General features: G+C 62.5%; 53 protein-coding genes (1 of these 53 cut by a window edge). 23 read left to right on the forward strand and 30 right to left on the reverse strand.

All coding sequences use genetic code 11. The features are described 5' to 3' along the window. Positions 1–411: 411 nt before the first annotated feature. The 7 genes from AC1DYJ_RS29740 to minC all read right to left on the reverse strand — a co-directional run bounded on the left by AC1DYJ_RS29740 (position 412) and on the right by minC (position 5,206). Positions 412–990, reverse strand: coding sequence for a dihydrofolate reductase family protein (locus AC1DYJ_RS29740; protein ID WP_477283145.1), 579 nt, complete (start codon positions 988–990; stop codon positions 412–414). Between the two features lie 154 nt (positions 991–1,144). Beyond that, on the reverse strand, positions 1,145–1,882 hold the full coding sequence (locus AC1DYJ_RS29745) for a hypothetical protein (protein WP_477426338.1): 738 nt from the start codon (positions 1,880–1,882) through the stop codon (positions 1,145–1,147). A 117-nt stretch (positions 1,883–1,999) separates the two neighbouring features. Continuing rightward, positions 2,000–2,530 carry an SRPBCC domain-containing protein gene (locus tag AC1DYJ_RS29750; RefSeq protein ID WP_025583840.1) on the reverse strand — a complete coding sequence of 177 codons (531 nt, stop codon included), beginning with the start codon at positions 2,528–2,530 and terminating at the stop codon, positions 2,000–2,002. Further along, positions 2,527–2,979 (reverse strand): metalloregulator ArsR/SmtB family transcription factor, encoded by a 453-nt coding sequence (locus AC1DYJ_RS29755; RefSeq protein WP_025583839.1) that lies wholly within the window; start codon positions 2,977–2,979, stop codon positions 2,527–2,529. Before AC1DYJ_RS29755 ends, AC1DYJ_RS29750 begins: the two co-directional genes overlap by 4 nt. A gap of 251 nt (positions 2,980–3,230) precedes the next feature. Next, complete coding sequence (gene minE / locus AC1DYJ_RS29760) at positions 3,231–3,503, reverse strand: cell division topological specificity factor MinE (RefSeq protein ID WP_112560940.1); 273 nt, start codon at positions 3,501–3,503, stop codon at positions 3,231–3,233. Next, positions 3,500–4,315: a septum site-determining protein MinD gene (gene minD / locus AC1DYJ_RS29765; RefSeq protein WP_029869303.1), complete on the reverse strand. Its 816-nt coding sequence runs from the start codon at positions 4,313–4,315 to the stop codon at positions 3,500–3,502. The genes minE and minD overlap by 4 nt, the downstream gene beginning before the upstream one ends. Positions 4,316–4,375: 60 nt before the next feature. After that, positions 4,376–5,206, reverse strand: coding sequence for a septum site-determining protein MinC (gene minC, locus AC1DYJ_RS29770; protein WP_477283149.1), 831 nt, complete (start codon positions 5,204–5,206; stop codon positions 4,376–4,378). 289 nt (positions 5,207–5,495) lie between these two features. Between minC and AC1DYJ_RS29775 the strand changes: the two genes are divergently transcribed. The 3 genes from AC1DYJ_RS29775 to AC1DYJ_RS29785 are packed head-to-tail and all read left to right on the forward strand — an operon-like array spanning position 5,496 to position 8,701. Beyond that, positions 5,496–6,620 carry a GmrSD restriction endonuclease domain-containing protein gene (locus AC1DYJ_RS29775; RefSeq protein ID WP_025583811.1) on the forward strand — a complete coding sequence of 375 codons (1,125 nt, stop codon included), beginning with the start codon at positions 5,496–5,498 and terminating at the stop codon, positions 6,618–6,620. After that, complete coding sequence (locus AC1DYJ_RS29780; RefSeq protein WP_025583812.1) at positions 6,620–7,753, forward strand: DUF3696 domain-containing protein; 1,134 nt, start codon at positions 6,620–6,622, stop codon at positions 7,751–7,753. The genes AC1DYJ_RS29775 and AC1DYJ_RS29780 overlap by 1 nt, the downstream gene beginning before the upstream one ends. Continuing rightward, positions 7,754–8,701, forward strand: coding sequence for a hypothetical protein (locus tag AC1DYJ_RS29785; protein WP_477283151.1), 948 nt, complete (start codon positions 7,754–7,756; stop codon positions 8,699–8,701). It begins immediately after the preceding gene. Between the two features lie 235 nt (positions 8,702–8,936). Here the strand turns inward: AC1DYJ_RS29785 and AC1DYJ_RS29790 are convergent, their stop codons facing one another. The 6 genes from AC1DYJ_RS29790 to AC1DYJ_RS29815 form a co-directional block, all read right to left on the reverse strand. After that, on the reverse strand, positions 8,937–9,545 hold the full coding sequence (locus tag AC1DYJ_RS29790) for a BA14K family protein (RefSeq protein ID WP_477283153.1): 609 nt from the start codon (positions 9,543–9,545) through the stop codon (positions 8,937–8,939). A 117-nt stretch (positions 9,546–9,662) separates the two neighbouring features. Then, a complete protein-coding gene (locus tag AC1DYJ_RS29795; RefSeq protein WP_025583816.1) occupies positions 9,663–10,184 on the reverse strand; it encodes a DoxX family membrane protein in 522 nt (173 codons plus the stop codon). A gap of 342 nt (positions 10,185–10,526) precedes the next feature. Beyond that, positions 10,527–11,006: a tetratricopeptide repeat protein gene (locus tag AC1DYJ_RS29800; RefSeq protein ID WP_029869305.1), complete on the reverse strand. Its 480-nt coding sequence runs from the start codon at positions 11,004–11,006 to the stop codon at positions 10,527–10,529. Between the two features lie 31 nt (positions 11,007–11,037). After that, entirely contained in the window at positions 11,038–12,009 is a 972-nt protein-coding gene (locus AC1DYJ_RS29805) for an MBL fold metallo-hydrolase (protein ID WP_025583848.1), read from the reverse strand. A 126-nt stretch (positions 12,010–12,135) separates the two neighbouring features. Continuing rightward, the gene (locus tag AC1DYJ_RS29810; protein ID WP_025583850.1) at positions 12,136–12,384 is read right to left on the reverse strand and encodes a DUF680 domain-containing protein; all 249 of its coding nucleotides are present in this window, start codon (positions 12,382–12,384) and stop codon (positions 12,136–12,138) included. 259 nt (positions 12,385–12,643) lie between these two features. Continuing rightward, positions 12,644–13,276 (reverse strand): TetR/AcrR family transcriptional regulator, encoded by a 633-nt coding sequence (locus AC1DYJ_RS29815; protein WP_477283157.1) that lies wholly within the window; start codon positions 13,274–13,276, stop codon positions 12,644–12,646. 102 nt (positions 13,277–13,378) lie between these two features. Here AC1DYJ_RS29815 and AC1DYJ_RS29820 point away from each other — a divergent pair, with 102 nt between their 5' ends. After that, on the forward strand, positions 13,379–13,783 hold the full coding sequence (locus AC1DYJ_RS29820) for a VOC family protein (protein ID WP_477283159.1): 405 nt from the start codon (positions 13,379–13,381) through the stop codon (positions 13,781–13,783). Between the two features lie 65 nt (positions 13,784–13,848). On the opposite strand, the gene AC1DYJ_RS29825 is transcribed toward AC1DYJ_RS29820, so the two are convergent. The 5 genes from AC1DYJ_RS29825 to AC1DYJ_RS29845 all read right to left on the reverse strand — a co-directional run bounded on the left by AC1DYJ_RS29825 (position 13,849) and on the right by AC1DYJ_RS29845 (position 20,824). After that, positions 13,849–14,247, reverse strand: a complete 399-nt coding sequence (locus AC1DYJ_RS29825) for a helix-turn-helix domain-containing protein (RefSeq protein ID WP_477283161.1) — start codon at positions 14,245–14,247, stop codon at positions 13,849–13,851. After that, the gene (locus AC1DYJ_RS29830) at positions 14,247–14,543 is read right to left on the reverse strand and encodes a type II toxin-antitoxin system HigB family toxin (protein WP_477283162.1); all 297 of its coding nucleotides are present in this window, start codon (positions 14,541–14,543) and stop codon (positions 14,247–14,249) included. The genes AC1DYJ_RS29825 and AC1DYJ_RS29830 overlap by 1 nt, the downstream gene beginning before the upstream one ends. Positions 14,544–14,614: 71 nt before the next feature. Continuing rightward, positions 14,615–18,424 carry a methionine synthase gene (gene metH / locus AC1DYJ_RS29835; RefSeq protein WP_477426340.1) on the reverse strand — a complete coding sequence of 1,270 codons (3,810 nt, stop codon included), beginning with the start codon at positions 18,422–18,424 and terminating at the stop codon, positions 14,615–14,617. Positions 18,425–18,552: 128 nt separating this feature from the next. After that, a complete protein-coding gene (gmd, locus tag AC1DYJ_RS29840) occupies positions 18,553–19,593 on the reverse strand; it encodes a GDP-mannose 4,6-dehydratase (protein ID WP_477283166.1) in 1,041 nt (346 codons plus the stop codon). Between the two features lie 127 nt (positions 19,594–19,720). Next, the gene (locus tag AC1DYJ_RS29845) at positions 19,721–20,824 is read right to left on the reverse strand and encodes a KamA family radical SAM protein (protein ID WP_477283168.1); all 1,104 of its coding nucleotides are present in this window, start codon (positions 20,822–20,824) and stop codon (positions 19,721–19,723) included. A 201-nt stretch (positions 20,825–21,025) separates the two neighbouring features. On the opposite strand from AC1DYJ_RS29845, the gene AC1DYJ_RS29850 reads away from it, so the two are divergent. The 3 genes from AC1DYJ_RS29850 to AC1DYJ_RS29860 all read left to right on the forward strand — a co-directional run bounded on the left by AC1DYJ_RS29850 (position 21,026) and on the right by AC1DYJ_RS29860 (position 26,592). Next, on the forward strand, positions 21,026–22,675 hold the full coding sequence (locus tag AC1DYJ_RS29850) for an acyl-CoA synthetase (protein WP_477283170.1): 1,650 nt from the start codon (positions 21,026–21,028) through the stop codon (positions 22,673–22,675). 115 nt (positions 22,676–22,790) lie between these two features. Next, positions 22,791–23,684, forward strand: a complete 894-nt coding sequence (locus AC1DYJ_RS29855; RefSeq protein ID WP_477283172.1) for a hypothetical protein — start codon at positions 22,791–22,793, stop codon at positions 23,682–23,684. Positions 23,685–23,988: 304 nt separating this feature from the next. Further along, entirely contained in the window at positions 23,989–26,592 is a 2,604-nt protein-coding gene (locus AC1DYJ_RS29860; protein WP_477283344.1) for a bifunctional diguanylate cyclase/phosphodiesterase, read from the forward strand. A gap of 16 nt (positions 26,593–26,608) precedes the next feature. Here the strand turns inward: AC1DYJ_RS29860 and AC1DYJ_RS29865 are convergent, their stop codons facing one another. From AC1DYJ_RS29865 to AC1DYJ_RS29880, 4 genes are all read right to left on the reverse strand, one after another. Beyond that, the gene (locus tag AC1DYJ_RS29865) at positions 26,609–28,231 is read right to left on the reverse strand and encodes an ABC-F family ATP-binding cassette domain-containing protein (protein ID WP_477283174.1); all 1,623 of its coding nucleotides are present in this window, start codon (positions 28,229–28,231) and stop codon (positions 26,609–26,611) included. Between the two features lie 342 nt (positions 28,232–28,573). Further along, a complete protein-coding gene (locus AC1DYJ_RS29870) occupies positions 28,574–29,317 on the reverse strand; it encodes a 2OG-Fe(II) oxygenase (protein ID WP_477283176.1) in 744 nt (247 codons plus the stop codon). A 307-nt stretch (positions 29,318–29,624) separates the two neighbouring features. Then, complete coding sequence (locus tag AC1DYJ_RS29875; protein WP_477283178.1) at positions 29,625–30,149, reverse strand: carboxymuconolactone decarboxylase family protein; 525 nt, start codon at positions 30,147–30,149, stop codon at positions 29,625–29,627. Between the two features lie 37 nt (positions 30,150–30,186). Then, entirely contained in the window at positions 30,187–30,609 is a 423-nt protein-coding gene (locus tag AC1DYJ_RS29880) for an OsmC family protein (RefSeq protein WP_477426341.1), read from the reverse strand. A 145-nt stretch (positions 30,610–30,754) separates the two neighbouring features. Here AC1DYJ_RS29880 and AC1DYJ_RS29885 point away from each other — a divergent pair, with 145 nt between their 5' ends. The 4 genes from AC1DYJ_RS29885 to AC1DYJ_RS29900 all read left to right on the forward strand — a co-directional run bounded on the left by AC1DYJ_RS29885 (position 30,755) and on the right by AC1DYJ_RS29900 (position 35,660). Next, entirely contained in the window at positions 30,755–31,417 is a 663-nt protein-coding gene (locus AC1DYJ_RS29885) for a phytochelatin synthase family protein (RefSeq protein WP_477283181.1), read from the forward strand. Between the two features lie 159 nt (positions 31,418–31,576). Further along, on the forward strand, positions 31,577–32,029 hold the full coding sequence (locus AC1DYJ_RS29890) for a (2Fe-2S)-binding protein (protein WP_477283183.1): 453 nt from the start codon (positions 31,577–31,579) through the stop codon (positions 32,027–32,029). Positions 32,030–32,044: 15 nt separating this feature from the next. Then, positions 32,045–34,345, forward strand: a complete 2,301-nt coding sequence (locus tag AC1DYJ_RS29895) for a xanthine dehydrogenase family protein molybdopterin-binding subunit (protein WP_477283185.1) — start codon at positions 32,045–32,047, stop codon at positions 34,343–34,345. A 10-nt stretch (positions 34,346–34,355) separates the two neighbouring features. Then, positions 34,356–35,660, forward strand: coding sequence for a c-type cytochrome (locus AC1DYJ_RS29900; protein WP_477283187.1), 1,305 nt, complete (start codon positions 34,356–34,358; stop codon positions 35,658–35,660). 24 nt (positions 35,661–35,684) lie between these two features. On the opposite strand, the gene AC1DYJ_RS29905 is transcribed toward AC1DYJ_RS29900, so the two are convergent. Continuing rightward, on the reverse strand, positions 35,685–37,178 hold the full coding sequence (locus tag AC1DYJ_RS29905) for an AMP-binding protein (protein ID WP_477283189.1): 1,494 nt from the start codon (positions 37,176–37,178) through the stop codon (positions 35,685–35,687). Between the two features lie 28 nt (positions 37,179–37,206). Beyond that, complete coding sequence (locus AC1DYJ_RS29910) at positions 37,207–38,022, reverse strand: p-hydroxycinnamoyl CoA hydratase/lyase (protein ID WP_477283191.1); 816 nt, start codon at positions 38,020–38,022, stop codon at positions 37,207–37,209. A gap of 161 nt (positions 38,023–38,183) precedes the next feature. Here AC1DYJ_RS29910 and AC1DYJ_RS29915 point away from each other — a divergent pair, with 161 nt between their 5' ends. From AC1DYJ_RS29915 to AC1DYJ_RS29965, 11 genes are all read left to right on the forward strand, one after another. After that, entirely contained in the window at positions 38,184–38,654 is a 471-nt protein-coding gene (locus tag AC1DYJ_RS29915) for a MarR family winged helix-turn-helix transcriptional regulator (protein ID WP_477283193.1), read from the forward strand. 113 nt (positions 38,655–38,767) lie between these two features. Then, the gene (locus tag AC1DYJ_RS29920; protein ID WP_477283195.1) at positions 38,768–40,525 is read left to right on the forward strand and encodes a tetratricopeptide repeat protein; all 1,758 of its coding nucleotides are present in this window, start codon (positions 38,768–38,770) and stop codon (positions 40,523–40,525) included. An 11-nt stretch (positions 40,526–40,536) separates the two neighbouring features. Further along, a complete protein-coding gene (locus tag AC1DYJ_RS29925) occupies positions 40,537–42,642 on the forward strand; it encodes a tetratricopeptide repeat protein (RefSeq protein ID WP_477283197.1) in 2,106 nt (701 codons plus the stop codon). Next, positions 42,639–44,936 carry a tetratricopeptide repeat protein gene (locus tag AC1DYJ_RS29930; RefSeq protein WP_477283199.1) on the forward strand — a complete coding sequence of 766 codons (2,298 nt, stop codon included), beginning with the start codon at positions 42,639–42,641 and terminating at the stop codon, positions 44,934–44,936. Before AC1DYJ_RS29925 ends, AC1DYJ_RS29930 begins: the two co-directional genes overlap by 4 nt. 342 nt (positions 44,937–45,278) lie before the next feature. Further along, a complete protein-coding gene (locus AC1DYJ_RS29935; protein WP_477426343.1) occupies positions 45,279–46,010 on the forward strand; it encodes a 3-keto-5-aminohexanoate cleavage protein in 732 nt (243 codons plus the stop codon). A 182-nt stretch (positions 46,011–46,192) separates the two neighbouring features. Next, entirely contained in the window at positions 46,193–46,702 is a 510-nt protein-coding gene (locus AC1DYJ_RS29940; protein ID WP_477426345.1) for an Lrp/AsnC family transcriptional regulator, read from the forward strand. Beyond that, the gene (locus AC1DYJ_RS29945; RefSeq protein WP_477283346.1) at positions 46,699–47,862 is read left to right on the forward strand and encodes a saccharopine dehydrogenase family protein; all 1,164 of its coding nucleotides are present in this window, start codon (positions 46,699–46,701) and stop codon (positions 47,860–47,862) included. Before AC1DYJ_RS29940 ends, AC1DYJ_RS29945 begins: the two co-directional genes overlap by 4 nt. A gap of 106 nt (positions 47,863–47,968) precedes the next feature. Then, on the forward strand, positions 47,969–48,757 hold the full coding sequence (locus tag AC1DYJ_RS29950) for an ABC transporter substrate-binding protein (protein ID WP_477283205.1): 789 nt from the start codon (positions 47,969–47,971) through the stop codon (positions 48,755–48,757). 135 nt (positions 48,758–48,892) lie between these two features. Beyond that, the gene (locus AC1DYJ_RS29955) at positions 48,893–49,570 is read left to right on the forward strand and encodes an amino acid ABC transporter permease (protein ID WP_477283207.1); all 678 of its coding nucleotides are present in this window, start codon (positions 48,893–48,895) and stop codon (positions 49,568–49,570) included. Then, complete coding sequence (locus AC1DYJ_RS29960) at positions 49,567–50,241, forward strand: amino acid ABC transporter permease (protein ID WP_477283209.1); 675 nt, start codon at positions 49,567–49,569, stop codon at positions 50,239–50,241. Before AC1DYJ_RS29955 ends, AC1DYJ_RS29960 begins: the two co-directional genes overlap by 4 nt. Positions 50,242–50,291: 50 nt before the next feature. Next, positions 50,292–51,020 carry an amino acid ABC transporter ATP-binding protein gene (locus AC1DYJ_RS29965; protein ID WP_477283348.1) on the forward strand — a complete coding sequence of 243 codons (729 nt, stop codon included), beginning with the start codon at positions 50,292–50,294 and terminating at the stop codon, positions 51,018–51,020. On the opposite strand, the gene AC1DYJ_RS29970 is transcribed toward AC1DYJ_RS29965, so the two are convergent. Then, a complete protein-coding gene (locus tag AC1DYJ_RS29970) occupies positions 51,017–51,760 on the reverse strand; it encodes an alpha/beta fold hydrolase (RefSeq protein WP_477283211.1) in 744 nt (247 codons plus the stop codon). The two genes, AC1DYJ_RS29965 and AC1DYJ_RS29970, sit on opposite strands and share 4 nt — an antisense overlap. Positions 51,761–51,868: 108 nt before the next feature. After that, positions 51,869–53,413 (reverse strand): bifunctional AfsR/SARP family transcriptional regulator/alpha/beta hydrolase, encoded by a 1,545-nt coding sequence (locus AC1DYJ_RS29975; RefSeq protein WP_477283213.1) that lies wholly within the window; start codon positions 53,411–53,413, stop codon positions 51,869–51,871. Positions 53,414–53,609: 196 nt separating this feature from the next. Between AC1DYJ_RS29975 and AC1DYJ_RS29980 the strand changes: the two genes are divergently transcribed. Continuing rightward, entirely contained in the window at positions 53,610–54,251 is a 642-nt protein-coding gene (locus tag AC1DYJ_RS29980; RefSeq protein WP_477283215.1) for a class I SAM-dependent methyltransferase, read from the forward strand. 10 nt (positions 54,252–54,261) lie between these two features. On the opposite strand, the gene AC1DYJ_RS29985 is transcribed toward AC1DYJ_RS29980, so the two are convergent. The 4 genes from AC1DYJ_RS29985 to AC1DYJ_RS30000 form a co-directional block, all read right to left on the reverse strand. After that, positions 54,262–54,663, reverse strand: a complete 402-nt coding sequence (locus AC1DYJ_RS29985) for a GFA family protein (RefSeq protein WP_477283217.1) — start codon at positions 54,661–54,663, stop codon at positions 54,262–54,264. Between the two features lie 64 nt (positions 54,664–54,727). Then, positions 54,728–55,786, reverse strand: coding sequence for a Gfo/Idh/MocA family protein (locus AC1DYJ_RS29990; RefSeq protein ID WP_477283219.1), 1,059 nt, complete (start codon positions 55,784–55,786; stop codon positions 54,728–54,730). A gap of 102 nt (positions 55,787–55,888) precedes the next feature. Continuing rightward, complete coding sequence (locus AC1DYJ_RS29995; protein WP_477283221.1) at positions 55,889–56,674, reverse strand: ThuA domain-containing protein; 786 nt, start codon at positions 56,672–56,674, stop codon at positions 55,889–55,891. A gap of 187 nt (positions 56,675–56,861) precedes the next feature. Beyond that, positions 56,862–57,049, reverse strand: the 3' portion of a protein-coding gene (locus AC1DYJ_RS30000; RefSeq protein ID WP_477283223.1) for a DUF2778 domain-containing protein. The gene runs 1,339 nt beyond the window's last position; only the last 188 of its 1,527 coding nucleotides appear in the window; its start codon lies beyond the right edge, outside the window; the stop codon is at positions 56,862–56,864.

Here is a 57,049-nt window from a genome sequence, read left to right on the forward strand (position 1 = left end):
TCCAGCCAATCCTTGGAAACATCAATCCAGCCAATCCTTGGAAACATCAACTCCACAAATGATCCTGTTCACGGTAACCTGCCTTGTGCGTACGGTTGGAACCAAGCGACTGTTCGGTCGTGCGTGACGACGGCGAAGATCCCAAGCTCTCCCGCGGCTGTAACCTCAGGTGGTACGGGCGACTTCGCCAAGCCAAGGTCCGGGCGGCCGCCCGGACCTTGGCTCAATCGCTTCAATCCCACGAAATCTCTCTCGTGTAGATACAAGGTGGCGCGGCGAAGCCGCGACGGAGAGGGGAATGGCGCGGCCTTCAACGAGAGAGAAATCGCCGAGGCCGCAGCCCCCTCTCCGACCGCTTCGCGGCCACCCCTCCCCCGCTTTGCGGGGGCGAGGAACCCAAGACTGGTTAGGTCACACCACCCCATAAACCAAACTCACCCGCCCGTCCGAAAGCGGCTCGGCCTTGCGCAGTTCCAGCTTGTGCCTGGCGTGCACCGTGCCGAACAGCGCCTTGCCGTCGCCGGCAAGCAGCGGATAGACGATGAGCCTGATTTCATCGACCAGCCCGGCCTCGATCAGACTGGCGGTGATGCGGGCGCCGCCCATGAGGTAGATGGCCTTGCCGGGCTCGCGCTTCAGCGCCGCGATGTCGTCGATGCTGCGCAGGAAGCGCGTCGAGGCCCAGGCCGCCGAAGTCATGGTGTTCGACAGCACATAGTGCGGGGTTTTCGCGGCAAAGCGCGCCCATTCGAGCTCGGCCGGGTCGACCAGTTTGCCGGTCATCGGCAGTGGCTGGTCCGGCGCGTTCTCAAGGATCGCGCTCCAGTAGCGCTCGTAGCCGGCATACATGACGCCGCCGAGCAGGCAGGCATCGATCTGAGGCATCAGGCCGTATTCCTCCGACCAGTTGTCGACCCAGTCAGCAAAACCTTCGGGTCCTTCCATCTTGCCGTCGATGGAGATCTTCATTCCGGTGATCAATTTGCGCATGACTTCCTCCTTCAGGCTTGCGGGATGCAAGCACGTTGCTTGGTTTCATCGGTGGTGAGTGCGAGTCTCCACGGCGGAGGCTACGCGGTCGTTGCGAGATGGCCGATCGGCGCCATCCCCTTTGCACCCGTCCCCTGGCGCGGGGACGTGGCGGTCAGTGGTGGTCCATATCCATATGGTCTGTCAGGCAAAGGACATCGCGGTAGGCGCAGAGACCGTCGAGAAGCGGCTTTTCGTCGGCCAGGATTTTCGCCTTCTCCGTCTCGCCCACCATCTGGATCATGTAGCTCTGCTCGGCGTTTCCCTGCCTGTCGATGAAGGGATTGAGCAGGCTGGAAGGATTGGCGAGGTCCGGCGCCGCGCCGATGTCCTCATTGGTGATGCCGGCGGCATAGAACATCAGATGCGGCATCGGCATGGTGTGGACCTGCATGTCGGGCGGGCCGATGGTGCGCATGATGGGACCCACCATGTAGGACAGGCCTGCTTTGTCAGGTGTCCTGTAGGTCTTGTTGTCGTAGCGGTTCTGGATTTCGGCCTTCAGCGCGGCGGCGTCCATGCCCTCGGCGCGAAGCCTGGCGGCATCCATGATCACTTTGAGATAGGTGCTGGTGCCGGCGGCGTCGTAGCAGAGGGGAAAATAGATGTCGTTGCGGAAGTCGACGAGCTCCCAGGCGGTGCGCTCGACGAGACAGGTCAAAGCGCCCGTGCCTTGCCGGGCAAGCTGGTAGCCCTTCGCGGGATCGAGCAGATAGACGGTCGCCTTGTCGCGCAATGGCGGCGGCAAGGCGCTGAGCGCATAGCGGGTTTCGAGTTGGGCCGGCATCTGGTCGATGGTCGTGTCCGCCGCCCGGGCTGCCGGCTGACCGGCAAGACCGATTGTCATAGCCAAGCCGATTCTACTGAATGCACGCATTGTCTTTCTCCAATGTTGGGACGTGTTTCATCGGTCCTCGCGCCGCCATATGGCGCGAGGTCAGGTGGAAATGCTTAGTCAGGTCAGGTCAGGTCAGGCCGGCAGGCGCTGGTCGTAGTCCGTCATGAGGCGCTTCCAGCCGTCCCAGAACGTTTCCGGCTTCTCGCCCGTCATGCGGGCCGCCAGAATATCGAGATGGATGTGCCATCCGGCGGCATGCATCAGCAGGCTCGAGCGGTCGGGCAGACGGCGGTGAATAACGGTGAGCAGGACATCGTCGCCGCGCTGCGCCAGTTCGAACGAGACATTGCCGCTGCCGCTCCAGGTGATGGTGAGCTTGCGCGGCGGGTCGCATTCGACAATGCGGCTCTGCATCCGGTGCTCATCACCGAAGCCGGCCGGCCTTTCGCCGGGCGGGTCGGTGAGTTCGTCATTGCGCCAGACGAGCTCGAAGGACGAACCTTCCTCCTCCTCCATGTCGCCGGCGGCCATCCACTGGCGGCGCAGATCGCTCTGTGTCAGATATTCCCAGACGCGCTCCCTGGTTCCGGGCAAAAGCCGTTCGATCCTCAACGTGGTGGGTTGGATCAACTGGCCGTAGCCGTCGAAGTTCATCTGGTTCATTGGTCTTCTCCCTGGGATGTTGGCTTGGGCGATGTTGGCCTGGATGATTCTGGCCTGAGTGATTCAGTCTTGGATGATTCCGGCGTTGCCGGCGTCGTTTGCGCTGCCGGCGTTTTGTGCCTCGCCTCCTCGCGCAAAAGCTGCTCGAGGACATCGAGGCGGCTGTTCCAGAAACGCGAGTATTGGGCGAGCCACTCATAGGCGGTGGCGAGCGGCCGGGCCTCGAGGCGGCAGACATGGGTGCGGCCGCGCACTTCGCGCCGGATCAGCCCGGCATGCTCCAGCGCCTTGATGTGCTTGGAGGCGGCGGCCAGCGACATGGCGAAGGGTTCGGCCAGCTGGCTCACCGTGCGCTCGCCACCGGCGAGGCTGTTAAGCATGTTGCGGCGCGTGACGTCGCTAAGGGCGTGAAAAACCTGGTCCATCTGGGGCGTCTCTAATTCAACCATGTAGTTGAATATAGATGCGCGCTTTTTGATAGTCAACCGTTTGGTTGAATGTTTTTGAGACAGACGCCGACCCCCTACCTCCCCCTTGTGGGGTGGTCGGACCGCAGGTCCGGGTGGGGGTGCTTGGCTGACCTAGCAAGATGTTTTCTCGCCCGCGCAACGCGGAACCAGATGGCGGAGGTCGCGCAGACCCCCACCCCGATCCGCTTTGCGGATCGACCCTCCCCACAAGGGGGAGGGTAAAAGTACCCTCACCCCGCCATGGCCAGCGGCACCGGGCTCTTGTTGGGGATCTGGATGTCTATTTCCAGCGTCGACATGGTCTCGCCGCGGTCCATCGAGACTTGCAGATAATCCTGGTCGATCTGCACATGCTTGGCGATCACCGCCATGATCTCCTCGCGCAGGATGGAGACGAGATCGGGCTGGCTGCGGTTGCGGCGCTCATAGGCGAGCAGCACTTGCAGCCGTTCGCGCGCCACCGGCGCGCTGGTGCGCCGCTTGAAGATGTCGAGCAGGTTCATGCCGCCCTCCTTCCCAGCAGACGGTCGAGGAAGCCCTTGCGTTCGAAGGGAACGATGACCGGAAGCTGTTCGCCCTCGAGCCGCTTTGCGGCATCGATGTAAGCCTTGGCGGCGGCGTTGAGCGGCTCCGACAGCGTCACCGGCGAACCGAGGTTGGAGGCGCGCAGCACATCCTGGCTCTCCGGGATGATGCCGAGCAGCGGCGTCGAGAGAATCTCCAGCACATCGTCGATCGACAGCATTTCGCCGCGAGCCGCGCGGGCGGCATCGTAGCGCGTGACCAGCACATGCTTGGCGATCTGCTCGCCCTGTTCGGCGCGCAGAGTGCGGGCGTCGAGCAGGCCGATGATGCGATCGGAATCGCGCACCGAGCTCACCTCAGGATTGGTGACGATGACCGCCTCGTCGGCAAAGCGCATGGCGAGCTGGGCGCCGCGCTCGATGCCGGCCGGGCTGTCGCAGAAGACATAGTCGAAGACCGAGCGCAGCTTGCCGATGACCTCGGCCACGCCCTCTTCGGTCAGCGCATCCTTGTCGCGCGTCTGCGAGGCCGGCAGCAGGAAGAGCGTCTCGACCCGCTTGTCGCGGATCAGCGCCTGCGACAGTTTTGCCGAACCCTGGATGACGTTGACGAGGTCGAACACGACGCGCCGTTCGGCGCCCATGATCAAATCGAGGTTTCGCAAGCCGACGTCGAAGTCGACCAGCGCCACCTTCTTGCCGGTCTTGGCGACCGCCGCCCCCAGAGCCGCGGTCGAGGTCGTCTTGCCGACGCCCCCCTTGCCCGAGGTGACCACCACTACCTTGCCCATCGAAAAAGCCTCCGTTGTTGTTCGTTATGTCGCTGACGGGCGCGAGCCGCGCCCGCCGCATTAGCTAAAAGGGGCGATGCGCAGCATGCCGTTGTCGAGAAATGCCTGCACAGGCTTGCCCCGGACTGACGGGTCCATTTCCTCGGCGGTGCAATACCAGCCGTCGACCGACAGAAGCTCGGCCTCGTTCCTGCGGCAAAAGACGCGGGCGGCCGTGTTGCCTTGCGCGCCCGCCGAAGCGCGGCCGCGCAGCGTGCCATAGACATGGATCGAGCCGGTGGCGACGATCTCGGAGCCGGAGGCGACCGAGCCCAGCACGATGACATCGCCATGCGGATGAAAGATGAGCTGCCCCGAGCGGATCGGCGAGCGGATCATCAGCGTGCTCGCGTCCGGCGCGGCAATTTTGGCGTCCTGCGGCGCCGGCTTGGCCTCGCCCGCCGGCTTCAGGTCACCTGCCTTCAAATCCGCCTTCAAATCGCTTGCCGCCTTGAGATCAGCGGCCGGCTTGTCGCCTGACGCATCCTCCGCCCTGCCCGCCTTGCGGCTCGGCTGCAGCAGCCCGTCGGTGGTCGCCTCCTTGGCGCCGACCAGCACCGGCGGCAGATGCGCGCCAAGCTCGCCGCCGCCGTCGAGTTCCATGGCATAGACGCGGATGCCGCGCTGGCCGAGCACGCCGATCAGCGCTTCGATGGCAACGACATCGGGCTTCAGCGTGTTCAGATCGAGCACCACCGGGCGGCCGGCAAAATAGCCCGGCGAATTGCCGATCCAGCGATCCAGGCTCTCCAGCCAAACATCCAAAGGCGCCTCCGGCGTCAGCGTGAAAGCGACGAAGGAGCGGGCGCGAAAGCGAATGGATTTGGCCTCGAGGGGAGCGGCAAAGGTCACGGCGGGCGATTCCTTACTGAGAGGTAAACGCTAGCGGTGGTATGGTTAATGAAAGGTTAACGGGCAGAGGACGGGAGGGAGGGGGGGCCCGAATGACGCCGCTGACAAAAGCCAGGTCGCTCGATAGCCAAGCCACAATCGCGCCCGAAGTCCGCTGCGACGCCCCGGAAATCCCGCTTTCGTGTCAGGGCGTGGGTTTGTGTTTGGACGAGCAATATCCATAGCGTAAGCGGGATGTCCCACAACTTCAAACATGATACCTGTGGTATGTCGATACGAGGAGAACGTGATGTCAGATGCCCCGCTTCCCGATCCAGAAAAGGATGACATTGAAGGTCTAGATCCAGCGCTGGAGTCGGCCCGCGGGAACTATCCCCTTGAAGACGTCATGGTGCGCACTGAGACAAGATCAGCTCGTGAGGTAGTCGATCGCATTTCAAAAGACCGGTACATTATGGACCCAGAGTTTCAGCGCGCCTTCGTCTGGGATGTTGAAAAACAGTCTAAACTGATTGAGAGCTGCGTTATGCGGATACCTCTTCCAGTTTTCTACGTTGCTGAGGCACCAGACGGGAGGATTATAGTAGTCGATGGCCTTCAGAGACTTACCACATTTTCGAGATACCTAAATAATGAGTTTCGATTGACAGGGCTCAGTAGTAAACAAGAAGGTTCTCCGCCGCATTACCTGGATGGAAAATATTTCAAAGACCTGGAGCCGCGCCTCCAAGAGCGCATCGAAGACACACAACTCGTGCTCTATATACTTGATCGCAAGGCACCGGAAGCTGCGAGGCTAGACATCTTTGATCGTGTAAACAGCGGAGCGCCGCTCACGCGACAACAGATGCGGAATGCCCTTTATTCGGGGAAAGCGACCCAGTGGCTAAGAGATCAGGCCGAGTCTCGCGAATTTCGACAGGTTAACGCAGGATCCCTTAAATCAAAAACAATGCGAGACCGCGAGGCGATCAACCGTTTTGCCGCGTTCTATATCCTGGGGCACAAGTCATACATCAGCGGCGAAATGGACGAATTTTTGGCACGATCGCTCTCCCACATGAACTCTATCTCAGCCGCCGAACTCCTTGGTCTGCAGGAGCGCTTCCGGCACTCCATGAAGTGGAACTACAATCTATTTGGCATTCAGGCCTTCCGAAAATCCCTCAAGGAGGATCAAGCGAACGCCTGGAGGACACCCCTCAATATATCGATGTTTGACGTTTTTTCTGTCAGTTTTGCAAAAATAGAAGAAAAAACTTTCAATGAAAACTCCATTTCAATAAGAAATAAAGTGATATCTCTTATGCGAAACGACTCCTTTAGTCTCTCTGTTAGCTATTCAACCAACAGCGGCAATCAAGTATCGAGCAGGTTCGAAGATTCTTTTGAAACTTTCAAGGATTATTTTTGATGGTTATTTCAGTTTCAATCGAAGAATTTAAGTGCTTTAAGGACTTGCGGGTAGATTTGCACCACTTAACATTATTTACTGGATACAACGGAGCTGGGAAATCGACAGTTATACAGACATTGCTACTGCTGAGCCAGTCGCTCAGAGTGGCACCATCTGGTTCGGCTATTGATTTGGATGGCCCACTTGTCCACCTCGGGAATGCAGTCGACGTTGCCCGTTTTGGCGGGCAGCCCACGGTATCTCTTTACGTTAAGCAGGGGCAGATTTCCGGCTTGTGGCGTCTCGTCGCAGAAAGGCGCGCTAGGTATCTGAGAATAGAACAATCGGTCTTCACCGACGAGAAATCCGTCGAAATGACCTCAACGAGAGTTGCTGCCCCTGATGGGCATGCGGCAGAAGGCTTATGCGACAGCATTCGAAACTTAACCTTCTTGGGGGCTTCTCGACTTTTTTCCACTAATGCTTGGCCCTCTCCGCCACTCACCATCCCTTATGGCGATGTTGGAAAATCGGGAGAATTTGCGCCTTTTTGGCACTTCCAGACAGCAGATGACGAAGTTGCATCTGGGAGACGACATCCTGATGAACAGCGAACTACAGTTAGGGGCCAAGTTGACGCCTATCTTGGACAGCTATTTCCTGGTGCAGAAGCAAACACCGACCAGTTACCGGGCGTCGACCTTTTCAGATTGGAATTGCGCTTGGGTAAATCGAATTGGATTCGACCTGGGAACATTGGTTTTGGGCTAACATATGTGTTTCCCCTTATCGTGGCGTTGGTTACTGCGCAGGACGGCCAACTGGTGATTGTTGATAGCCCGGAAGCCCATCTTCATCCCCGCGCGCAATCGGAACTCGGGAAGATAGTAGCTCGGTTTGCCGCCGCAGGGGTGCGTGTGATTGTTGAAACTCACAGCGATCACTTTCTAAACGGGGTTAGACTGGCCATTCAGCAACAGATTATATCCCACAAACAGACGGCAATTTACTTCTTCGGAGGATCTTCTGAAGATAACCATGGAGTCCGACGGCTGAATGTTGATCCTGCTGGGGAGATCGATTCCTGGCCCCAGGGATTCTTCGACCAGGCTGAAAGCGATCTAAGTCAATTGCTTGGGCTCGGCAAATAGATGAACTTGTATCTGAACGATCTCTCTATGGAAGGTAGATTTCTGAGCAATGAGACCGCCCTCCAGGCGATCCTCGGACTCTTCTTCGAAGCCCGCAAGCACTCTTTCCGGGTGGTGGTTTCGAGATCCTTGGTCGGCCGCTCTGCTGTAGGGGCTCTGTCCTTACATGGCGTTATCGCATCTGCGAGACAGACAGAGAGGGCACTCCTTTTCAACTGGTTGGGGAAGAGCGGGCCATTTTCAGAAGACGAATGTATTGATGTCGAGGATAATCTGTGGTGGCACGAAAATGAGGAGGTTACCGATCAAGGTTTGGGTGCGGCCGGCCGCGGACTCCTCGCAGGGGAAACTGTTGCGTCGTTTAGCTTTCCGGGCGGATGCGATGGATCTTTCAATAAAACGCCGCTGGAGGTTGTCCAAGGTTTTCCTGAAGAGCCCATTTGGATAGCTGAAACTCAAAATTACTGGACACTAGACGGGCTCGTCATACTCGCTGAAGCTCTCACGCCCGAACCGGGCACTTGGGACGACTTCATTTCAGAGTGCGTAAAGCGGTTCAATTCTCTAAACATCGATCAAACGAATTTCAACGCAGGTCTGAAGAAACATCCTTTCAGCGGCAACGTCGTACGACGCGGTTTGGTCTTACTCGACGTGCTCAATCGCGTCGCGGCTGGCATCCAGGACAACGGTTCACTTTCAGAAGCCGCAATGGAGTTAGTCACCCAACACTTCCAGGGCGGTAAGGCCTGGTTCTCTGATGAAGACCCTGAAGACAAGAATGTCTTTATGTTTCGTGACGGCAATGGGGACGGATCGAAACTATATTGCTCATGGCATGGTAAAATAAAAACACCTCAGTTTCGAGTACACTTTCAATGGCCAGTCCCTGACGGACAAAGAACTATAAAAGTCCTCTACTTTGGGGAAAAACTTACTAAGTGGTAGGTCGAAAGTCCGCCGTTAATTTTATATTCGCCGCACTCTGTCGCAATGGAATATTTAACGAAGCGCCTTCGAGTTTGCCACATGTGCTAGGCGCTGTCGCGAATCTTGTCGTTGCTTTCGTCACCCGTCTTCGTTCCTCCTCGGTGTCAGGAAAGAACGCCGTGCCAGTGCGAACGATCCAAAAAAAATGCCTGATCTAAATGGCCAGGGATCGCGCGCGATTCACGCAGCCCGCCTACTCGCACTGGCGCCTGGGCCCGCCGGAATAGGGCTGGTAGCTGTTGTCCTCGGGACGGTAGGAGCGGTAGCGGCTGAAGCAGGATTCGACGTGATCGTCCGAAAGGTCCGCAGTTGCCACCAGAGGGCCGGCGCCAACATAGCTGACTTCGGCGGGTTGCTGCGCGGCCTGGTCGGCCGCGGCGCTGGTTTCAAGATAGGGCGAGACGCAGGGGCGCTGCTGTCCGCTGTAGGACATGTAGCTGTTGTCGTCAGGATTGTAGGAGCGGTAGCGGTCCGCGCACCAGCTGACATGGGCAGCCGGCAGCCTGGCCTGCTGCTCGCCCGCATCGGGCGCCACCGCGCCTGTGCTGACCGGGTCCGGCGACTGCATCCTGGCGCCGGCGTCGGGCGCCACGGGCTGCGCGGCGGCCACACGCTCCAGCCCCGGCGCGGCCTTGTCCACTTTCTGTGCATCCTTGGTCCACAATTGCGAGACACTCTCGGCGGGCCCGGCCTGATGCACGGGCTTTGCGACGATCAGCCAGGCGGCGAAAGCCAGCCCGCTGGCAAAGACCGCAAGGGTCAGGACGAAGCCTGCGACCAGTGCCAAAACCGCTTTCATCACACACTCCCTTGAGGCCCCGCTAATAGAATGCGGAGCATCGGGACTGGTTCCAGCAAGCAAGCATTTGGCAAGGGCCGGCAGCGGCAGACGATGCGCACAGCAGCAGGCCCAGGTGCCTCAAACCGGCAGCCGCACGTGCGGCGTGAACTCGTTCTCCGCCGCCAGAAGTGCCGCCACCATTTCCTTGTCGCGCTGGCGTTGCTGCAGGTGGAGAGTCACCAGCCGGTCGAGCGAGAAGGCGCCGGCGCCTGCGATGCCCAGCACGCACATGCCGCCGGCGATGGCCAGATCCTTTTCGAAATGCAGCAGCTCGTTCTGGCTGGCGAGGTTGGTGTGGAACAGCGTGGCGGTTGCCAGGCAGAACAGGCCAAGGCCGATGGCGCCGAGGCGGGTGAGCAGGCCGGATGCGATTGCGAGCCCTGCCCCGAGCTGCAGCGCGAGCGTGGCGACGAACAGCGGCCGGCCGATGCCTTGGGCTGCCATCGCCTTGGCAGCGGCGTCGAAATGGGTGGCCAGCGTCAGGCCTTCGTGCAGGAAGAGCACGGACAGCAGCAGGCGGCCGGCAAGCAGGGCGATGTCTCTGGCGTGGTACTTTGCGGCCAGCGCGTGCAGCTTCGCGATTTGGTCGGTCAGGTTCATGGTGAAGCTCCGGATTTTGGGTGCAGGCGGTCGCCGCGCGCCCGGTGGGCGCGTGTGGGTGGCACTGGAATTGGGTGATGTCCGAGGGGCCGGAGCCAGCCTGAGGGAAGCATGCCGACTCCGGCTTTTTGGGCGCCGGCCACGGGCGCCCAAACTGTGGTGGGTTGGGGTCAGCGCCAAGGCCCCCTCATCCGGCCGCTTCGCGGCCACCTTCTCCCCGTTGGGGAGAAGAGATGGGCGTCGCCGCCGGGCCCCTCCTCTCCCCTCGGGGAGAGGTCGGACTGCCCCGAATTGCCCTTCGCAATTCGGTTGGCAATCCGGGTGAGGGGGAACTTGCGCGCCCTACTGCGTAACTTTCGTGGCGATGGCCTTCTGCAAATCCTCGAGTTCCTCGCAGCCGGCCGGGCACAGCTTTTGCAGCGAGGCCAGCTGCTCGTTTGCCTTGGCCATGTCGCCGGTTTCGACATAGAGCTCGCCCAGATATTCGCGGGCGGCCTTGTGGTCGGGTTTCAGCTCCAGCGCCTTGTTATAATAGGTCAGCGCGGTGGTGAAATCGCCGGTCTTGCGCAGCGTGAAGCCGAGCAGGTTGTAGACGTCGGCCTGCTGGTTGTCCTGCGCGAGATCACGCAGGTCTGCCAGCGCGCCCTTGTAGTCCTTGACCGCGATCTTGGCCTGGACGGCGGTGAGATCGGGCGCGTCAGTGCCCTCGATGTCGTCGACAGCAAAGGCCGGCATGACGGTTGCCGCGGGAACCACGGTCAGCACGGCAATGGCGCCGAGCAGGCCGAACAGGGCGTTCTTGCCCAGATAGGATTTTCTCATTGTCTTTCTCGCTTGGGTCAGGAGCTTGCGCTCAAATCTGGACTGGGGTGAAACCGTAGGCATTGCCGTCTTTCACGAAGACGCCGGTGCCGGGGAACGGGAAGTGCGACCCGGAGATGCGGATGTTGTCGGCAATCACCCGGTCGATGATCTTGTGGCGGGTGGCGATCGCCGTCGGCCCGTCCTGGTCGTAGCTGCCCTGCCATTCCGGATGCGGCGCCAGAAGGGCCGGTACATACATGGTGTCGGCGGAGATCATCAGCTGTTCCTTGCCGGAATTGGCGAGGTAGACCGAGTGGCCCGGCGTGTGGCCGGGGGCGGCGATGATCTGGATGCCGGGCACGACCTCGGCGCCATCCTCGACCAGCTTCCAGTTCTTCCATTTCGGAAAGTTCTCGGCGATGCGCTTGCCCGCCGGCTTGCGTCCCTCGGGCAGCTTGGCCAACCGGCTCGGGTCGGTCCACCAGTTGTATTCGGTGGCGTTGACGATCAGCTCGGCATTGGGGAACACCGGCGCGTTGGTGCCCTTCTCCATCAGGCCCCAGACATGGTCAGGGTGGAAATGCGAGATCATGATGGTGTCGATCGCCTTGTAGTCGATGCCCGCGGCGGCCATGTTGGCCGGCAGATGCGTGGCGTTTGTCTGCCACTGGCCGACTCCGGAGCCGGCATCCATCATGATCAGCTTGCCGTTCATCTTGAGCACGACGACGGTGAGCGGGATCGGCATGAAGTCGGTGGTCAGGCCCGCCTTGGCGAGCGCTGCCTTGGTGTCGTCGACCGAAACGTCCTTGATGAAAGCCGGATCGTGGGGCTTGCGCCAAATGCCGTCATAGATGGCGGTGACCTCGATATCGCCGACCTTGTATTTGTAGAAGCCGATCGACGGTTCGACCGGCGTTTCGGCGAAGGCCGGCCTGGTGAATTCGAGCTTGCCGGCAAGACCAAAGGCCGTTGCGGCGAGCGTGGTTCCAAGCAATGTGCGACGTGTCATTGTGAACATGGGTGATCTCCTTTGTTGAGTTGGTGGCTAGGCTCACGAAGGGATGACGGAGAGCCAAAGCCCGTGGCTCTCCGTCCTGTTGCGGTCGAGGCGGCGCCGCGGGATCCGGCGCCGGCGCTCGTGAACTCAGTTGCCCCAGATGCCCTGGCCCGGTTCGTCCGCAGCAGATTTCGTCGCCGGCTGGATGCCGTGCTTCTTGACCGAATAATTGGCCGCTCCCGTCTTCACCTTGGTGTCGACCTTGTTGTGGATCGAGGCGGTGGCATTGGTGTCCACGGCAGGCTGGCTGGTGGTGTCGGAGAAGTGGTCGCTGCCGGCAAAGGCAGCGCTCGAGGCGAGCAGCATCGCAGCCACGCTGAGAGCGAGCTTGGTCATGTCCAATATTCCTTGTTTCGTTTCTTTGGGGTCGCGGGCCGGAATGGCCCCGCTGATGACAAGACCCGGACGGGCCGTGATTTATTCCCCGGTGGGGTGGGATTTTTTTCGCGAGGAGGAAATTGGGCGCCGACAGCTGCGCTGAAGCTCGAGTTTATCGACCCAGAGACAAGCACGTGAAGAGGTCGCGGAGGGAGCGCTCTACGACACCCCCTCTGTCGCGCCGACGTCTACGTGAGCGGCGCCCTGGATAACAACACTATTTCGACCGCACCCCATAGGCGGCAAGGAACGCTTCGACCGAGGCATCGGCATGCCGCTCGAGATCGGCCTTCGAGCGCGGGTTGCGTCCGGTGAACATGGCTTCGTTCATGGGGATCCATAGCACCATTCCGAAGAGATGACTGGCAGCCATGCGGGGATCGCTGGTCCGCAACAGGCCTCGATCAGTGAGTTTCTGAAAACATGACGCCACCGAAGCAAGCATGCGCTCAAAGCCTTTTTCGTACCAGCTGCGGCCAAGCTGCGGCATCCGGTCCGCGTTGGCGATGATCAGACGCCGCAGCTTCAAAAGCTCGTCGTCCATCAGCGCCGCGGTCATGCGCCGGGCAAGCTGCTGCAAGCCGCCCTCCAGGAATTGCGCCTCGGAAAGCAGCATCGTCACGGACTCGACAATGTCGTTGGTCTGGCTCGCGGTCGCTTCGACGACTTCGGTGAAAAGCGTCTCCTTGTCCTTGAAATGCTTGTAGACGGTCTGCTTGGAAGCCCCCGCCTTGGTGGCGATCTCCTCCATGCTGGTTCCGTCATAGCCCTTGGCTATGAAAGCGGCCGTGGCCGCTTCGATGATTTCCCGATCCTTGCGGGCCGATCTGGTCTCGACATTTTTTTCCATAGCGCCCCTCGATCAGTACTAGACGGTACCGTTCCCTTGTGATAGCCATTGCCACAGTACTAGACTGACTAGTACCCGTCAACGAAACCAGGATCAAAGCCAATGCCCAAGATGGTCTTTCTCAATCTGCCGGTGCGCGATCTGCAGGCGGCTACCAAGTTCTATCTCGCGATCGGCGGCATGCTGAACCCGCAATTCTCCAACGATCAGGCCAGCTCGATCATGTTCTCCGACGCGATCGGGGTGATGTTGCTGACCCATCAGCACTACGGCCAGTTCACTGCCCGTCCGATCGGCGACGCCAGGCGCGACAGCCAGATGTTGATCGCACTTACCGTCGACAGCAAGGACGACGTAAATGCCGTCATCGAGAAGGGCGTGACGGCAGGCGGCCGCGCCGATCCCAACCCGGCGCAAGACCTCGGCTTCATGTTCAACCGCCACATCGAGGATCCGGACGGCAATGTGTGGGAGTTTCTGTGGATGAACCCTGCAGCGATGCAGTAACGCGTCGGGCGCCCGATGCTGGGGATCACCAGAGAGAAGCGATCGGCGCCTGCCTGTCGCTTTCATCAGGCGCGTTTGCGTTCCTTGTCCTTTGCAAGGTGGTAGGGCCGCACAAGAACTTCAGCCGGGATACGCCATTCCTTGTTGAGCTTGAAGACCATGTCCATGGTGAGGGCGCGCTTTCGGCTCAACACCTCGGTCGCCCGAGGCGATGACCCGATTACATCGGCCAGGGCTTTGCGCGGAAGGTTGAACAGTTCCATGTGAGAACGAATGGCTTCGACAGGATCCGGCGCTTCGATCGGATAGTGCTTGTCCTCATAAGCCTCGATCAGAGTTGCGAGAACGTCGAAGCGATCACTGTCGGCAGAGCCGACCTCGGGCTCATTCTCAAAATATCTGGTGATCTCGGCAATCGCCCAATCGTAGTCGGCTTCGGTCTTAATGGGTCGAATGTTTTCCATCACACCTTCTCCGGATCGATCTTGTCGTATTCCTTGTGTGTCCCTACGAATTTGATCAGGACACGATGAAACTTGTAGGCGACATGGACAATCAGGCGGTACTTGTTGCCGCCGATGTCGAAAAACACACGATTATCGCCGACAAAATCAACCGTTGCGCCAAACGCAGCCTTGATGTCGGCCGGGCCTTTCCACTCGGCCTTGTCGACGGCGACATACCATGCAGTCAAAGGCGCTTCAGCCTGATTATGCTTGGCCCAAAAGTCCCTCAGTGCCTTCTTGGCAATGATCTGCATGGCTCGATATAGGATATTCCCGGATTGGGAACAAGTGGAATTTTTCCCAATTTGGGAAAGGCGCGAGGCGCCTACTCCGCCGCCTCGGCATAGTGCTGGGGCACATAATTCAAGATCGGGCCGAGCCAGCGCTCGACTTCGGCGAGCGGCATTTCCTTGCGGCGGGCGTAATCCTCGACCTGATCGCGTTCGACCTTGGCGACGCCAAAATAGTAGCTTTCGGGATGCGCGAGATAGAGGCCGGAGACCGACGAGCCCGGCCACATCGCATAGCTTTCAGTCAGGCTGACGCCGGCGTTGCCTTCGCCGTCGAGCAGCCGGAACAATGTTGCCTTCTCGGTATGGTCGGGCTGGGCGGGATAGCCGGGCGCCGGGCGGATGCCGCGATAGGGCTCGCCGATCAGTTCGTCGGGCGCCAGGCTTTCGTCTGCCGCATAGCCCCAGAATTCCTTGCGCACCTTCTCGTGCATGCGCTCGGCGAAGGCTTCGGCAAAACGGTCGGCCAGCGCCTTGACCATGATCGAGGAGTAATCGTCATTGGCGCGTTCGAAACGCTCGGCGATCGCCACTTCCTCGATGCCGGCGGTGACGATGAAGCCGCCGATGTAGTCGGGCTTGCCGATCTCGGCGGGCGCAACGAAATCCGACAGCGCGACATTGGCCTTGCCGTCGCGCTTGGTCAGTTGCTGGCGCAGCGTGAAGAAGGTCGCCAACTCCTGTGAGCGCGCGTCATCCGTGAATAGCCTGATGTCGTCGCCCACCGTATTGGCCGGCCAGAAGCCGATGACGCCACGCGGCGCAAACCATTTTTCGGCGATGATTTTCTTCAGCATCGCCTGTGCGTCCTCGAACAGCTGGCGCGCGGCGGGTCCCTGCGCCTCGTCCTCAAGGATCTTGGGGTAGCGGCCTTTCAACTCCCAGGTCTGGAAGAACGGTGTCCAGTCGATGTAGCGCGAGAGCTCCGTCAGGTCCCAGTTGTCGAACACCTTCACGCCGGTGAAGGTCGGCTTCGGCGGCTGGTAGGCAGACCAGTCGATCTTGTGCGCATTGGCCCTCGCTTTGGCCAGCGGCAGCCGCTGCTTGTCGGCCTCGGAGCGGGCATGGGCGTCGGCGACTTTCTTGTATTCGGCCCGCACCGCGTTGACATAGTCCGCCTTGCCGTCATTCGACAGCAGCGATGAGACCACGCCGACGGCTCGGCTGGCGTCAGTGACATACACCGTCTGCCCCTTGGAATAGCGCGGGTGGATCTTCACCGCCGTGTGCACGCGGCTGGTCGTCGCGCCGCCGATCAGCAGCGGGATATCAAAGCCTTCGCGCTCCATTTCCGAAGCCATGTGCGCCATCTCGTCCAGCGACGGCGTGATCAGGCCAGAGAGGCCGATGATGTCGACATTGTGCTCGCGCGCTGTCTGCAGGATCTTGGCCGCCGGCACCATGACGCCGAGATCAATGATCTCGTAATTGTTGCAGGCGAGAACCACGCCGACGATGTTCTTGCCGATGTCGTGGACATCGCCCTTCACCGTCGCCATCAGGATTTTGCCAGCCGTCTGGCGCTCGCCATTGTCGATGCCGTTGGCGGCGTTGGCCAGTTTCTCCGCCTCCATGTGCGGCAGCAGTCCTGCCACCGCCTGCTTCATCACGCGGGCCGACTTCACCACTTGCGGCAGGAACATTTTTCCGGCGCCAAAGAGGTCGCCGACGACATTCATGCCGGCCATAAGCGGGCCTTCGATGACATGCAGCGGGCGCTCGGCGGCCAGCCGCGCTTCCTCGGTGTCGGCGTCGATGAATTCGGTGATGCCGTTGACCAGCGCATGCGAGATACGCCGTTCGACCGGCAGCTCGCGCCAGGCGAGATCGCGCTCCTTGCCTTCCTTGCCGGCTGCGCCCTTGAAGCGTTCGGCGATCTCCAGCATGCGCTCGGTGGCAGTGCCGCCGGCCCYGGGCGCGCGGTTGAGCACGACATCCTCGCAAGCCTCGCGCAGCTCCGGCTCGATCGTGTCGTAGACGGCCAATTGGCCGGCATTGACGATGCCCATATCCATGCCACGCTGGATGGCATGGTAGAGGAAGACCGCGTGCATGGCCTCGCGCACCGGCTCGTTCCCGCGGAACGAGAAGGACAGGTTCGAGACGCCGCCGGAGATATGGACATGCGGCAGCGTGCCGGTGATCTCGCCGGTGGCTTCGATGAAGTCGACGCCGTAATTGTCGTGCTCCTCGATGCCGGTGGCCACCGCGAAGACGTTGGGGTCGAAGACGATGTCTTCGGGCGGGAAGCCGGCCTGTTCGGTGAGCAGCTTGTAGGCGCGTGTGCAGATCTCGACCTTGCGCGTCTTGGTGTCGGCCTGGCCGGCCTCGTCGAAGGCCATGACGACCACCGCCGCGCCATAGGCACGCACAAGCCTGGCGTGATGCAGGAACGCCTCCTCGCCTTCCTTCATCGAGATGGAGTTGACCAGCGGCTTGCCCTGCACGCATTTCAGGCCGGCCTCGATGATCTCCCATTTCGAGGAGTCGACCATGACGGGCACGCGGGCAATGTCGGGCTCGGCGGCGATCAGATTGAGGTACTCGACCATCGCCTTTTTGGAATCGATCAGGCCCTCGTCCATGTTGATGTCGATGATCTGGGCGCCATTGGCGACCTGGTCGCGCGCCACGTCGAGCGCCGGGACATAGTCGCCCGCCGTGATCAGTTTTCGGAACTTGGCCGACCCCGTGACATTGGTGCGCTCGCCGACATTGACGAAGGGAATCTCGTCGGTCAGCGTGAACGGCTCCAGCCCGGACAGGCGCATCTTGCGCTCGACCTCGGGGATCGCGCGCGGCGGGTATTTCTTCACCGCTTCGGCAATCGCGTGAATATGCTCCGGCGTCGAGCCGCAGCAGCCGCCAACGACATTGACCAACCCTTCCCGCGCAAAATCCTCGATCTGCGCGGCCATGAAGTCCGGGCTCTCGTCATAGCGGCCGAATTCATTGGGCAGGCCGGCATTCGGATAGGCGCAGACGAAAGTGTCGGCGGCACCCGATATCTCGGCCAGATGCGCACGCATGGCGTTGGCGCCGAGCGCGCAGTTGAGGCCGATGGTGAAGGGGCTGGCATGGCGCACCGAGTGCCAGAAGGCGGTCGGCGTCTGGCCCGAGAGCATGCGGCCGGAGAGATCGGTGATGGTGCCCGAAATCATCACTGGCAGATGCACGCCCTTTTCGAGAAAAATCTCGTTGCAGGCGAAGATCGCCGCCTTGGCGTTCAGCGTGTCGAAAATGGTCTCGATCAGGATGATGTCGGCGCCGCCGTCGATCAGGCCGCGCAGCTGCTCGCCATAGGCGATGCGCAAATCGTCGAAGGTGACAGCACGATAGCCGGGATTGTTGACGTCGGGCGACATCGAGGCGGTGCGGTTGGTCGGCCCGAGCGCACCGGCGACGAAACGGCGCTTGCCGTCTTTCTGCTCGGCGCGAATGGCGGCGCGCCGCACCAGCCGTGCGCCGTCGCGGTTCAGTGCGTAGACCGCATCCTCCATGCCGTAATCGGCCTGGGCGATGGAGGTCGAGGAGAAGGTGTTGGTCTCCAAAATGTCGGCGCCGGCGATGGCGTATTGATAGTGGATCTCCTCGATCGCGGCGGGCTGGGTCAGGATCAGGAGGTCGTTGTTGCCCTGCTGGTGGCAGGCGCAGCCGGCATAGGCCTCGCCGCGAAACTGCTCTTCGTCGAAACCGAGGCCCTGGATCTGCGTGCCCATGGCGCCGTCGAGGATGAGGATACGCTCGCGCGCCGCCGCGGTGAGTGCTGCAAGCACTTCCGAACCGTCGGGTTTAGCCGCGACGGGGCCGAACAAAACGTCCAGCGGTGCAGAATTCTGCGACATTTTTTATCCTTGGGGCGACAGTCAAACCCAAGTCACATAAAGACATCTTTATGTCAACATACGCCTTTCAGAGGCGCATGTCACGCCCTTTACGAGAGCGCCGCCCTGTCGCCGGTTCCACCGTCGCGCTAGAGCCCGGCAACAGCGCTGCCTGACATCCGCCTCCTGTCGGCTTCGACCATTTCTTCGGCCAGCTGCTCCAGCCGAACCGTGGGTTGCCAATCGAGGTCGCGACGGGCCCGGGAGGCGTCGCCGGTCAGAAGGTTGATTTCGGCTGGCCTGTAAAACGCCGGATCGACGGAGACGACCGTCTTGCCGGTGGCGCGGTCGATGGCGCGTTCACCGGTTCCCTCCCCCAGCCAGTCCAGAAGAATGCCGGAGGCATTGGCGGCGAAGCCGATGAAATCGCGCACCGAATGGGTGGCGCCGGTGGCAACGACAAAATCCGCAGGGGTTGGCAATTGCAGCATTTTCCACATGGCGCCGACATAGTCCCTGGCATGACCCCAATCGCGCTTTGCGTCGAGGTTGCCGACGCGCAAAGGCGCCTCCCGGTCGAGCGCGTATCGCGCCAGCCCGACCGAGACCTTGCGGGTCAGGAACTCCGCGCCGCGAAGCGGAGATTCGTGGTTGAACAGGATGCCGCTCGAGCAATGCAGCCCGAAGGCCTCCCGGTAATTGACCACGGCCCAATGCGCGAACAGCTTTGCGGTGCCATAAGGGTTGCGCGGATGGAACGGGGTGTTTTCGGACTGCGGGACATGTTCGGCGTTGCCGAACATTTCCGAGCTGGACGCCTGGTAGAACCGCGCTTCCGGCACGATCGTCCTGGCGCATTCGAGCAGCCGCAAGGCGCCGATCCCCACGACTTCGGACGTGTAGATCGGCTGGCGGACAGAGTCGCCGACGAAGCTTTGGCCCGCAAGGTTGTAGACCTCATCCGGACGAACGCTTTCCAACACGGCGCGAATGTTGGAGTCCTCGGTCAGCTCCATCGGCATGAGTTCGATGTCGTCGACAATGTGCAATTCCTGCAGGCGCCAGGTGCTTATCGCGGATGTGCTGCGGATTGTGCCGACAACACGATAGCCCTTTTCCAGCAGAAGCCTTGCGAGGTAGGCTCCATCCTGCCCCGTTACACCCGTCAGCAGCGCTGTCTTTCGTCCCACGGTTCATTCCCTGAGGATCTGCTGTGAAGGGAAGCACGCCTGTTCATCAATCTATGGCAGCCTGTTGCTGGAACATGCAAGTCCTGCCCGCTTATACATCAATGCTGCCGACAGCAACGAAGGCTTCCTATTCCCCCACCACGTCGCGATAGACTCTCACCTCGCCATCCTGGCCGCGAATGCGCCAGTCGTGCCCGTCCTGCGCCTCGATATGGCATGGCCCGAGCGGCACCTTGCCGCCGCCTTCTGGCAGGTCCAGCACATAGACGGGATTGCAGATGCCCGACAGGCGCGCGCGCAGAGCGCCGGCCAGCGCCTGTCCCTCGGCAATGGTGGTGCGCCGATGCGCCATGCCGCGCGCGAGGTCGCCATGGTGCAGGTAATAGGGCTTTACCCCCAGCCGATACATCAACTCGCGGCAGAGCTCTTCCAGCACCTCGACCGTATCGTTGACGCCTTTGAGCAGGACGCTCTGGTTGAGCAGCACGAAGCCTGCCTGGCGCATGGTGCGGCAAGCCAATTCGGTGTCCGACGTGATTTCGCGCGCGTGGTTGAAATGGGTGACGACAGTGACCATCAGCCGGCCCTGCAAGGCGCCTACCAGCCCCGGCGTGATGCGGGAGGGCAGCACGACAGGCACGCGGGTGTGGATGCGCAGCAGCCGCACATGCGCGATCGTCTCGATGCGGGCGCGGACTTCGGCCAGCGCCTTGTCCGGCAGCGACAGCGGATCGCCGCCGGTCAGGATCACCTCGCGGATTTCGGGATGGGTTTCGATATAGGCGAATGCCTCTTCGAGCGCCTCGCGCGTGTAGCCGCGGCCGATCAAGGTAAGGGATTCCTTGCGGAAGCAGAAGCGGCAATAGACCGCGCATTGATAGGTCGGGAACAGAAGCACCCTGTCGGCGTGGCGATGCGTCAGGCGCGGCACGGGGCTGAAGGCATGGTCGGCGATCGGATCGTCGAGCTCGCCGTCCGTTTCCACCAGTTCATCCGGCGACGGAATGATTTGCGCACGGATCGGATCGGCCGGATCGTTCCAGTCGATCAAATCGAGATAGGTTTTCGGAGCACGCACCTTGTGCCGCACGGCCGCCTCCTGCGCCGCCGCGCGCTCGGCCGGCGACAGCGGCAGCGAGGCGAGATCGCGGACATGGCGGACGCCGGCGCGGACGTCGTCCTGCCAGGCGGTGTCGGCATTGGCGGTTTTGAGGTTGATGTCTGTGGTCATTGGAGGTCTCGGAGCAGCAATTTGCGCGGAGCTATCGGCTGGATGACCCGCGGGGTCAACCGTCTATCCGGATGCATAGCGACAGAGCTCCAGCCTCGCCTCGCACCCCGACTTTCGCCGCAATCGACCAGCGCAGCGATTTCGGGCAATCTGACAGACAAGGCATTCCATGGGGAGATGGACGCATCAGGGAGGACTGCCATGAGCAAGATGCCGCGCTATGAGGATGCCATTCAGCGCTTTCGCATCGAGGACGAAATCGCCCGGTTGCATGGCAACCCTGCAACCGGCATCAATGCCTATGTCGAATGCTGCGGCCGCTATATCGGTGAAAACCGGCTGGCGTTGCGCGCGATCTCGGCCAGCGGGACTTTGAGCGAATTCAGCTTCGACGATCTCGCCGACATGTCGGGCCGCGCCGCCAATGTGCTCAAGGCTGCCGGCGTCGGTGCCGGCGATGTCGTCGCCGGCATGCTGCCGCGCATTCCCGAACTGGTGGCGCTGATCCTCGGCACATGGCGGATCGGCGCGGTCTACCAGCCGCTGTTCACGGCCTTCGGCCCGAAGGCCATCGAGCATCGTCTCTTCTATAGCGGCGCCAGGATCGTGGTGACCAACCCGGCCAATCGCGGCAAGCTCGACGAGGTCGAGACATCAGCGAAAATCGCGACCATTCCTGGCCCCGGCGAGGCGCTGCCGCAAGGCGACATCGATTTCCGCGCCGCGCTTGCCGCCGCCTCGCCCGACTGCCAGCCGGTGATGCGCAAGGGCGGCGACCTGTTCATGATGATGTCGACCTCCGGCACGACCGGTCTGCCAAAGGGCGTGCCGGTGCCGCTCAACGCCCTGCTCGCCTTCGGCGCCTATATGCGCGACGCGATCGGGCTTCGGGCCGACGATGTCTTCTGGAATATCGCCGATCCCGGCTGGGCCTACGGCCTCTACTACGCCATCACCGGTCCGTTGCAGCTCGGCATAGCCACCACCTTCTACGAAGGCGCCTTCAACGCCAAAAGCACCTACGACATTATCGAGCGGCTCGGCGTCACCAGCCTTGCCGGCTCGCCCACCGCCTACCGCCTGCTGATGGCGGAGGGGCCCGAGGCCGCCGCCCGTGTCAAAGGCAGGCTGCGCGTGGTGAGCAGCGCCGGCGAGCCGCTCAACCCGGAAGTGATCCGCTGGTTCGACGCAAATCTCGCCGCCCCCATCCACGACCATTACGGCCAGACCGAGAACGGCATGATGGTCAACAACCATCACGGCCTCTCGCACCCGGTACGCCAAGGTTCGGCGGGTTTCCCGATGCCGGGCTACCGCATGGTGGTGCTGGACGATGCCGGCAACGAGCTCGGCCCCAACCAGCCCGGCATCCTCGCCGTCGACATCGAAAAATCCCCGCTGCGCTGGTTCGAGGGTTATCATCAGGCCGAGACGCCGGCGATCGCGGGCGGCTATTACCGCACCGGCGACACGGTGGAGTACGAGCCAGACGGTTCGGTGTCCTTCATCGGCCGCGCCGACGACGTCATCACCTCGGCCGGCTACCGCATCGGGCCTTTCGACGTCGAAAGCGCGCTGATCGAGCATCCGGCGGTCAACGAGGCGGCGGTGGTCGGCGTGCCCGACCCGCAGCGCACCGAGATCGTCAAGGCTTTCGTGGTGCTGGCGCCGGCCTACCAGGGCAACCCGGACCTCGCCGAAGAACTTGCCCAGCATGTGAAGAAACGGCTCTCCGCGCACTCCTACCCGCGCGAGGTGGAATTCGTCACCGAGCTGCCGAAGACGCCGAGCGGCAAGATCCAGCGGTTTTTGCTGAGGAAGGCGGAGGTGGAGAAACGCAATGCAGGTTGAAGTCTTCGATCTTCAAGCGTCCAAAACCCCTTCTCGTTGATTTCCGCCACGCAATAGCCGCGAAGTCTCCGGAGGCTCTCAGGCCTGTCGACATCAATGAGGGGGAGACTGCGTCATGCGCATGGTCTGGACGTTTCTGTTCGCGCTCGTGAGCAGCGTGGCTTTCGCGGCCTCGCCGGAGGATGACTATATCGCCGCGCGCGACAAGGCGATTGCGGCCATCGCGGCGCTGAACAGCGCCAACGCGGCCATCGAAACGATCGACGCCGAGAACGAGAAGGCGCTGGCCGACCTGCAACAGCGGCTTGCCGGCATCGTCGGCCCGCTCTCGGTCAAGGATTTTCCGGCGACCGGCACGATCAATGTCGAAAGCCTCAGCGACTCCGACATCGGCTCCGGCATGCTCGACGGGCTGCGCTACACCAAAGGCGACGACGGCCCCAGCCTGGTGGCAACGACGCGAGGGCTGCTGGAGCGCTGGCTCAAGGCCAAAGCTGCCGACACCGACGAGAGTTTCAAACTGCCCGCCGGCATCGATGCCGCGCTGAAGGTGGATGCTTTCTATACCCAGGCGATCAACAGCGACGCAGCCTTTGAGGGAACGCTCGACTTTCCGCTAAGGAAGCCGCAAGGCGCCGAGATCGCCTTCGCGCGGCTCGGCGGCTGGACGCAGGATGTCGGGCCGATCTACGAGCAGGAAGTCATCGTTACGCTCGTCAAAGGCGACAGCGTCAGAATCATGGCAGCGCCGGCTGCCCCTTCCGTTCCGAAGATCGCCACCTGCGACGCCGTCTGGGTTGCTGCGGACGCCGCTGCGCAGAAATTCCAGGAGGCCTACCAGGCCTCAGACCTCAAGGACGAAAAAGCGTTCGATTCCTCAAATGCCGCCTGGGACAAGGGCGACAGCGACTACCGCGCCTGCATGGGCCAACATTTGCCGGGAGACCCGGCCTTTCCGGCGCTGCTTGCCCAGGCGCAGGCGCTGGCCGATCAGATGGCGGGAAAGTAAGGCTTCGGGACAGGCCCTGCGCGGCAAGATCCCGTCGGCTTTTTTCGATTTCGGACATGAAGGTTGCGAGCGGCGTCCTACGCCGCTTGCGAAATTCATTGTTCAGAAACCGATTCTGACCTTTGTTTCGCCTGAGTCCACTCGGCTTTTCGTACCTATGCTGACAACCGAGATCTCAGCGTTTATTCTAAGGGCGCCCTTGAAGTTCAAATTTAAGCTTTAGCTACTACGGTCGACCCACGGACTACTGTCCTGGAAAGGTATTCGGATCGAATTGGCAGGAGCGAAATTCAATCCCGGCCGGTTGAAACAGGCCATTTTTTCTTCCGCCAACTTGCCGGCGGCGATCGCCTTTGTTGTGCTTCTCGTCTGTGCCGTGGTTGCCGACCAGAGGAACAGCGAAGTCTCCGATCAGCTGGCGCGCGCCGATGTGCTCGCCAAGGTCAACATCATACGCGCCAAGCTTGAAGGCAACATTACCGGCAATCTCCAGCTGGTTCAGGGTCTCGTTTCGACGGTCGTTACCGAGCCCTATATGGGCCAGCAGAGATTTGCCGCACTCGCCCGTAACCTCTTCGAGCAAAAATCGCAGTTGCGCGACGTTGCCGGCGCGCCCGACCTCGTCATCACGCTGATATATCCGCTGGAAGGCAATGAAAAAGCCGTCGGGCTGGACTACCGCAAGAGCGATACGCAACGCATGGCTGCGCTTCGGGCTCGCGACCAGCGCGCGCTGGTGCTCGCCGGGCCGGTCAAGCTGGCACAGGGCGGGCGTGGCTTCATCGGCCGTATCCCGGTCTTCGTGCCGACGGCGGGTGGCGGCGACCGTTTTTGGGGGATCGTCTCGGCCGTCATCGATGTGGATCGGCTCTACGCTGCCAGCGGACTGACCGACCCTGAGCTCGATATCGATGTGGCGCTTATCGGCAAGGATGCGCTGGGCGGCGGCGGCGAACTGTTCTTCGGCGGCGACAATGTCGTGGCCAGCAATCCGGTGACGGCAGAGGTGCAACTGCCTTCAGGCTCCTGGCAGATTTCGGCGATACCGAAGGGCGGCTGGCCGGGCGCTCCGAAAAATGAATGGCTGTTGCGGGCGCTGATGGGGCTCGCCGGCGCGCTGGTGGTGCTGCCGATCCTGGTGGCCGGGCGTCTTTTCGGTGAACGACAGAAAAATGACGCCGAGTTGAGGCGCCTGTCCAGGCGGCTGGAGCTGGCACTGGAAGCCTCGGGGATAGGCGTGTGGGAGCACGACCTCGTCAGCAACGAGCTCGTATGGGACGACCGCATCAACGAAATCTATGGCAAGCCCGCCGACGGCAAGACCCGCGGCTATGACGACTGGGCGCTGGCGATCCACCCTGACGATTTCGAGCGGGCGAAAGCGGACTTCGATTCGGCTGCCGCGACACAGGGCCCCTACTCTTCGCAGTATCGGATTGTGCGTCCGGACGGCACCATACGGCACGTCCGCACACGCGCCAGTTTCTTCCAGGACATCAACGGCGGATCAAAAATGATCGGCGCTGAATGGGACGTGACCTGGGACGTGCTGCTCAACGAGAATCTCGTGCGGGAACGTCGGCTTTCAGAATCGAAGAATGCCGAACTGAATGCAGCCAAGGCCCGCATCGAGCATGTCGCGCTGCACGATTCGCTGACCGGCCTGCCCAACCGTCGGTATCTGGACGAGATGCTTGCCGAAAACCCCGAAGCCGAGGGCCGGGCTGCCTTGCTGCATCTCGACCTTGACCGCTTCAAGCAGATCAACGACACGCTCGGCCACGCAGCGGGCGATGCATTGCTGGTGCATGCTTCGAAAGTCATCAAAGCCAGTGTCGGCGGTGCCGATTTCGTTGCGCGCATCGGCGGCGACGAGTTTGTCGTGCTGAGCCATGGTCGCGACGACAAGGAGCTCGCCGCGCTTGCCGACCACATCATCGACGCCATGCGCCAGCCGGTCGACTATATGGGTCACCAGTGCCGGTTCGGCGTCAGCATCGGCATTGCAGCCAATAGCGGCGTCGACGCCAAGCAGCTGCTCGTCAATACCGATCTGGCGCTGTACCGGGCGAAAGGCCGTGGCCGCAACCGCTACGAGTTTTTCAACGAAGAGCTGCAGAACGAGATCGTACGGACCAAGCAGACCGCCGACGAAATTCTGGGCGGCCTGGAGCGGAACGAATTCGTCGTCTACTATCAGCCGCAGTTCGACGCCAGGACGCTGGAGATCGTCGGCGTCGAAGCACTGTCGCGCTGGGATCATCCGCAACGCGGCGTGCTGACCCCCGACGCCTACATCAAGGTGGCTGAAGAACTCAATGTCGTGGCGCATATCGATCGCACAGTCCTGACGCAGGCGCTTGATAATTTCGAGCGCTGGTCGAGCAGCCACCTCAATATCCCGCGCGTGTCGGTCAACGTCTCCGCCAGGCGGCTGGAGGACAAGGGCCTGATCAAAGGGTTGCGCAAGCTTGCCATCAAGAAAGGGACCGTGTCGTTCGAGCTGGTGGAGTCCATTTTCCTCGACGAGAACGACGAACTGGTCACTTGGAACATCGAACACATCAAGGGGCTCGGCATCGACATCGAGATCGACGATTTCGGCACCGGACATGCCTCGATCGTCTCGCTCCTGAAGTTGCGGCCGCGTCGCCTCAAGATCGATCGCCAGCTGGTCATACCCATCACCAGCTCAACCGCGCAGCGGCAGCTGGTGTCGTCCATCATCGACATCGGCAAGTCGCTCGGTATCGAAGTGATCGCCGAGGGCGTCGAGACGATGGAGCACGCGCAGATCCTGAAGGAGCTTGGCTGCGATATCCTGCAAGGCTTCCTGTTCGGCTACCCGATGGACGCAAAAGCCTTCAAGGCGTTCGCCCAGTCACGCAAATGGCTGGCGGCGAGCTGAAGCCCCAAGGCAAGCGCTAGCTGCGCAGCCCCGGCGCTTCCTGCCCCGTGCGCTCGACATATTCGGTATAGCCGCCGCCATAGGTGTGGATGCCTTCGGGCGTCAGTTCCAGCACGCGGTTCGACAGTGCCGCCAGGAAATGGCGGTCGTGCGAGACGAACAGCATCGTGCCTTCATACTGCGACAGCGCCGTGATCAGCATTTCCTTGGTGGTGATGTCGAGATGGTTGGTCGGCTCGTCCAGCACCAGAAGATTGGGCGGATCGAACAACATCAGCGCCATCACCAGCCGCGCCTTCTCGCCGCCTGACAGCACGCGGCATTTCTTCTCGATCTCGTCGCCGGAGAAACCGAAGCAGCCGGCGAGTGCCCTGAGCGGCGCCTGGCCGGCCTGCGGAAACGCGTCCTCCAGCGTCTGGAACACGGTGCGCTCGCCCTCCAGCACTTCCATGGCGTGCTGGGCGAAATAGCCCATCTTGACGCTTGGACCGCGCGCGACCGTGCCGGCATCGGGGTCGGAGGCGCCTGCGACGAGCTTCAAGAGCGTCGACTTGCCGGCGCCGTTGACGCCCATGATGCACCAGCGCTCGCGGCGACGGACCTGGAAATCGAGCCCCTCATAGATCGAGCGGCTGCCGTACCCCTTGTGGACGTTCTTCAGCGTCACGACATCCTCGCCGCAGCGCGGCGCCGGCTGGAAGTCGAAATTGACGATCTGGCGGCGCTTGGGCGGCTCGACGCGGTCGATCTTGTCGAGCTTCTTCACCCGGCTCTGCACCTGTGCGGCATGCGAAGCACGCGCCTTGAAACGCTCGATGAAGGCGATCTCCTTGGCCAGCATCGCCTGCTGGCGCTCGAACTGCGCCTGCTGCTGCTTGTCGGCGATCGCCCGCTGCTGCTGGTAGAATTCGTAGTTGCCGGAATAGGCGGTGAGCGAACCGGCGTCGATCTCGACCACCTTGTTGACGATGCGGTTCATGAACTCGCGGTCGTGCGAGGTCATCAGCAGCGCGCCGTCATAACCCTTCAAAAACTGCTCCAGCCAGATCAGGCTTTCGAGATCGAGATGGTTCGACGGCTCGTCGAGCAGCATGACGTCGGGGCGCATCAACAGGATGCGGGCCAGCGCGACGCGCATCTTCCAGCCGCCGGAGAGTTTTCCGACATCGCCGTCCATCATCTCCTGCGAGAAGCCGAGGCCGTCGAGCACCTCGCGGGCGCGGCCGTCGAGCGCATAGCCGTCGAGCTCCTCGAAGCGATGTTGCGCCTCGCCATACTGTTCGATGATCTCGTCCATCCGGTCGGCCTGGTCGGGATCGGCCATGGCCGCCTCGAGTTCGGCCATTTCGGCCGCGACATCGCTGACCGGCCCGGCGCCGTTCATCACTTCGGCGACCGCACTATGGCCCGCCATGTCGCCGACATCCTGGCTGAAATAGCCGATGGTGACGCCACGATCGACCTGGACCTGGCCCTCGTCGGGCTGCTCCTGGCCGGTGATCATGCGAAACAGCGTCGTCTTGCCGGCGCCGTTCGGCCCGACGAGGCCGACCTTCTCGCCCTTCTGCAAGGCAGCCGAGGCCTCGATGAAGACGATCTGGCGGCCGTTCTGCTTGCCGATGCTTTCAAGACGGATCATGGGGCGGTCCGGGGGAGTTGGTGCAAAGTTGAGGGATTTGCCCGGGGCCATACGCGAATGAGCGCAAGGAGGGAAGAGCGCAAACGCCGCAGACAGCTAACAGAGATTGGCAAAGGCGGCGGTGACAGCCGATCTCCCCCCAAGTGGGGGAGATGGCCGGCAGGCCAGAGGGGGGGCGCGAAGGTACGCGACGTTTGATTTCAACCGCATCGAGCGGCGGCTGACATTCGGGGCGCTTTGGAACCACTTGGAGGCTAGAGATGCTGGCGGGACAGCGCCCCCCTCTGCCCTGCCGGGCATCTCCCCCACGAGGGGGGAGATTGGCAGTTTCGGCGCCGCGCTTTACCGCGCGTCGTGGAAGATGATCCCCACCGTATGCCGCTTGCCTGAGCGCAGGCGGCTGACGCCATGCCGGAGATTGACACGGTAGTGACCCTTCGTGCCCTGCACCGGTCGGTTGTGGACGGCGAAGACGACCGCGTCGCCCTGGGTCAGCGGCACCACTTCGGCGCGGCTCTGCATGCGCGGGCGCTGTTCGGTCAGCACGAACTCGCCACCGGTGAAATCCTCGCCCGGTTGCGACAGCAGGATCGCCACCTGCAGCGGGAAAGCGAGATCGCCATAGAGGTCCTGGTGCAGACAGTTGAAGTCGCCGGGGCCGTACTGGAGGAGAAGCGGCGTTGGTCTTGTCTGGCCGTTTTCGTGGCAAAGCTGGAGGAAGTCGGTGTGGTCGGCGGGATAGCGCTGGGCAACGCCCATGCGCTCGTTCCAGTCGTTGGCGACGGCGGCCAGCCTGGGGTATAGCGCGGTGCGCAGGCCGCCGATGGGATCGGGCAGCGGGTAGCGGAAATAGCGGTACTCGCCCTTGCCGAAGCCGTGGCGGGCCATCACCACATGGCTGCGGAAATGTTCCTCATGCGGATAGAGCGCGGCGATGTCGGCGCATTCCTGAGATGAGAGCAAAGCCGGCATGACGGCTGAGCCGTAGGCGTTGAGTTCCGAGGCAAGAGCGCCCCAGTCCTGCGCGGCAACGCGCGCTTCGGCCGAACGGGTTGCGCGTTTGGTGGTTAGGGAATGGACGGTCATGGATGCCTCCTTTGCTTGTTGGCAAAGTGGGGCGAAGGAGAGGTGCTAACCACCCGATTCCTGCGGAGGTGGCGAAGCTGCTGATCTCCCCCCTTGCGGGGGTTGAGGAATGGTCCGCGAAGCGGACGGAAGCCAATTGCTTGGCTTTCCGAATGACGAAAGCCGGCAGGCCAGAGGGGGGCGCGAAGGATCGCCAACCTCGCTCGATCCAGGCCTGGACGCACTATGATGGATTGACAGGCGGGCGGGACAGCGCCCCCCTCTGTCCTGCCGGACATCTCCCCCACGAGGGGGGAGATTAGCAGCCTCACCGCCTCCGATACGCCTCCAGCTCCGGGTCCAGATCGACCCGGACCGCGTTCGTAAACACGCAGGTCGCCACCATGATGCCGGCGAAGGCGACGAGATTGACCAGCAGCGTGTCGTCGTAGCGGGTCTTGAGTGCCGCCCAGATATCGTCGGGAACCGCGTTGCCACCCGCGGCGACTGCCTTGCCGAATTCGATCAGCAACGCCTCGTCGGAAGTGGGAACAATTGCCTCGGGCTCCAAGCCGCTATCGATCAGCGCGCGGCGGAAGAAGGTGACGGGAATCTCGGCGCGGCATTTCCCAGCGATCGCCAGCGACAACAGCCAGATGGCGCGGTCGTCGAGCGTCGGCCTTAGCAGATCGCGCAGCGTGAACCATTCGGCATAGATGCGGTGCGCCGCGGGCGAGTGCAGCAAGATGCGCTTCATGTTGGTCATGCGCCCGCGCAGGCCAAGCTCCCTGTCGTGCTCGGCGCGGATGTCTTGCGATGCCGTCGCGTAGTCGATCGGCGGGATCATGGCCATCGGATGGTCCTTGGTTGGCGGGCGAGGACGTTCTGCTTCACCCAAGCGTCGCGTGCAGTTCCGGCGTGGCGCGCAGCGTGTTGGATACCGTGCAGATCGCCTCGGCATCCTCGACGATGCGCTGCTTGGTCGCCGCGTCGAGATCGCCTGCGATGTCCAGCCTGATGTTGAACTTTTCGACACGCGACGGTTCGTCCTTCGCCTTCTCGCCGCTGACCTCGGCGCGCACCTCGCCAAGCGCGGCGGCAACGCCAAGCTTGGAGGCGGCGATGCGGGCGCTGAGCACCATGCAGGCGGCGAGCGAGGCATAGAGCAGGTCGAGCGGATTGAAGCCCGGCGCGCTGACCCCGGTGACGACATCGAGCGTGCCGCCGGTCGGCGTCGTGATGGAAGGCAAGCCGCCCGGCTGCAGTGTCGCCGTCGCGCCGGTGACGCGGGTCCTGATCTTGAGTTCCGCCATTTCAACTCTCCTTTCGGGGCCGGGCAAGATGCAAGGCGCAGCCGCCCTGGCGGCGCGATCTGCCACGCAATGCCGGTATATGGTAGTCTCGGGGCCGACATCGCAACATCGACCGACGAACAATCGTCTGCTTCGAGGTTCAGCAATGAAGCGCAGTTTCATTTTAGCTGTGATTGCCGGCGCTGGCCTGCTCTGCGGTGCCGCATTTTTGATTGTCGGTCCGTCCCCGGTCTCGCCAGACGCCATCCAGTCGTCGGTTGTTCGTACCCCGGCATTGATCGACAGCGCCTGGAAGTTGCCCGTGGCTGCTAGCTTCAATGCCAACCTTGACTGGCAATCGAACGGGTCACGCTGCGGGCCGGCAAGTGTTGCAAACACATTCCGCTCGATCGGCGAAGAGGAGACGACCGAAGCCGAAGTGCTGGCGGGAACCGGAAGGTGCTGGACCGGCTTTTGCATCGTGGGTCTGACGCTGGACGAGCTTGCCGACGTCGCTCAGGCAAAAACCGGGCGCAAGGTCTCCGTGCTTCGGAATTTGAGCGCCGACGAGTTCCGCGAGCACATGAAGCACGCCAACGACCCCGGCCGCCGCTACATCATCAACTTTACCCGAGAGACGATATTCGGCGCCGGCAGTGGTCATTTTTCACCGATCGGCGGCTATCTGGAGGCCGAGGACTTGGTCTTCGTTCTCGACGTCAACGAGCGCTACAAGCCCTGGCTGATCGAGCGTGAACGCCTGTTCTCGGCCATGGACACAATCGACAGCGACGGCGACAAGAAGCGCGGCTTGCTGCTGATCGAATGACACCTAGCCCGCCGGCTAGCTGGCAGTCCGGCGATGCTCCAGCTACCGTGGTCACACATCCGTTATGCTCGGAAAACACAACGCATTTGATTAGACACGACCGGCAGATCTGTGCCTACTGCATTATCCACGGGGATGCGGATAACCGAGGAGAGGCCCATGATAGCGCTTACTGTAAACGGCGAGGATCGCAGTGTCGACGTGCCGGACGACATGCCGTTATTGTGGGTGTTGCGCGACGTCATCGGGCTGACCGGCACGAAGTTCGGTTGCGGCATCGCCCAGTGCGGCGCCTGCACGGTGCAGCTTGACGGGCAACCGGTGCGCTCCTGCGTGTTGCCGGTGGCTGCGGTCGGCCAGCGCCATGTCACCACGGTCGAAGCGATCGGGGCGACGCCAAGCGGCAAGAAGGTACAGGATGCATGGCTCGACCTGGAGGTCATCCAGTGCGGCTATTGCCAGTCCGGCCAGATCATGTCGGCCTCGGCGCTCTTGGATCGCAATCCCAATCCGAGCGACAGCGATATCGATGCGGCAATGTCCGGCAATATCTGCAGGTGCGGCACCTATACGCGCATAAGAGCGGCCATCAAACAGGCCGCCAAGGCCTGAGGGAGATAGCCAGCCATGAGCAAGCCGTCCTCCTCCACCCAAAAAGCCACCTCGCGCCGCGCCTTCCTGCAAGGCAGCGGACTTGTGCTCGGCTTCACCATGCTGGGCGCCGGCATCAGGCCCGGTTTTGCCGCGGCCGAGCCCGTTGAAGGCGACGTCACCGCCGCCTTTTCACCCGATGCATTTATCCGCATCGACAGCGACGGCAAGATCACTCTTATCCTGCCCAACATCGAGATGGGGCAAGGCACCCATACCGGCGAAGCCACGCTGATTGCCGAGGAACTGGAAGTCGGCCTCGACCAGGTGAAGGTCGTCGACGCGCCGCCCAACGAGAAGCTTTATACGACTGCGCTGCTGGGCGGCCAGGCGACCGGCGGCTCGACATCGATGCGGGCCACATGGGAATCTCTGCGCAAGGCAGGTGCTGCAGCCCGCACGATGCTGATTTCGGCAGCAGCCGCGCAATGGTCGGTCCCGGCTTCGGAATGCAGCGCCAAGCTTGGTGTGGTGACGCATCAACCGACAGGCCGGCAACTGGCCTATGGTGCACTCGCCGACGCAGCGGGCAAGCAGCCGGTGCCGAGCGACGTCAAGCTGAAGGATCCCGAGGACTTTCAGCTGATCGGCAAGTCGCTGCGCCGGGTCGACACGGCAGGCAAGGTCAATGGCGCGGTGGTCTACGGCATCGACGTGCGCGTGCCCGACATGAAGGTGGCGACGGTCGCCGCCTGCCCGGTCATCGGCGGCAAGCTCGGCGCTGTCGACGAGACGGCGGCGCGCGCCATTCCGGGCGTGCGTGACATCGTCAAGCTGGACAACGCGGTCGCCGTGATCGGCGATCATTTCTGGGCGGCCAAGAAAGGCCTCGAGGCCCTCAGCATCACCTGGGACGAAGGCGCCCACGCCAAGCTTTCAACCGCCGATATGATGAACACCTTGAAGGCAGCGTCCAAAAACAAGACGCCGATCATGGCGCGCCAGGAAGGCGATATCGCCGGCGCGCTGAAAGCCGCCGTGAAGACGGTCGAGGCGAGCTATGAGTTGCCGTTCCTGGCGCATGCGCCGATGGAGCCGATCAACTGCGTCGTGCATGTGCGCGCCGATGAATGCGAGATCTGGCTCGGCACTCAGGTGCCCACCCAGGCGCAAGGCTGGGCGGCACAGGTCACGGGCTTTCCGCTCGACAAGGTCATCGTCCACAATCATCTGATCGGCGGCGGTTTCGGCCGTCGGCTTGTCGCTGAATATGTCGGCCAGGCGGTGGCAATCGCCAAACAGGTGAGCTACCCGGTCAAGGTCATCTGGACGCGCGAAGAAGACATCCAGCACGACCTTTACCGGCCAACCTATTACGACCGTATCTCCGCCGGGCTCGGTGCCGATGGCCTGCCAACGGTGTGGATCGATCATGTCGCCGGCGGCTCAGTGCTCGGCAACTACATTCCGGGCGGCTGGCCGCAGGACAAGCTTGACGACGATGCCGTCGAGGGCGCCGCCAAACCGCCCTATGATCTGCCGGTCATCCAGGTCGACTGGGTGCGCGAGGACCCACCGATACCGATCACCTGGTGGCGCGGCGTTGGGCCGACGCACAATGTCTTCGTGGTCGAAAGTTTCATGGACGAACTCGCCCATGCCGCAGGCAAGGATCCGGTGGAGTATCGCCGGGCGCTGACCAAGAACCAGCCGCGGGCCGCGGGCGTGCTCGAGCTTGCGGCCGAGAAATCCGGCTGGGGCTCGCCGCTTCCGGCGGGCAGCGGTCGCGGCATTTCGCTCCACGATGCGTTCGGCAGCTTCATGGCCGCGGTGCTGGAGATCACGGTTTCTCCGGCCGGCGAAATCACGCTGGACCGCGCCGTGGTGGCCGTCGATTGCGGCATCGCCATCAACCCCAACACGGTCGAAGCCCAGATCGAAGGCGGATTGATCTTCGGCCTGTCGGCGGCGCTTTACAGTGGCATCACCTTCAGCAATGGCCGCGTCGACCAGAGCAATTTTCACGACTACCGCATCCTGCGCAACAACGAGGCGCCGAAGATCGAGGTCTATCACGTCAAGAGTCTGGAATCGCCTGGCGGCATCGGCGAGACGGCAACGGTTTCGGCCGGCCCTGCCCTTGCCAACGCGATCTTCGCCGCAACGGGAAAACGCCTGCGCAGCCTGCCCATTGACCGCAACCAGCTGAAGAGCGACGGCGCCGACAAGACCAAGGTGTCGATGGTCCCGCCGCTGGCAGTACCCGTGCTGGCGGTGCTGGCAAACAGCGAGGAGCGCGCCGAGAGCGGCGGCGAAACCGAATTCGAAGTGCAGTGAGGGCCGAGCCATGAAAAGACTGGGCCGCATCCTCCTCGCTGTCGTTGTCGTCATCGCCGTCGGCGTTGCGATCTTCCTGTTCAAGCCGGCGCCGCTGCCGGACGTCTCCGTGGCGGCGGCAAAGCTGCCGACCGGCCAGGCGCTGATCGATCGCGGCGAATATCTGACACGCGCCGCCGATTGCGTCGCCTGCCACACGACATCAGGCGGCTCGCCCTATGCGGGCGGGCTGGCCTTCAAGCTGCCCTTCGGCACCGTCTATTCCCCCAACATCACCGCCGACAAGGAAACCGGCATCGGCGACTGGAGCGACGCCGAGTTCGTACGCGCGTTGCATCAAGGCATCGACAGAGAAGGCCGCAATCTCTATCCGGCCTTTTCCTATGCCGCCTATGCGCAGATGACCACGGAAGATGCGCTGGCGATCAAGGCCTATCTGTTCAGCCTGCCGCCGGTGCACGCCGAGGCGCCGAAGAACGATCTCGCCTTCCCGTTCAACCAGCGCTATGTCCTGCGGTTCTGGAACCTGTTGTTCGTTCCCGACGGGCCGCTGCCGCAAGACGAAAAGCAGACCGCGGAATGGAACCGCGGCGCCTATCTCACCGAAGCCATGGCGCATTGCGGCGAATGCCACACGCCGCGCAACCTGTTCTACGCGCTCGACAACGGCAAGAAATTCGCCGGCGCCGAACTGCAGGGCTGGAAGGCCTACAATATCAGCTCGGACAAGACGACCGGCATCGGCGGCTGGAGCGACGAGCAACTGGTCGACTATCTCTCCAAGGGCCATGCGGAAGGCCGCGGCTCGGCCACCGGCAGCATGGGCGAAGCCGTCGACTTCAGCCTGCGCCACCTGACGCCGGAAGACATCAAGGCGATCGTCGCCTACGTAAAAACCGTGCCGCCGCAAGTGAGCAGCGACAAGGCGATCGTCGAGGCGGAGCCAGCTACGCTTAAGGCTTCCACCGCCTATGCGCCAGCAGCAGACGCGGCAGCGCAAGGCGGGCTCGGCCTCAAGCTGTTCCAGGGCGCCTGCGCCAGCTGTCACGGCTGGAACGGCGAAGGGCTGCAGACGCCTTACGCGGCGCTGCGCGGCAGCCGGACGGTCAATGACGCCGATGGCACCAACCTCATTCAGGTCATGCTGAAGGGCGCCCATACGACGACGCCGCTGGGCAAACAATCAATGCCGGCTTTCGCCAATGCCTATTCGGATGTCGAGCTCGCCGCACTTGGCAATTATGTGCTGGCGCATTTCGGCGGCAAGCAATCCGCCATCACGCCAGCGGACGTTGCGAAGGCGCGTGCGCAATGAAGTGCTCAGCGGTGACGCTCCAGCTCACCGCCGGCCACGCAAAATGTGCTTCTGGATCTTGCCGGAGGCGGTGCGCGGCAACACCTCCGTGAGCAGGAACTCCTTCGGCACTTTATAGCGGGCGATGCGGCCGACACAGTGGGCTGTGAGCGCTGCCGGGTCGAGAACACAACCGGCCTTCAGCACGACGAAGGCGCGGCCGACCTCACCCCAGCGCGCGTCGGCGATACCGATGACGGCCGCTTCGGCAATGTCGGGATGATCGAGCAGCGCCATTTCGACTTCGGCGGGATAGACGTTTTCGCCACCGGAAATGAACATGTCCTTGCGACGGTCGATGAGGCTGACGAAGCCGTCTTCGTCCCGGCGCGCAATGTCGCCGGTGCGGAACCAGCCATCCGGTGTGAAGGCCTGCGCCGTCTCGTCCGGCCGGTTCCAGTAGCCCGGCGTCATGTTGGGGCCGCTGAGCCAGATTTCGCCCGCCTCGCCGGCTGCGACGTCCTGGCCATCGTCGTCGACGATGCGCAGGCAAACCGAAGGTCCCGGCACGCCGGCGGAACCTGCCTTGCGGGCGATCTGGCCGGCCTCGAGCGGCATGCCGAGCACCGTGCCGGCCTCGGTCATGCCGAAGCCGTCGACCATGCACACGCCCTGCTCCAGCCACCAGCGGATGTCGGCAGCGGGATTGGGGGCGCCACCAGTGAAGATGGCGGTCAGCGCGGTCCAGTTTGCCGGCGCGAACGCTGCGTCTTCGCGCAGCATTTTTGCCATTTGCGGGACGCAGAAATAGTGGGTGATGCCGAGCTCGGGATCGGCCAGCCGGCGGTTGGTGAGGCCGGCCTCGAAGCCAGGCGAGATCAGCACGGTGCCGCCCTGTAGCAAGGGCGGACGCAGGTTGGTGATGAGCCCGATGACATGGAACATCGGCGCGTCGCAAAGGAAGACGCTCGAATTGCCGACGCGTCCCAGGACGCCGAAATTGACCGCGGTGGCGAAGGCATTGGCCTCGGTGATGATGACCCCCTTGGGACGACCCGACGTGCCCGAGGTGTAGAGGATGATCGACGGCTGGTCGGCCGCAGGCAAGGGCCGGCGCGGCGCCGGCGCCTGCGCTTCCACCACTGCGGCAAAGTCAGCAACCTCGACCGTCATGCAGCCCTTGGGCGGCGCCGTATTAAACGCGGCATCGTGCAGCAGCAGTGCGGGATCGCAATCGGCGAGGATTGCTTGTTGCTCGGCCTCGGCGAGGCGCCAGTTCACCGGCACGAAGACGGCGCCGAGCCGCATGGCGGCCTGCTGCAGGATCAGCAGCTCGGCGCTGTTGCGGGCGACGGTGGCGATGCGCTGCCCCGGCGCGATGCCGTAGCCGCTGTCAAGCACGGCGACAGCGCGCTGGATGGCTTCATCGAGCCTGCTGTATGTCCAGCGCCGCCCGGAAGCGAGGTCGACGCAAGCGAGGCGCTCGGGCTGCGTCGCGGCATGCAAGGCCACGGGATCGGGCGTCGTCCAGGCCGACATCTCGCATCTCCTCCCCGACCCAAATGTCTTACCTTGCCTTGTCGTAGGCGCCGAGGCCGGGCTTGTAGCTCTTTTCGTCGATGAACTGGCGGATGCCTTCCTTGCGGCCGTCATTGTCGTAGGAGTTCGCCGCCTCCTGCGCCCGCACCAGATAGTCCTCGGCATTGTCGTAGGTCATCTCGGCGACGCGGCGGATGGCATCCTTGGTCGCCTTCAGCGCCACCGGATTTTTCTTCAGCAGGATGTTCGCCACCTCGGTGACGCGCGCCTTCAGCTCCGCCAGCGGCAGGCTCTCATTGACCAGCTTCCAGGCCGCCGCTTTTCTGCCATCGATCAACTCGCCGGTCAGCGCATGGTACATCGCGTCGCGCATCGACAGGAGGTCGACCACCACCTTGGTGGCGCCGCCACCGGGCAATATGCCCCAGTTGATCTCGGAGAGCGCGAATTGCGCCTCGTCGGCGGCGAAGGCGAGGTCGCAGGCAAACAGCGGGCCATAGCCACCGCCAAAACACCAGCCATTGACCATGGCGATGGTCGGCTTGCGATACCAGCGCAGCCGCCGCCACCAGCCATAGGCCTCGCCTTGCGCCTTGCGGACAGCGCCCAGTCCCTTCGCCTCGGTCTCGCGAAAATACTCCTTGAGGTCCATGCCGGCCGACCAGGCTTTGCCCTCGCCCGACAGCACCAGCACGCCGACATCGTCGCGGTATTCCAGCCCATCCAGCACTTCCATCATGCGCCTGTTGAGCGCCGGGTTCATGCAGTTGCGTTTTTCGGGCCGGTTGAAGCGCACCCAGGCGATGCCGTCCTCGATGTCGAAGGCAACGGTCTCGTCGGTCATGGCAATTCTCCTCCCGCTTGCAGTCTTGCGTGACGAGCCAGGAGATCGTCTCCTCCCGGCCCGTCTTGCATTAATAGCTATGTGACATAGCTTTTGCGATTGCTATGTCGCATAGTATTTTCTCCTTGACAAGAGCCTTGATCGCGGTGATCGCTTGCAGCATGAACGAGACGGCAGATCGCACCGCATCCGGCAAGAGGGTCACGCCCGAAGACAGGCTCGACGCGCAGATCGGCTACAATCTGAGGCGCGCTTCGGCCCTGGCGCTGAATGATTTCGCGGTCGAGTTGGACGATAGCGCGCTGCGCCCGGTCACTTACGGCATGCTGGCGCTGATCGACGAAAGGCCTGGCATTCGTGCCGCCGAGCTTTGCCGCCTGCTCGGCATGAAGAGCGCCAACATGGCGCCGCTGCTTGCCGAACTCGAGGAGCGCGGCCTGGTCGAACGCGACGACCATGCGCAGGACAAGCGCGTGCAGGTGCTCGCATTGACCAAGGCAGCCAAAGCGGCCATGCCAGCATGGCGCAGGCAGGTGCGCCGGCACGAGGACCGGTTCCTGCAGCGGCTGACGAAAAAAGAGCGCGCAACGCTGCTGCGCCTGTTGCGGCTGATCTGGACTGAGGAAGACTGAGGGTAACCGTTTCAGGTAGATATCTCAGCGATTGCTCAAAAAATCCTATCGACTACAGTCAAACCGCGTTGCACGCGAGAATTGCGGGCAGCTGCATTTGACAGGGGGGCGAATTGATTGCATCGGTCCTGAAGCAGGGTCGGCCTTTCTGGCCACAACTGGCCGGTATTGTCGTAGTGCTGGCACTGACGGGGTGTGGACCGGCTGACGAGAATTTCGCCGATTGCGTTAACCAGGTCGCCGGCGCCGCCCGGCAAATGGAGGCCTGCTCGCAAATCATCAAGGACACGGCCGGCGACACCGACAAGCGCGGCACTGCCTACCTCAGGCGTGGCATGGGCTGGAACGCAAAGGGCAACGACGACAGCGCAATGGCCGATTTCAATCAGGCAATCGGCCTCGATCCGAAGAGTGCCGACGCCTTCAACGCTCGCGGTTACATCTGGTTCAGAAAAGGCGACAACGACCGTGCCCTTGCCGACTACGACAAGGCCCTGGATCTCGACCCGAAACGCACCGAAACCTACAACAACCGGGGTGCAGCGTTTGCGGCCAAGGGCGACGTTGATCGCGCGATGGCCGACTTCGATCGGGCCATTGGCCTGGATCCAAAGTTCGCGAGTGCTTACTTCAACCGAGCCATGGCGTGGTTTGCCAAGGGCGACAATGATCGCGCCATGGCTGACAGCGACCAGGCAATAAGCCTCCATCCAACCGCCGGTGCCTACACCAATCGGGGTCTGTTTTGGGCTACCAAGGGCGATCTTGACCGCGCCATGGCCGACTACAACCAAGCTATGGACCTCGATCCGAAGTACGCGGGCGCTTACTACAATCGAGCACTGGCGTGGTCGCAAAAGGGCGACCGTGACCGTGCAGAGGCCGACTACACCAAGGCAATAGAAGTTGATCCGAAATACATGCGCGCCTACGTCAATCGGGGCGTGATTTTGGTCGACAAGGGCGAATACGACCGCGCCATCGCCGACTATGATCAGGCCATTGCCCTCGATCCGAAATTGAGCGTTACCTTCTACAACAGAGGCCGGGCCTGGTTTGCAAAGCGCGACTACGACCGAACGATCGCCGACTATAGCCAGGCAATTACACTCGATCCGAAAAACAGCGCTGCTTATGGCAACCGTGGCTTGGCCTGGCACAGGAAGGGTGATGACGACAGCGCTATCGCCGACTACGACAAGGCGATCAGCCTCGATCCGAAGGATGCCAAATTCTACATCGGTCGAGGCGATATCTGGCAGGAAAAGGGCGACTACGACCGTGCCCTGGACGACTATAACCACGTCATCGATCTGGACCCGGCGGCCAATGATTATGGCAGCCGGGGCATGGTGTTGTCGCTAAAGGGGGACTATGCCCGCGCCATCGCCGACTTTGACAAGGCGATCAGTATCGACCCGAAACATACCTATGCCTTTCTGGGACGGGGCATCGTCTACCTGTATTCCGGCGCGCCTGCCAAGGCGCAGGCCGATTTCGAGCAAGGGGCGGCGCTGGCGCCCGACAATGCCTATTTTGCGATCTGGCTGGAGATCGTGCACCGGCGCGGTGGGGCGGCCAGCCATTTGCAGGATGCCATCAGCAAGCTCGACATGACGAAGTGGCCGGCGCCAGTTGTTCGCATGCTGCTCGGAGAGAAGACACCCGCCGAGACCCTTGCCGCAGCCGACGATCCGGACGCTGCGACAAAAACCGGACAAGTGTGCGAGGCCAATTTCTATAGCGCAGAACTCAACGACCTGCAGGGCCACAGCGATGAAGCCTTGCGGCTCTACCGCCTCGCCGCCAGCGATTGCCCGAAGGATTTCTACGAAGTAATTGCCGCCAACGCCGCGTTGCGCGCACCGTGAGAGAAGCGGGAATGGGCCAGAAGGGCAGGTTGGGTTGTTTGGTTCAGGAATGGCGCAGCCTCCTGCGACCGGCGCTGGCCGGCCTTGCCGTGCTGCTTGTCGGGGGCTTCCAGGCATCGGCCGCCGTCCAGGAATATTCCGACCACCCGGCCTGCACCAGCGAGACTGTCGATGCGGCGCGCCGCATCGTTGCCTGCACGCAGATCATCGAGGATCAATTCGAGCCGCCGGGCAACCGGGCGGCCGCTTATGTCATCCGCGGCTATGCCTTCGCGACGCAAGGCGAGAACGATCGCGCGATCGCCGACTACAGCGAGGCGATCAAGATCGACCTGAAGAACATCGACGCATACTACGACCGCGGCCTTGCCTGGGCCGCAAAGGGGGAAAGCGATCGCGCCATTTGGGACTTCGGCACGGTGATCGATCTTGCACCGGAGGACGCCGGTGCCTTCTACAACAGGGCCTTGGCCTGGCTGGCGAAGGGCGACTTCAACCGGTCAATTGCGGACTTCGACAAAGCAATCGAGCTTGGCGCGAACGACGCCGATGTCTACGCGAAGCGCGCCCACGCCTGGATCAAAAAAGGCGACTACGTCCACGCCATCACCGACTACGATCAGGCGCTCGGCATCAATCCGAAAAACCCTATTCTTTACGTCCTGCGCGGTTTGGCCCATTACGACCTTCACGACTATGACAAAGCCATTGCCGATTACGGTTTGGCGATCGGCATCGACGCCCAGAATTCGCTGGCCTACAAGGCCCGCGGCATGGCTTCGGCCGACAAAGGCGACTACGTCCACGCCATCACCGACTACGATCAGGCGCTTCTTCTCAACCCCAAGGACGCCGCCACCTACTACAACAGAGGTTTAGCCCGGAGAAAGAAGGGCGACTACGATCGCGCCATCCCAGACTACGACCAAGCGATCAGCCTCAATCCGAGGGATGCCCAGGCTTACAGCAGCCGCGGCGTGGCCTGGCTGCACAAGAAAGACCTTGATCGTGCCATTGCCGACTATAGCCAGGCTATCAGCCTCGACCCGCGCAATGCCCAGAGCTTGAAGCTTCGCGGCTCTGCCTGGACCGGCAAGGGCGACTTCGATCGCGCTATCGCCGACTTCGGAACAGCAATCAGCCTCGACGCCGCGGATGCCGATGCGTTTAACCATCGTGGTATCGCATGGAAAGAAAAGGGCGATCTCGACAGGGCCATCGCCGACTACACACAGGCGATCCATCTCGATTCGAATGACAGCTATGCCTACAACAATCGCGGTATCGCCTGGTTCGACAAAGGCGATAAGGACCGCGCGATCGCCGACTACAGCCGTGCAATAGCGCTCGATCCCAAAGACACAGCCCCTCGCTCTGGTCGCGGTGACGCCTGGGTGGCAAAGGGTGACAACGATCGCGCCATCGCAGATTACAATCAGGCCATCGCGATCGCTCCGGCCAATGCGAGATACTACCGACGCCGTGCCTCGGTCTGGAACCGGATGGGTGAGGACGACAGGGCGATCGCCGATTACGACCAGGCCTTGGGCCTCGACCCGAAAAGCGCCGCTGGCTATAGCGGCCGTGCTTTCGTCTGGTTCGGCAAAGGCGACTATTCCCGCGCAAGCGCTGACTACGATCAAGCAATCAGCGTCGATCCGGAACTGTCCTATGCCTATCTGGGCCGAGGCATTCTCAGCTTCCATGGCGGTGAACCCGCCAAAGCGATGGCGGATTTCAGGCGGGCCGCCGCGCTCAAGCCGGACAATGCCTATTTTGCGATCTGGCTCGATCTGGCCGAGCGGCTCAATGGTCTCCCAGGTCATCTTCGCGAAGCAGCCGCCAAACTCGACATGACGAAATGGCCGGCGCCGGCAGTACGGATGTTGCTTGGCGAAATAGGCCTTGCCGAGGCGCTGGCGGCGGCGAGTGATCCCGACCCGATCAAACAAAGCGGCAACCGCTGCGACGTGACACTGTTCGGCGCCGAACTTGCCCGGCTGCAGCGGCAGAACGCCGAGGCGCTGCGTCTTTATCGGATCGCGGCTGGCGGCTGCCCCAGGAATTACTTCGAGATCCTCGCTGCCAAGGCCGCGCTGCACGAGCTGTCGCAATGAACGTGGAAACGATGGTGTCCCGATTGGCGCAATGGCCCGGCTCCTGCCGTTCGGCTCTCACCGCTTGCGTCCTCCTGCTTGCCTCGATACTGCCCGCACAGGCCGCCAGCAGCGACTGCGTCAGCGACTACGAGATCGAGCCAGAGGTGCGGATCGCCGCCTGCACGCGCATGATCGAAGACCCGACGGAGCCGCCGGCAAACCGGGCGACCGCCTATTACAAGCGTGGCAATGCGCGGGCGCTGCGCCAGGATTACGATCGCGCCATCGCCGACTACAGTGCGTATATCGATATCGATCCGACGGTCGCCAGCGGCTATTCCAGACGCGGCCTCAGTTGGGTCTTGAAGGGCGACTACGAGAAGGGCATCGCCGACCTCAACAAGGCGATCGATCTCGATCCGCAAAATGACGAATACTACCACAACCGTGGCCTCGCCCATTCCTATAAGGATGAGAATGACCTTGCCCTTGCCGACTACGACAAGGCGGTCGATCTCAACCCAACAGATGCCAGGATCTACACACGTCGCGGGACCACCTGGTACAAGAAGGGCGACTTCGACCGCGCCATCGAAGACTACAACCGGACAATCAGCCTCGATCCGAACTACATCGACGCCTACAGTTTACGAGGACTTGCGTGGATAGCCAAGGAGGAGTTCGACAAGGCCATTGCCGACTACGGCAAGGCGATCGACCTCGATCCGAAGAATGGCAATCACTACTACGACCGTGGCGTCGCCCATTCCTACAAAGGCGAAAGCGACCTTGCCCTTGCCGACTATGACAAGGCGATCGACCTCAATCCCAATGACCGCAGGGCTTTTCACAACCGTGGCCTGACCTTGGCTGAAAAAGGCGATAACGAGCGCGCCATTGCCGATTTCGACCAGGCGCTCAGGCTCGACCCGAACGACGCCGCTTCGCTCAACGACCGGGCCGATGCCTGGAGCAGCAAGGGTGACAGCGTGCGGGCGCTGGCCGACTATGAGAGCGTGATCCGTCTCGATCCAAAGAATGCACATGCCCACTACCGGCGCGGCAATGCCCGCTCGGAAAAGGGCGATTATGACGGCGCCATTGCGGACTTCAGCGAGGTCATCGCGGTCGATCCCAGGGATGCCACCGTCCGCTACAACAGAGGCCTCGCCTGGTCAGGCAAGGGCGACCGTGACCGCGCGCTGGCGGATTTCGACACCGCCATCGGCCTCGATCCAAAATTCGCCTTGGCATACTATGGGCGAGCTTACGCCCGGTCCGATGGCGGCGACAATGACGGCGCCATTGCCGACTATGATCAGGCCATCGCGATCAACCCGGACTACGTCGACGCCTACAACAACAGAGGCCTGTTGTGGATGGCAAAGGGCGATAATGATCGCGCCCTTGCAGATTTCGAACAGACGATCCGACTCAATCCAAAACTCGCCATGCCGTTCTCCAATCGAGGATTGGCCTGGGCACGCAAAGGCGACCCCGATCGGGCCATCGCCGACTACAACCATTCAATCACCCTCGATCCGAATTTGATCAATGCCTACGTCAACAGAGGCATCGCCTGGACTGACAAGGGGGACTATGAGCGTGCCTTCGCCGACTTCGCCCAAGCGGCCAAGCTCGATCCGAACGAAGCCTTGGTCTATGACAGCCGTGGGGTAACCTGGTACAGGAAGTCGGAATACGACCACGCCATCGACGATTTCAACCGGGCAATCAGTCTCGACCCCAAGAACGCAGCATTCCATAGCGACAGGGCCAGAGTCTGGCTGGCCAAGGGGGATAACGGCAAGGCGATCACCGACTATGATCAGGCGATCAGCCTCGAGCCGACGTTCGCCGCTCACTATCAAGACCGCGGCTTTGTCCATTTCTATTCCGGCGCGGCGGCTGACGCGCAAAGTGACTTTCGCCGAGCGGCCGCCCTCGCGCCTGACGATGCCTATTCCGCCATCTGGCTCGACCTTGCCACGCGCGACGTCGATGCTGGCATTAATCTGCGCGAAGCGACCGGCAAGCTCGACATGACAAAATGGCCGGCGCCGGTGGTGCGCATGCTGCTTGGCGAACAGACACCGGCGGAGGCGCTGGCCGCCGCCGACAATCCCGATCCGGTCACGAAAGCCGGCCAGGTCTGCGAGGCCAATTTTTACACCGCAGAGCTCGACCGCCTGCAGGGACACGCCGAAGACGCGCTGCGGCTTTACCGGTTAGCGGCTAGCGACTGCCCAAAGGATTTCGTCGAATACCGTACCGCCTTGATGGCCCTGAAGGCGCTGGGCGCCGTGCCGTGATGGCGAGACGCGTGGCGCATTGAAAGCAGGCGCGCGTGCCAGGCAAGCAATCTACGGCGCCCCCCTCTGGCCTGCCGGCCATCTCCCCCACTTGGGGGGAGATCGGACTTCACTTCTATCTTCGCCAACCTCCAACGTTGCAGGGAAGGCGCCGCGCTGACACAGCCAATCTCCCCCCTTGAGGGGGAGATGTCCGGCAGGACAGAGGGGGTGTGACGGATCACGGCGTTGCCTGGATTGCAGCCGGAACTGTCCTGCTGTCAGGAGCCTTCCTCGCGCCCGTTCCCTCTCTGCCCTGCCCTTTGCTAGGCTCGCTTCATCCGCAACAGGATCGCGAGAACCATGATCGTCCAGGCCTGCATCAACGGCGCCCGTCCCGCCGATTTCCACCCTGCCCTCCCGCTCGACGCCGAAGCGATGGCGCGCGACGGGGCGGCTTCGATTGCCGCGGGTGCGGCCGAGCTGCATGTCCATGCGCGCGGAGCGGATCGACGCGAGAGCCTTTCGCCTGCGGCTATGGACCCGACGATCGCGGCGCTGCGCCGCGCCTGCCCCGGCACGCTGATCGGCGTCTCCACCGGCGCCTGGATCGAGAACGACGATACCAGCACGCTGGTCGCCATCGCCGGCTGGCGCGAATTGCCGGACTATGCCTCGGTCAATCTCAGCGAGACGGCGGCGCCCATCGTCATGGAAAGCCTGCSCCAGCGCGGCATCGGCATCGAAGCGGGCCTGGCGTCGATCGCCGACGCCGAGCGTCTCGTCAGCCTCGACCATGGCGGACGCGTGCTGCGCATCCTGATCGAGATTTCGGAGCAGACGCTGGACGAGGCCTTTGCCATTTCGAACGGCATCAAAAAGGTACTGGAACGCGCCGGTATCAGCCGCGCCATCCTGCTGCATGGGTCCGACGCCACGATCTGGCCTTTCGTGCGCCGCGCCGCGCAGCGCAACTGGTCGACGCGCGTCGGGCTGGAAGACGGCAAGGACCTTCCGGATGGCACGGTGGCCTCCGGCAATGCGGCACTGGTGGCGGCCGCGGTGGCGATCTTCCGGGCCAGCCGATCGGCGTAGCGGCTGACGAATGCGTCGATAGCGTCTGAGCTCGCCCTCACGGGGGAGATCTGCATCTTCCCGAAGCTGGCACAATAGCGAGTTGCAACTCCCCTCTTGCTGTTATTAGAAATTTCTCATAGGTTGTTTTCATATCTGGAAGAAATTTCCTCCAATTTTTCTCCTTTATGAAAGCCTGGCCTTTGCGTGAACATCTCGATCAAACCGATCGACGGCTGGTCAAGCTGTTGTCGCAGGATGCCCAGCCGGGCATCAACAAGCTCGCCGAGACGATGGCGATCTCGGTGCCGACGGTGCGCTCAAGGCTGCGCAATCTGCTCGACCGCAATTTGTTGAAAATCGTCGGGCTGCTCAATCTGACCGAGCGCCCGGAGCTGATCTCGGCCATTGTCGGCATCAACGCGCAAGGGCGCGGCCGCGCCCGCGAGCTGGCGCAGCGAATCTCGGAACTGCCTTTCGTCAACTCGGCCTCGGTGGTCACCGGGCGCTTCGACATCATTGTCGACGTGACCGTCGCCGGCGACGTCGCCGACCTCTATCGCATCACCAGCGAACTGATCCCGGGCGCCGGCATTCCCGGCGAAGTCGTGCGCAGCGAGACCTTCGTCGTCATGGCCTCGTGCAACAAATGGGTCAGCCTTCCGGAGGGATGCTGGTCGGAAGACTCACCGGCGCGCAAGGAGCCGGCATGAAGATCGCTGTTCTCGGTGGGCTCGGCCTGCAGGGTCGGGCGGCCATCGCCGATCTCGTCGCCAGCGCCGGCGTCAAGGAAATCGTCTGCGTCGACACAGCCGCTGACGGCCCTGCCCGGCTTGCCGGCCTGACCGATCTTTCTCGCGTGCGTTTCGTGGCGCCCGAAGGCGCCATCGGCCCGGCACTGACCACGGTGCTGGCCGATGTCGACGCCGTCATCGATCTCTTGCCGCAACCGCTGATGCGCGAAGCGGTGCAGGCGGCGATCGCAACGCGCACGCCGCTGGTCACCACCAATTACGGCAAGGCCCTCGCCGATCTGGCCCCCGCAGCCGAACAGGCCGGCGTTTCGATCATGACCGAATGCGGGCTCGACCCCGGCATCGACCTAGTGCTTTACGCGCGCGCCGCAAGACAGTTCTCTACGATCTCCTCGATCGATTCCTATTGCGGCGGCATCCCCGAGCCGAAGGCGATGGCCAAGCCGCTCTGCTACAAGGTGAGCTGGAATTTCGACATGGTTCTGGTCAGCCAGAACCGCGACAGCGTGATGATCGAGGACGGCGAACGCGTCGAGGTGTCGGCGAGCCGACAGCACGACAACCGCTTCATCCACGAAATCCAGGTTGCCGGCCTCGGCCGGCTGGAAGCTTTCCCCAATGGCGACGCACTGCACTATGTCGAGATGCTTCCTGCGGCCAAAGGGCTGCGGCGCTCGGGCCGCTATACGCTGCGCTGGCCGGGCTGGTCGGCGTTCTGGGCGCCGCTGAAGGAACTCGGCTTCCTCTCCGAAGACAAGGTGCCGGGTACCGGCGCCAGCCCGCGCGAATTTCTCGGCCGGCTGCTTGGCCCGCAGCTGCAGTACGGCGCCGACGAGAAGGACCTGTGCGTGATGCGCAATGTCTTTTCCGGTCTCGAAGGCGGCCGCCGCAAGACGGTGACATCGGACCTCATCATCGAGCGCGATCTCGGCTCTGGCCTGTTCGGTATGAGCCTCGGCGTCAGCTACCCCGCCAGCATCGTGGCGCAGATGTTGGCGCGGCGCGAGATCACCCAACCGGGCCTTTTGAACCCGCTGCAGCATGTGCCCGACACCAGCTTCTTCGATGAGCTGGCCAGGCGCGGCATCAGGGTCACTGAGACGGTGGCCTGGGACTGAGAAGGAGATTTTCGAACGGTGGCGCCGCCGGCAACGGTGCTGCCGCTCAAAAAGAGCCCACGGAAATTCGCGGGCAAAACAACAACCACAACGGGAGGAATGCCACATGAAAATTGCAAAGCTTTTTATCGCCGGACTTGCGCTTGCGGGCCTTGCCACAGCGGCCAGTGCCGGAACGCTCGACGAGATCACCAAGCGCGGCGAATTGCGCGTCGCGGTGCAGACGCAGGGACCGCCCTTCTCGCTGGTCGGCGCCAATGGCGAACGCACCGGCAGCTCGGTCGAACTCGCCGAGCTGATGGCCAAGGAGATGGGCGTCAAGGTCACCTTCCTCGACTATGATTGGGATGGGCTGATCCCGGCGCTGCTGTCGGGCAAGGCCGACCTGCTGGTCGCCGACATGACGCCGACGCTGGCGCGCGGCATGAAGGTCGCCTTCACCACGCCCTACATGTACACGGGCAGCACCGTCTTCACCAAGGCCGACAGCAAGTTCAAGACCACTGAGGACTGCAAGGCCAAGGGCACCAAGATCGCCGTGTTGCTCGGCGCCACCGGCGAAAAGGAAGCCAAGACCGCTTTCCCGGATGCCGACATCAAGAGCTACAAGGGCGGCGGTCCGCTGCTGCTCGACGCGGTCAACAACGGCCAGGCCGATTGCGGCGTCAATGACGTCTCCGCGGTCAAAGGTCAGTCGACCGCTTATCCCGCGGGCACCTTCACCATCATGCCGGATCTCCTGTCGAAGGAGCCGCTTGCCTTCGCCACCCGCTATGACGAGGCGGATCTGTTGATCTGGATGAACCTGTTCCTCAACCAGGTCAGCATCGACGGCCGCCTGCAGAAGAACCTCGACTACTGGGTCAATTCCGACGCCTGGAAGAAGGATCACTGAGGAATTAGCGAATAGGGAGTAGCGAATAGCGAGTAGGGAATGGCCGTTCCGGCCCATGCGCTGCGGCTCCCCTACTTCCCTATTCGCTACTCGCTATTCGCAATTCGCCTTCCCACTTCACCACGGCGTGCGCCCATGCTCGAAAACTTCAGCTTCCGCACCATCATCGAATATCTGCCGCTGTTCGGGCAGGGTCTGATCACGACTGTGTGGCTGTCGGCGCTGTCCTTTGCCGGCGCGCTCGCCGCCGGCATTGTGCTCGCCGCCATGAACCTGCAGCGCGGCAAGCTGTTTCGCATTGCGGCCAAGGCCTATATCGACGCCGTGCGCGCCACGCCCTTGCTGGCGCAGCTCTACTTCCTCTATTTCGGCCTGCCGCGTCTCGGTCTCGTCCTGCCCGAACTGATCGTCGGCATCGTCGCTTTGTCGCTGAACAGCGGCGCCTACGTCGCCGAGATTATCCGCGCCGGCATCCTGTCGATCCCTCGCGGCCAGGTCGAAGCCGGTGTCGCCTCGGGCATGACCTATGTCCAGCGCATGCGCCTCGTCATCCTGCCGCAGGCGTTCAAGGTGACGATCCCGCCCCTGCTCGGCCAGGCGATCGTGCTGGTCAAGGATTCGGCGCTGCTGTCGCTGATCTCGGTGTCCGAACTGACGCGCGCCGGCCAGTTGCTGGCGTCCGACCGTTTCATGCCGGCGGAAGGTTTTCTCACCATCGCCGCATTCTACCTCCTGCTCTACTACGGCCTCAAAGGATTGGCGGGGCTGTCCAGTCGCTGGCTCGGCTTGCAGCCGGCAAGGAGCAGCACATGATCTGGCAGCAGCTGCAAAGCCTCGCCGGCAGCTATCCCCTCGCCTTGCGCGGCCTTGGCATGACCGTGATGCTGTCGCTGATCAGCCTGGTGCTGGGCACAGCGCTCGGCTTCGGCCTCGGCATCTTGCGCACCGGCGGCAACCGGCTGATCTCAAGCGTCATCGGTGCCTGGGTCGACCTGATCCGCGGCACGCCGTTCCTGGTGCAGATCTTTCTGATCTTCTTCATCCTGCCGGAATTCGGCATCGAGCTCGACGCCTTCACCGCCGGCATCATCGCGCTCACCAATCTGGCCGCGTGCTTCATCTGCGAGATCGTCGCCGCCGGCATCCGCTCGGTGCCGACCGGCCAGGTCGAGGCGGCACTGGCGTCCGGACTGTCGCGCTGGCAGCGCATGCGCCAGGTGGTGCTGCCGCAAGCCATGCGCATCGTGCTGCCGCCGCTGGTCGGGCAATATGTGCTGCTGATCAAGGATTCTTCGGTCGTCTCCGCCATTGGGCTGACCGACCTCACCCGCGTCGGCTGGCTGGTGGTGCAGCGTGTGCCCAACGGTCTCTTGGTCTTCTTCCTCGTCGGCGTCGGCTATTTCATCGTCTGCTATCCCTTGATCATGCTCGCCCGCCGGCTGGAGCGGCGCATGGGTCAAGCGCATGGCGAGGTGCAGCTGTGACATCGAACCCCAAAGGGCCGACCGCCATGAGCAACCCAACCAAAACCGGCATGATCGACTTTCGCGGCGTCAATAAATGGTTCGGCGCGCTCAACGTGCTGAAGGACATCACGCTCAGCGTCGAGCCGCGCGAAGTGGTCGTCGTCTGCGGCCCGAGCGGGTCGGGCAAGAGCACGTTGATCCGCTGCATCAACGGCCTTGAGGCGATCAAGGACGGCGACCTCATCGTCGACGGCCAGCGCCTCGGCGATCCCGCCACCAACATGACGCAGCTGCGCACCGAGATCGGCTTCGTCTTCCAGTCGTTCAACCTCTATCCGCACAAGACGGCGCTGGAAAACGTCACGTTGGCGCCGATCCATGTGCGCAAGATCCCGCGCGCCGAGGCCGAGCAGGCCGGGCGCGACTTGCTGGCCAAGGTCGGCCTCGCCGACAAGGTCAATGCCTATCCCTCGCAGCTGTCCGGCGGCCAGCAGCAGCGCGTGGCGATCGCGCGCTGCCTCGGCATGCGGCCCAAGATCATGCTGTTTGACGAGCCAACCTCGGCGCTCGACCCCGAGATGATTTCCGAAGTGCTCGACGTCATGGTCGCGGTCGCCGAGGAAGGCATGACCATGATGGTGGTGACGCACGAGATGGGCTTTGCCCGCAAGGTCGCCCAGCGCGTCGTGTTCATGGACGCCGGCGCCATCGTCGAAAGCGGCACGCCGGCGGAGTTTTTCTCAACGCCGAAGACCGATCGGAGTCGTGCCTTTCTGAGCAAGATTTTGAGGCACTAGAGCAGAGACAAAAACTCTTCCATGCGCGCGCATAGCGGGTCGACCGCCAAGAACGCTTGGAAATGATTGCATCCGACGAGTTCAAAATAGTCAGCGCCGGCAAGGGTTGCAAAATCACGAACCTTCGGACGCAACGGATCTGCCTCGCCGCTGATCGCAAGGATGGGTTGATCAAAGCCGACAAAAGGCGCCGACCGATCGGGCCGGTCCCGTGCAACGCATGCCCGCAAGGCCTCAAGATCGTTGCCTCCGAGTTGCGTGACATTCCCGTCCGTCAACGGCCAGTTCTCGGCGCGCAGATACGAGATCCAGGGTTCTATGCTGACGCTCACGGCCGCCCTGAGCAGACGCAAATCCTGAGAGAAAGGATGCGCGCCGTTGACGACAAGCGAGCGCACCCGGTTCGGGTAGCGGGCGGCAAACGCCAGGGCAATGGTGCCGCCCAGGGAATGCCCATGGATGTCCGCGTCCACCGCGCCGATGTCATCCAGAACCGCCGCGATATCAGCAGCGTAGCGTCCGAGATCATACGCTTCGGGCGCATGCGGCTTGTCGCTTCTGCCGTGGCCGCGAGCGTCGATCAGGATCAGTTGTCGCCCAGAGGCCGCCAACCGCTCGACATAGCCTACGTCACGCCAGATCGTGCGATCCGCCGTAAAGCCGTGCAGCAGCACGAGCGGTCTTCCGGTCCCGAGCACCTCGTAGGCAATGCGGGTTCCGTCTTCCGAGACAGCAAACATGATCATTCCTTTTGCAGGGCGCAAAACCTGTGCTTCACAACTGACATCAAACAGTTGTAGGCGTCGCCCTACACAGGATGTGTCCCCTGATCGTCCCCGGCTGCGCGGTTAGCTTTGTCGTGCAAACGCACTGATGCCGTCGAGCAGCGGCTGCTGGTCGCCGACCCAGAACCAGTGGTCGGCACCGGCGACCTCAATGAACCGCGCGTCCGGGATTTTGGCTGCGAGGAACCGCCCGGCCTCGACGCGCACCGCGCGGTCGCCGGAGCGGTGCAGGACCATCGTCCTTGCCGAGACTTTTGCCAGGAGATGACGGACATCGGTATCGCGCAACGCTTCAAGCAGTCCTGCGACCGCGCCGGGACTGGAGGCTGCCCTCAGCAATCCGGCCCACCAGGCTTGCGCCTGGCGGTCTTCGGCCAGGCTCGGGGCGAATGTCTGGATTTCGGCCGGGCCACCCCAGCCGGCGAGCAGGCGTTGCTTCCACAAATCGTATTGCGCGGCAGTCAAAGCAAAAGGATAGTCGGGCGTGCGACTGCCTTTCGCGAGGGAACCCCACAGAACAAGGCCGATCAAGCGGCCGGGGTGGTTCACGGCAAAACGGACACAACCCGGCCCACCCTCCGATGCTCCGATGAGCAAGGCCCTGCGGCTGCCGGCCGCGTCCATCACCGCCAGAATATCCTGTGCCGTCGCTTCGACGGTTGGGCGGGCGCCAACGCGGTCGGAAAGCCCCATGCCGCGCCGGTCGAAAAGGATCAGGCGGCCGAGACGCGACACCGCCGATAGCCAGGCGCGGCAGCTTCTGTCTTCCCACACCCGCTCGACATGCGAGATAAAGCCGGGAACAAGCACGATGTCCAGCGGACCGCTGCCGACGGTCTGGTAGGCGATATGGACGCCGTCCACTTCGACATAGCGGGTTCTGGGCACGTCCAGTCCGGCATCGCGCGTTTGTTCATGCAGCAGGGCAAGCGTGGCGGGGTCCGGCGCCACGCCGAGTTCGTCGCGCAGCAGCCGAACACAAATCTCGGTCTGGCGCTCGGCTGCCGCCCTGTCCCCGGCCGCCAGGTTAGCCCGGATCAGGTGGCGGTGCGCGCTTTCGCTCAAAGGATCCAGTGCCGCGAGGCGCGTCGCATGCACGACCGCGCCACGCGGCTCGCCGCCGGCGATCTTCGCTTCGACGAGCCGCTCCAGCGCCTGCACCAGCCGGCTGCGCAGCGCCTCGCGCCTGAAGAAGACCCATTCCTCGAATTCCGGACAGTCCGGCAGAGAGAAGCCGGCGAGATAGTCGCCCTTGTGGATGTCGGCGGCCTCGTCGAGAGGACCGACGTCACAGGCATGCTCGAAAATCCTGGAGTCGACCTCGACGGACAGCGCCGGGTGCAGGCTCAGCGATGCTCCGCTGGCGGCGATAAGCTCCGTGCCGAACGCGACGCGGATCTTGTACAGCGTGCGCCGGAGGCGCGCCCGTGCAGCTTCCTCGCCTGTTTCAGGCCACAAGAGCGTAGCGGCGACCTCGCGCGCCACCGGCCCACCGGCCTCGGCGAGATAGATGAGGAGCGCGGCTGCCTTGCGCAAGGCAAGCTCCACCCGCCGCCCGTTCAGGCGGAACTCGGGAAAACCCAGAAGTTGGAACTGCAGCCGTTCCATCGATCCGCATGCGCCGAGCGGGGACGTTGAGGGGACGCAGGCCTTCTATCCATCCCCACGACGTTGGGCCGATCCGGCCCGTCTGAAGACACCCATGGAGCGAGAAATGTCACCGGTCAATACTCACCATCGCACATCAGAGGCTGATGCCGACGCGCCGATCGGCGCCGCGACCGCAAGGCAGGGAGGCTGAGACATGTGCCAATCCTGTCTCTCCTGGTATGCACGCTGCGTCACGCCTTACTTCGTTCATTTCGGTTGTTCGGCCAATGCCTTCGCGCATATGCGAAAGCGGGTGATCCCGCTGGCGCAGGGCACGGTCGTCGAAGTGGGCTTCGGCTCCGGCCTGAACCTCCCCTACTATGACGCCGCCAAGGTGGAGCGGCTGGTCGGCGTCGATCCCGATGGCACGATGCTCGGCCTGGCCGCCCCGAAGATCCATTCCATGCCATTCGCGACCGAATGCATCCGCGCCGGCGGCGAAAGCCTGCCGTTGACCGATGGCTTCGCCGACACGGTCGTCGTCACCTACGCCTTCTGCACCATTGCGGACCCTGAGGCGGCGCTGACCGAAATCCGGCGCATCCTGAAACCCGGGGGACGGCTGATCTTCATCGAGCACGGCCAGGCCGAGGGCAAGCGTCACCAGAGGTGGCAGGAGCGGCTGAACCGGATTTGGGGAGAGCTCGCCGGCGGCTGCCAGCTCAATCGCGATCCACTGCGCCTGGTTGGTGGGGCCGGCTTTCGGCTCGTTCATGAGGAGCGCGAGCGATTTCCGCTACCCTTCTGGCAACTGGGAAGTCACTACGCCGGGGTCGCGGTCCCATCGCCAGGTTGACGGTTCTGCCTCAGCCAAACGTCGCCAGCGGCTCGGCTTTGATCTCCACCCACTCACAGCGCCGGCTGTCCTGATAGAAGGACTGGAAGGGTGGCGGGAAGGACGGGTCGGCGAAGGCGCCGACGGGAATGGCGATGACGCCGGGCTGCGTGTCGATGCGGTAGTGGACACTGGCGCCGCACTGCGGGCAGAAATTGTAGATGACGCGGCCGCCCTGCTCACCGGTGCGGATGAATTGCGTCGCCTGCCCCTCGATCGATACATCGTCTTCGGCAAACCGGACATTGTAGCTGAAGGCGCTGCCGGTGCGGCGCTTGCAGTCCAGGCAGTGGCAGACCGAGATGCGCACCGGCTCGCCTGTACAGACGGCTGACAACTGGCCGCAGAGACATTGCGCGCGGCGCGTGACCATGACTGCTCCTCCCCCTGTTGCGAGAACCTGACACCCGCGTCTCGGGATCATGCTCTCGACAAGCTCACCGCGTGTCGGCGCTGGCCCTCAGTTCCGTCCGCTTCTCTTCCGACACTATAGCCAGATCCAGCACCTTTTGCAGTTCGGCGGCGTGGTGGAAGGACGGTTCGGCCTGCACGCCGCTGCGGACCGCATCGACAAAGCGCTGGTAGTTGGTCGGCACCGCGCCGGCGTCGAGCACCTGCCATTTGGCGGTCTCGATGTTGTCGCCGATACACGCCTTCAGCTCCGAGCCCTCCGGATTGTGCACGACCTCGATGCCGCCCTTGTCGCCATAGATACGCAGGCGCAGTTCGTTGAGATGGCCGGTTGCCCAGCGGCTGGCATGCACGACGCCGAAGGCGCCGTTGGAAAAATCCACGGTCATGGCAAAGCTGTCATTGGCGTCGAGATCGTATTCGCCGATGCGGTTGCCCGGCGCCTTATCGAAGGCGCGCAGCCGGCAGAACACATGGTCGACATCCAGCGCCGCGCCATAGCTGGCGAAGTCGAGGATGTGGATGCCGACATCGCCGAGCACGCCGTTGGAGCCGTGGCTGCGCGACAGCCGCCACAGCCATTTCGGGTCGGTGTGCCAGTCGCCCCAGGCTTTCGACACCAGCCAGCTCTGCAGATAAGAGGCCTCGACATGCCTGATCTCGCCGATCCCGCCGGCCAGCACCATCTGCCGCGCCTTCTGCAAGTGCGCAACGTTGCGATAGGTGAGGTTGACCATGTTGATGATGCCGGCCGCCTTGGCCGCATTGGCCATTTCGCTCGCCTTGGTGAAATTTTCGGCGAGCGGCTTTTCGCACAGCACCGGCTTGCCGGCGGCGATCAGCGCCATCGTCGTCGGATGGTGGATGCTGTCGGGTGTGACATTGGTGACCGCATCGAAGCCGCCCCAGGCAATCGCCTCGTCCAGCGATGTGAAGCGTTTCGGGATTTTGAAGCCGTCGGCGAATTCGCCGACGCGCTTGGCGTCGACATCGACGGCGGCGACGAGCTCGACGCCCTTGATCTTGCCGAACTGCCGGGCATGTTCCTGCGCCATCCAGCCGGTACCGAGTATCAAAAGCCGCATTTCTTTAAACTCCAAGCGAATTGGTTCGATTCAATCATATGAGACAAACGTGGTCTAGCCGAATCCATACGGAGGCCGCTGCGCCTTTTTCCAGGGGTTGTTTTAGCGGAAGCCGGCCTCGCCCGAGGCATGCAGCTTGCCGCCGCGCTCGACGATCGGCTCCAACGCTTTCTCGACCGGCACGTTCGGCGCATCCAGAATGGCAGACTTGGTGCCTTGCGGGTTGTGCGCCCACTTGACCGCGTTGCGCAGCACTCTGTGCACATTGGCGTCGTGATAGGTCGGATAGGTCTCGTGACCCGGACGGAAGTAGAAGACATTGCCGGCGCCGCGGCGGTAAGTCAGCCCGGAGCGGAACACTTCGCCGCCCTGGAACCAGGAGATGAAGACAGTCTCAAGCGGCTCCGGTACGGCGAACTGCTCGCCATACATTTCTTCATTCTCGAGCTCGAAAAACTCACCGACGCCTTCGGCGATCGGATGGCTGGGGCTGGTCACCCAGAGCCGCTCGCGCTCGCCCGCCTCGCGCCATTTCAGCGTGCAAGGCGTGCCCATCAGCCGCTTGAAGATTTTCGAGAAATGGCCGGAATGGAGAACGATCAGCCCCATGCCTTCCCAGACACGGCGGGCGACGCGCTCGACCACTTCGTCGGCAACCGCGCCATGATCCTTGTGGCCCCACCAGACCAGCACGTCGGTCTCGGCCAGGCGATCGGCCGGCAGGCCATGCTCGGGCTGTTCCAGCGTGGCGGTCGAGGCGGAGATCGCCTTGTCGGCGTTCAGCGCCTTGGCGATGGTCGTGTGCATGCCCTCGGGATAGAGGGCGGCGACCACCTCATTGGTCCGCTCATGGATGTTCTCGCCCCAAACGACAGCGCGTATTGTCATGATGTCCTCGTGATTGTTTGAAGCTGGATCCGCCGCGGTCCACTCATAGTATCCCCAGACGGAATTGAAAACGCCTTCAATGCGGCTGCTGACAATTGCGGGGAACTTCGAGACCATCGATCTCGGAGTAGTTGCGCGGAAATACCATTTTAAACAGGATGATAGAGGCTCATCCTGCTAAAACGATTCAGGCGCGGCTGCCATTCGAGGCTACTTGCTTCATCGTTTTCGACATGCGCGGCACCACGACGAGGCGCTTGATCTTGCCCTTCTTGTAGGCGGCCAGGAAGCGCGCATAGTCCTTGAAGGCCACGCAGCCATGGGATTCCGCACGGCCGCCGCGCAGCAGGTAGGAGTGGGCGAGCAGGCCGTCGC

Source organism: Mesorhizobium sp. P2_B11 (genome assembly GCF_056404855.1).

Coding starts and splice junctions, on each gene's coding strand:
- AC1DYJ_RS29825 (WP_477283161.1), bottom strand. CDS start 14,247: ATGGAAAACATTCGACCCATTAAGACCGAAGCCGACTACGATTGGGCG.
- AC1DYJ_RS29965 (WP_477283348.1), top strand. CDS start 50,292: ATGATCGACTTTCGCGGCGTCAATAAATGGTTCGGCGCGCTCAACGTG.
- AC1DYJ_RS29915 (WP_477283193.1), top strand. CDS start 38,184: ATGAACGAGACGGCAGATCGCACCGCATCCGGCAAGAGGGTCACGCCC.
- AC1DYJ_RS29905 (WP_477283189.1), bottom strand. CDS start 37,178: ATGTCGGCCTGGACGACGCCCGATCCCGTGGCCTTGCATGCCGCGACG.
- AC1DYJ_RS29910 (WP_477283191.1), bottom strand. CDS start 38,022: ATGACCGACGAGACCGTTGCCTTCGACATCGAGGACGGCATCGCCTGG.
- AC1DYJ_RS29865 (WP_477283174.1), bottom strand. CDS start 28,231: ATGATCCGTCTTGAAAGCATCGGCAAGCAGAACGGCCGCCAGATCGTC.
- AC1DYJ_RS29930 (WP_477283199.1), top strand. CDS start 42,639: ATGAACGTGGAAACGATGGTGTCCCGATTGGCGCAATGGCCCGGCTCC.
- AC1DYJ_RS29805 (WP_025583848.1), bottom strand. CDS start 12,009: ATGTTCACAATGACACGTCGCACATTGCTTGGAACCACGCTCGCCGCA.
- minD (WP_029869303.1), bottom strand. CDS start 4,315: ATGGGCAAGGTAGTGGTGGTCACCTCGGGCAAGGGGGGCGTCGGCAAG.
- minE (WP_112560940.1), bottom strand. CDS start 3,503: ATGAACCTGCTCGACATCTTCAAGCGGCGCACCAGCGCGCCGGTGGCG.
- AC1DYJ_RS29795 (WP_025583816.1), bottom strand. CDS start 10,184: ATGAACCTGACCGACCAAATCGCGAAGCTGCACGCGCTGGCCGCAAAG.
- AC1DYJ_RS29945 (WP_477283346.1), top strand. CDS start 46,699: ATGAAGATCGCTGTTCTCGGTGGGCTCGGCCTGCAGGGTCGGGCGGCC.
- AC1DYJ_RS29810 (WP_025583850.1), bottom strand. CDS start 12,384: ATGACCAAGCTCGCTCTCAGCGTGGCTGCGATGCTGCTCGCCTCGAGC.
- AC1DYJ_RS29885 (WP_477283181.1), top strand. CDS start 30,755: ATGAAGCGCAGTTTCATTTTAGCTGTGATTGCCGGCGCTGGCCTGCTC.
- AC1DYJ_RS29890 (WP_477283183.1), top strand. CDS start 31,577: ATGATAGCGCTTACTGTAAACGGCGAGGATCGCAGTGTCGACGTGCCG.
- AC1DYJ_RS29800 (WP_029869305.1), bottom strand. CDS start 11,006: ATGAGAAAATCCTATCTGGGCAAGAACGCCCTGTTCGGCCTGCTCGGC.
- AC1DYJ_RS29990 (WP_477283219.1), bottom strand. CDS start 55,786: ATGCGGCTTTTGATACTCGGTACCGGCTGGATGGCGCAGGAACATGCC.
- AC1DYJ_RS29780 (WP_025583812.1), top strand. CDS start 6,620: ATGGTTATTTCAGTTTCAATCGAAGAATTTAAGTGCTTTAAGGACTTG.
- AC1DYJ_RS29970 (WP_477283211.1), bottom strand. CDS start 51,760: ATGTTTGCTGTCTCGGAAGACGGAACCCGCATTGCCTACGAGGTGCTC.
- AC1DYJ_RS29820 (WP_477283159.1), top strand. CDS start 13,379: ATGCCCAAGATGGTCTTTCTCAATCTGCCGGTGCGCGATCTGCAGGCG.
- AC1DYJ_RS29985 (WP_477283217.1), bottom strand. CDS start 54,663: ATGGTCACGCGCCGCGCGCAATGTCTCTGCGGCCAGTTGTCAGCCGTC.
- AC1DYJ_RS29775 (WP_025583811.1), top strand. CDS start 5,496: ATGTCAGATGCCCCGCTTCCCGATCCAGAAAAGGATGACATTGAAGGT.
- AC1DYJ_RS29850 (WP_477283170.1), top strand. CDS start 21,026: ATGAGCAAGATGCCGCGCTATGAGGATGCCATTCAGCGCTTTCGCATC.
- AC1DYJ_RS29855 (WP_477283172.1), top strand. CDS start 22,791: ATGCGCATGGTCTGGACGTTTCTGTTCGCGCTCGTGAGCAGCGTGGCT.
- AC1DYJ_RS29980 (WP_477283215.1), top strand. CDS start 53,610: ATGTGCCAATCCTGTCTCTCCTGGTATGCACGCTGCGTCACGCCTTAC.
- AC1DYJ_RS29870 (WP_477283176.1), bottom strand. CDS start 29,317: ATGACCGTCCATTCCCTAACCACCAAACGCGCAACCCGTTCGGCCGAA.
- AC1DYJ_RS29975 (WP_477283213.1), bottom strand. CDS start 53,413: ATGGAACGGCTGCAGTTCCAACTTCTGGGTTTTCCCGAGTTCCGCCTG.
- AC1DYJ_RS29955 (WP_477283207.1), top strand. CDS start 48,893: ATGCTCGAAAACTTCAGCTTCCGCACCATCATCGAATATCTGCCGCTG.
- AC1DYJ_RS29960 (WP_477283209.1), top strand. CDS start 49,567: ATGATCTGGCAGCAGCTGCAAAGCCTCGCCGGCAGCTATCCCCTCGCC.
- AC1DYJ_RS29750 (WP_025583840.1), bottom strand. CDS start 2,530: ATGAACCAGATGAACTTCGACGGCTACGGCCAGTTGATCCAACCCACC.
- AC1DYJ_RS29995 (WP_477283221.1), bottom strand. CDS start 56,674: ATGACAATACGCGCTGTCGTTTGGGGCGAGAACATCCATGAGCGGACC.
- AC1DYJ_RS29740 (WP_477283145.1), bottom strand. CDS start 990: ATGCGCAAATTGATCACCGGAATGAAGATCTCCATCGACGGCAAGATG.
- AC1DYJ_RS29875 (WP_477283178.1), bottom strand. CDS start 30,149: ATGGCCATGATCCCGCCGATCGACTACGCGACGGCATCGCAAGACATC.
- AC1DYJ_RS29785 (WP_477283151.1), top strand. CDS start 7,754: ATGAACTTGTATCTGAACGATCTCTCTATGGAAGGTAGATTTCTGAGC.
- AC1DYJ_RS29830 (WP_477283162.1), bottom strand. CDS start 14,543: ATGCAGATCATTGCCAAGAAGGCACTGAGGGACTTTTGGGCCAAGCAT.
- AC1DYJ_RS29880 (WP_477426341.1), bottom strand. CDS start 30,609: ATGGCGGAACTCAAGATCAGGACCCGCGTCACCGGCGCGACGGCGACA.
- AC1DYJ_RS29925 (WP_477283197.1), top strand. CDS start 40,537: ATGGGCCAGAAGGGCAGGTTGGGTTGTTTGGTTCAGGAATGGCGCAGC.
- AC1DYJ_RS29845 (WP_477283168.1), bottom strand. CDS start 20,824: ATGACCACAGACATCAACCTCAAAACCGCCAATGCCGACACCGCCTGG.
- AC1DYJ_RS29900 (WP_477283187.1), top strand. CDS start 34,356: ATGAAAAGACTGGGCCGCATCCTCCTCGCTGTCGTTGTCGTCATCGCC.
- AC1DYJ_RS29815 (WP_477283157.1), bottom strand. CDS start 13,276: ATGGAAAAAAATGTCGAGACCAGATCGGCCCGCAAGGATCGGGAAATC.
- AC1DYJ_RS29755 (WP_025583839.1), bottom strand. CDS start 2,979: ATGGTTGAATTAGAGACGCCCCAGATGGACCAGGTTTTTCACGCCCTT.
- AC1DYJ_RS29895 (WP_477283185.1), top strand. CDS start 32,045: ATGAGCAAGCCGTCCTCCTCCACCCAAAAAGCCACCTCGCGCCGCGCC.
- AC1DYJ_RS29950 (WP_477283205.1), top strand. CDS start 47,969: ATGAAAATTGCAAAGCTTTTTATCGCCGGACTTGCGCTTGCGGGCCTT.